The organism is Streptomyces sp. NPDC000941 (assembly GCF_053599555.1).
Window position 1 is genome coordinate 1 of sequence record NZ_JBSFMM010000002.1, and the last position, 57,671, is coordinate 57,671.

Consider the following 57,671-nt stretch of genomic DNA (forward strand, 5'->3'; position numbering starts at 1 on the left):
CCTGCGGCACACCGCCGCCTACCGGATGGCCGAGGACCCGAACCTCCCCGGATGGCTCGCGGGCGCGATCCGCAGGACCGCGACGCGGCGTAGCCAAGGAGGTTGCCGAGGGGGTTGCGGAGGGGGTTGCCGGGCGAAATCGGTGACGAGAGCGACCGAGTCCACCGGTGCGGGGAGCGGGCCCAGCGCGGCCAGGACCCGGCGCAGCGACCCGGCCGTCCCGGGGGCGCTGTCCACGACGGCCTGGGCCGCCACCCGCCCGCTCCCCGCGACGAGCACCGCCGCACAGGTGGCGCGCCCCAGGTCGATACCGAGTTTCATGGTCACGCCACCATCCTCGCATCGGCACCGTACGCCCGCCGACCCGCGCGGCGCGCCCGTGACCTGCGCTATTTCAGTTCCTTGCCCTCGGTCTCCGGCAAGGTCACCGCGCCCACCAGGGCCACGGCGAGAAACGCCATGATGAACAGGATCGTCGACGTGTAGCCGGTGGCCCGGGCCAGCAGATAGCCGACGACCGAGGGGGCGAGCGAGGTCGCGCCCAGTTGCGCGGCCGTGGCCCACGCGTAGCCGGTCGCCCGCAGCGACGTCGGGTAGAACTCGCCGTTCCAGGTGTTCCACACGCCCCACGCCCCGAGGCAGAAGAACGACAGGGCGAAGTTGGCGATGTACATCTCGGTGAGACTGTCCGCGTACGCGAAGGCCACGCCCGAGACGGCGGCCAGGGCGACATACGGCAGGAAGACCTTCTTGCGGCCGAAGCGGCCGGTCAGCAGCGATGCCGACACATAGCCGGGGATCATGCACACGGCGCTCAGGGCGACGAAGCCCAGGCTCGCGGACATGCTCAGCCCCTTGTCCTGGAGCAGGGTGGGCAACCAGGTCTGCAGGCCCCAGTAGCCCCAGTTGAACGTGAAGTTCACGACGAGCATCAGCACCGTCAGGCGCAGCAGACGCCCGCGGAAGAGATCGAGCGGCTGCCCCGGCCGCCCCCGTTCACCCGCTCCGTCGCCACCGGCGGTGTCCGTACCACCGGCGGAGTCCGCGCCACCGACGGCGGCGTCCGCGGTGTCTGCGGTGTCCGCGGCGGCGAAGACCGTACCCTCGGGCACGGCCGCGCCGAGCCTGCGCAGCACCGCGGCTGCCTCCTCGTGACGTCCGCGTTCCGCGAGCCAGTACGGGGACTCGGGCACCCAGGCCCGGATCGCGAAGACCCAGATCCCGGCCAGTCCGCTCGCCATGGCGACCACATGCCAGCCCAGCCCCCCGACGAGCTGGGTGACCCCGACGGCGAGCAGCACACCAATGGGCCAGCCGACCGACAGATAGACGGCGGCCCGGCCCCGCAGCCGCGACGGCAACAGCTCCAGGAAGTAGGGGAAGGTCACCGTATAGATGCCGGCGAGGGCCAGCCCCGAGAGGAATCTCGTCACCATCAAGATGGTGAAGTTCAGCGAGAAGGCACTGACCAGGGCGATGACACCGTACGCGGCCAGGGACCACAGGCACACAATGCGGCGCCCGGTGCGGTCCGAGACCGGCCCCCACACCAGACTGCCGGGGATCATGCCCAGCGCGACGGCGGACAGCGCCCACCCGATCCTTCCCTCGTCGATACCGAACGCGCTGCCCAGATCCCCGGACACATAGATCAGGGCGAGCTGCTCCCACGACTCGATGACGAACGCCATGAAGAGCGCGATCGCGGCGAGCAGATGTGCCCGCCGGAAGGGCATGTCCTCGAACCAGTACCCCACCGGGCGCGGCGGCATGGCCTCTCTTGCCGGGGTTTCCTGGGCACCCGGCCCAACTGCTCTTCGTACCGCACTCATCGACTGTCCTCCAGGGCCTCGCCACCGGCTGTGCGCTCCCCTCGCATCGAGGGTGGCGGCACCTTAGACACCAGCGGAGCCGGCGGCTGTGTGCACGACGCACAGATCGGGACCGGCCGACTGTGCCGGGCGCCCAGCGCCGGCTCACCGCACCGGGTGGCTGCGGCTTGCCTCAGACCAGTTCGGGTTCCGGTTCCGGTTGCGGCGCTGGTGCGGCCTTCGGCTCCCAACGTCTGGTGGTCCGTACATAGCCGTAGATCACTGAGGCCAGCGCCAGAATGAGAAGTGGTCCGGACACCCATGGATGCGTGGCCATCTCCATCGGCAGATAGCGGTACGACACCAGGAGCGCGGCGAAGACCGCTGTGCCGTAAGCGACCAGCTGGATCCCCGACCGGTCCCAGCCACGGTCGAACGAGCGCAGGGCTGCCTCGATCGTGAGCGTGAACACCACGCCGGCGATGAGGTCCACGCCGTAGTGGTAGCCGAAGCCCAGCGTCGCGCCGAGCGTGGCAACGAGCCAGAAGGCGCCCGCGAAGCGCAGAAGCCGTGGGCCCTTGCGGGAGTGAATGAAGATCGCGACAGCCCACGCCGTGTGCAGGCTGGGCATGCAGTTGCGGGGGGTGATCCCGTCGTACGGCACCGGGTGCGGGGGTTTGATCGGTGGCAGCGTGTTCGGCCACAGGTTGGCCACCGCCCATTGCAGGCCGCCGGTGCCGGAGGTGCCCGGGCCGAAGGTGAAGATCGGTCCGACCACCGGGAAGATCATGTAGAAGGCCGGCCCGACGAGGCCGATCACCAGAAACGTGCGCACCAGATGGTGCTTCGGGAAGCGGCGCTCGACCGCCACGTTGCGCAGCTGGTACAGCGCGACGACGATCGCGGCCACCGCGAGCTCACCGTAGACCCAGTCGAGCAGGTGGGTGCCGATCGGCTCGGTGGCCCTGAGCATCCGGCCTGCCAGCCACGACGGGTTGCCCAGTGCGTGATCGGCGGTTGCCACGTACTCGTCGAGCACGTTCGGGCGGGTCTTCGCCGTGATCAGGAGCCAGGTGTCGCCGGTCTTGCGGCCGGCCACCAGCAGCAGGCCAAGTCCGACGCCCTTCAGCAGCAGGGCACGTTCCCGGCCGGTGCGGCGTGTGACGGCGATGACCCCGACGCCCAGCAGCACCCACAACGCGCCGTTGCCGAAGAAATGGTCAGCGGGTGGGGTGGCGCCGATCGCCCACCGCACCAGTACGAAGACGATGTCGATGCCGATCGCGGCACCAAGCGCGATGAACCGTTGCCGCCAGGTGAGCACCACCATCATCAACGCCATACCGCCGTACAGCGGCCCGGGCTTGGGGGCGAATATGACCTCTCGCGCCTGATCGGTGATCGGCCCTGGTTCGCCGGTGTAGCGACGCGCGGCGATCTCCAGTGCGATGAGGAATCCGAGGGTCACCAAGCCCGCCGTGGCCCACAGTATCGCCCGTGGCTGACGCCACGCGGCGAACTTAATTCTGCAGTTTATTCGCGACAACACCCGCAATACTATAGGCATCAATTTTTCGCCCCGACTTGACGGGTGTTGCTCGGAGAGGTCGCTTTTTGCCGCCCAGGTGGCTGTCTACTGAGGACGCGACGGCATGGGCGGGACGGTGCCGGCGCGTCTGGATCTTGGGAGGGGGCGCGGCTCGGCCTGGGAGACGGTGACGCGCTCGGCTTCGTCCGTGGCGTCCCTCAGGACATCGCTCGCCGGGTGGCGGACGACCCGACGCGCCGGGGTCTTGAGGGTGCCCGCCTCGGTGTGCGGCGAGACCAGGTTGCGCAGCGTCGGGGAGGGTTCCAGGCCCAGTTCCTCGCGCAGGACGCGGCCGCATTGTTCGTACTGCAGCAGCGCCGCGCCTCTGTTGCCGGCGGCGAGATGCGCGTTCATGAGGACGCGATGAGCGCTTTCCCGCAGGGGCTCCGCGCGGACGGCGGCGAGCCCGGCGGCGACGGCTTCGCCGTGGCGGCCCGCCGCGGTCAGCCGTTCGGTCATCGCCTCCAGGGCGTACAGCCTGAGTTCGTGGTACTGCTCCTGTTCGATCAGCACCCACTCGTTCTCCGACCACTCGGGTAACAGATCGGCCGAGAGGTCCGCCCGCGTCTGCGCGGTGAGGATGTCGTCGCAGGGGAGCGACATGTCGAGCAGCCGGTGTGCGTGCCGCGCCGCCGTGTGGAGGTCCACGTCGATGTTCTTGGAGATCGCCAATTCCTGTGTGGACGCGTCGATGACCTGATGTCCCGTGCGCGTCGCGCGCCACAAGGAGGACCGGAGGTTGGCGTTGGCGCGGGAGGCCGTGACGTCCGGCCACAGCGTGCCGGCCACATAGGTACGGGTCCGCGGCATGTCCTGCAGGGCCAGGAACGCGAGGAGGCGTTGGGCGCTGGAAGAAACCGGAACGCGCTTATGATCGACCAATAGCGCGAAGCCTTTCAGCAGTCTCAACGTGATGACGTGGCCTTCTGCGCTCATCGGCCCCCCGGGGCGATATCGGCTCCAGCGACCCATCCCCTGCCGACAAGCGGGATGCCCGGGAGCCATGTTACGAGCAAAACATGATCGTGTATCCGGCCTTTCGGTAAAACGACGATATATGGCCGGGCATCACCGGAACGTCGCGGCATCGTCACCCGTCCGGCTCGAGTAACTGGTCGAGCCATGTCTGCACGGCGCTGAGTACGTCGTCGACCGCGCTCACCGCGGTGGGGGGCGCATGGTGCTGGCCGCCCGTGCGGACGATGCGGGCACGGAAGCCGTCCGGCCTGCCGTCTTCCACCCACACCCGGAGGATCAGAACGCCGGTCCGGTCTGAGGGGATTTCCATAAATGGAAATATGCCTTGTCGGTGTCACCTCAACGTTGTCGGCGCGTGTCCGGTTACGTCATCGCCGGTCTCAGCCGGTCGCGAAACGGGTCGGTGACGCTCGTGTGATGCGCGAATCGCGATCCGGCCACGCCGGGACCGGCATGCTCCCGATGCGCGCTTTCGAGCGCGGAGCCGGAACGGGATCCGGAGCCGAGCCGGAACCGGGGGGAGGATGCGAATGGGTGACTTCGGCGTCATCGCCGACGTCTCGACGGTCATCGTGGAGACCTTGACCCAGGCCCTGCGCGGGCTCAGCCAGGTGGAACCGCCGATCGCGGAACTCAACGATCTCTCCGAGACGGTACAGACACCCCCGCCGAAACTCACGGTGTTCCTCTATGAGATCGCCGAGGACCCGACGTCGCGCAATCGGCCGCCGGTGCGCTCCCAGCCCCCCGATCCGCCCAACGTCCGCAAGCCGCCGATGGCTCTGCTGTTGCGGTACCTGGTCACACCCTGGGGCGGTGACCAGGCGACCCAGCACCGGATGCTCGGACGGGCCCTGCAGACGTTCTACGACGACGCGATCCTGGACGGCATCCAGCTGTCCGGCAGCCTGGCGGCGAGCACCGACTCGCTGCACCTCAGCCTGACCCCGCTCACCTTGGACCAGAAGTCCTGGGTCTGGTACGCGATCCAGAAGCCGTACCGGCTCTCGCTGAACTACGAGGTGCGGGTGGTCAACCTGGACTCCGCCACCGAGACGGCGGTCCGCCCGGTGCAGAGCCGGTCCATCAGCGGGGCGGCGATGCCATGAGCCGCTTCATACCGCTGTCAGGTTTGACGCTCTACAGCCCGGCCTGGTTCATCCCGTTCGACGACTACGCGCGGCGGGCGCGCAGCGCGGGGGTGGCGGTCCAGCTGGACCGATTCGACGACGAGGGCAACGGGGACGGCGAAGGCGCCTGGCTGCCGCTGGACGATGTGCCGGTGCGCACCCCCAGCGCCGCCCTCGCCTATCCGGGGCTCGGCAGATGCGGTGAGCCGTGGGCGGCCCGGCCGCGGCGCCACCGCGCCCGCTTCGCGGCCGCCGGCTACCAGCCGCTGTACCCGGCCGACGAGCAGCCGTACTCGGCCGATCTCGTGGGCGTCGAGTTCCTGGTGTACCCGCATGACGACGCCCACCCGCCGGCGGTGGTGACCGAGCCGCGTCTGGTCCGGCTGCTGCCGAGCGTCTCCTTCCCCTACCCGCCGGGGCTGCGCACGGTGCACGGCGCTGTGGTCGACGCGACCACCCGAACACCGATCGCCAATGCGCTGGTCGAGGCCCGGGGGCGGACCAGCCGGGATCTGACGCCATGGCATGAGCGCACCCTGTCCGACGCCGCGGGCGCCTTCCGGCTGGCCTTGCGGTGGGAGGGCGAGAAGGCCGACGAGCACGCCGTCGAGGAGACGTTCCGCCTGGAGGCCACCGAACGGCCGGGCCGGTCCGGATCGCTGGCCGTGCGGCTGCCCCAGGACATCGAGCGCCGGCACGTCATAGAGATCCGCGAGAGTTAAGGAGCCGTCCATGGCGGAGTATCTGAGCCCCGGGGTCTACATCGAGGAGATCGATGCGGGCCCACGGCCGATCGCGGGGGTGAGCACCAGTACGGCCGGCATGGCCGGGGTCACCGTGCGCGGTCCGTACACCGGCAAGCCCAAGCTGGTCACCAACTTCCTGGAGTTCCAGAACACGTTCGGCGGGTTCCTCCCCGAGCCCAACCCCCTGATCCGGGACACGTGGGCGAACGACCCCAAGGAAGGCGGCCGCTGGTGGCTGTTCCCGCTGGCGGTCAAGGGCTTCTTCGACAACGGCGGTCAGCGGCTGTACGTCAAGCGGGTCGCGAGCAGGCAGGCGACGCCGGCCTCGGGGGTGCTGGGCCATGGCCTGGTGAGCCCGGTCGCCCGTGACGCCGCCAAGGGCGCGACCCGCCTGGAACTCGGCCATCTGATCGGGTTCTCCGGTGTCGGACAGCAGATCCAGCTCTTCCGCGGCGACGACCAGCAGGTGATCCACACCGCCGGTGTCGCCGCCTACGACGCGACCGCCCACCGCGTCGAACTGGACGCCGCGCTGACCGCCGAGGTCAGAGCGGGCCGCGGTGACTATGTGCAGATCGGGGCGCGCAGCGCGGAGGAGACGCTGGAGTTCACCGCAGTGAGCCCCGGCTCATGGGGCGGCGCGGTCCAGGTGCGGATCCAGCCGATGGCCTCGGCCGCGCTCCCGGTGCTGCCGGATCCGCAGGAGGGCGCGCTCTTCGTCACACAGCTCGCCGCGGACGCCGCCGCGGACAGCGAGACGGTCGAGGTCGCGGCGGTCGCCGGGCTCGACCCCGACGATCTGCCGCCCGAGGTCTGGGCGCAGATCGGCTCCGGCCGGTTCAAGGTCCAGGTCGGTCAGCCGGCGGACGGGAAGGTCACGCTGACCCTGCCGTCCGGCACGGCACATGAGGCGTGGCGCCGGGGGCTGGTGGTGCGCCGGGTGCGCCGGGGCAACACCTCGGCGGGGACGACGCTGCGGGTGGGCGGGGCGAGCCGGCTGTACGAGGGCGCCGTCGTCCAGCTCGACGACGGCACCCACCTGACCATCCGCACCGTCGAGGCGATCGCCGCGGACCTCGTCACCTTCGACGCGGACGTGCCCGGAACGCTGTTTGAAACCGATCGGCTGCACCTGGTCGAGGCGCAGGTCGACGCCCGGTTCGCCGACCCGTCCGGCGCCGTGGTGACGGAGAGCCACCCCAACCTCCGGCTCACCGGCGACGCACCGGCGAACCTGGTGACCACCCTGGCCGGCCGCTCGCAGCTGGTGCGGGCGGTGGCGCTGGGGGCGCTGTCCACCGACCCGGCGAAGTTCCCCGTGCCCGCGGTCGGGGCCTGGCTGACGCTGGCGGACGGGGACGACGCCTACGGGGGTCTGAGCGTGGCCGACTTCGTCGGCGAGGACGGCGGCAGCGGCAAGCGGACCGGGATCGCCGCGCTGGAGGACATCGACGAGGTCGCCGTCTGCGCGGTGCCGGGCGTGTGGTCGGGGACGGTCGAATCGGCCCTGGTCACCCACTGCGAGCTGCTGCGGGACCGGTTCGCGATCCTCGACCCGCAGGACGGTCTGGACATCGAGGGCGTCCAGGCGTTCCGTGAGCCGTTCGACACCAAGTACGCGGCGCTCTACCACCCGTGGCTGGTCACCCGCGACCCGGCGACGGGCCGCGACGTCGAGGTGCCGCCCTCGGGCCATATGGCCGGGATCTACGCGCGCGTGGACGTGGAGCGCGGGGTGCACAAGGCGCCCGCCAACGCCGTCATCCGCGGCATCCGGCTCACCGACGGCATCGCCCAGGACATCACCAAGCGCCATCAGGACCTGCTCAACCCCAAGGGCATCAACGCGCTGCGGTTCTTCCCCGGGATGGGCCACCGGGTCTGGGGCGCCCGCACGCTCTCCTCGGACAGCTCGTGGAAGTACATCAATGTCCGGCGGCTGTTCCTCTATCTGGAGGAGTCGATCGACGAGGGCACCCAGTGGGTGGTGTTCGAGCCCAACGACGAGGCGCTGTGGGCCCTGGTCCGCCAGACGGTCGCCAACTTCCTCACCACGGTCTGGCGCAGCGGCGCGCTCGCCGGCACCACCCCCGACGAGGCGTTCTTCGTCGCCTGCGACCGCACCACGATGACCGAGGACGACCTCGCCAACGGCCGGCTCATCTGTGTCATCGGTGTCGCGCCGGTCTTCCCGGCGGAGTTCGTGATCTTCCGGATCCAGCAGAAGACCCGCGAGACCCAACTCGCCTGAGCGCCCGAGGAGAGGCCACCATGCCGCCCGTTACCAGGGACGATCCGTACGCGTCCTATAACTTCCAGATCATCGTGACCAACGTCAGCGACGACGGGGTCGCGGTGAGCGGGTCCTTCACCGAGGTGAGCGGGCTTGAGCTGGAGGTTCCGCCGATCGAGTACCGCACCGGGAGCGAGGACATCACCGTCCGCAAGATCCCGGGGCTGAAGAAGTTCACCAACCTCACCTTCAAACGCGGCATCACCGGCCACGTCGGCTTCTGGAACTGGGTGGTCGAAGCGCTCAACGGCAAGGTGCGGCGCACCTCCGGCTCGATCGTGCTGCTGGACGAGAACCGCCAGGAAGCCATGCGCTGGAACTTCGACCGCGGCTGGCCGACCAAGTACACCGGTCCGACGCTCAGCGCCACCAAGAACGAGATCGCCATGGAGACCCTGGTCCTGGCGGTCGAGAAGCTGGAGATCGACGTCTGACATGGTCGGCGAAGCGCTCCCCGGAGTATCCCTGACGTACCGGCCACGCGGTTCGGACACCGAACCGCTGCGTACGGACGTGGCGGCGTTCCTGGGCCGGCTGCGCCGGGGCCCGGTGGCCACTCCGGTGCGGGTGGAGAGCTGGAACGACGTCGTGGGCGCCTTCGGCCCGCCGGACGGCGCCTTCGCCACCCCGTACGCGCTGCGCGGCTTCTTCGAGAACGGCGGCCGCACCGCCTGGGTGCTCCGGGTGTCCGGGCCGGCCACCACGGCCCGGACCCGGTGGCCGGCCGGTGGGCTCGGCGGCCTGGCCGCCACGGACTACCAGGTGGTCGCCACCAGCCCCGGAGCCTGGGCCAACGGCGGGCGCGTCGCGATCCGTTACCAGGCCAGCACGGTCGCCGGGCCGGCCGGCGTGGGCGTACGGATCACGATGCCAGGCGAGGCGCCGGAGACCTTCGCCGGACTGCCGCTCGCCGACGTGGCCGACCGGCTGACCGCGTCCCGCTACATCCGGCTGATCCCGGACGGGCCGCCACCGCCACCTGGGCGGCCAGGACCGATCTCGATGTCCTGGGACCTGACGCTCACGGGCGGCGCCGACACGCCTCCCACCCGCGGCGAGTACGCGGACGCCGTGGCGCTCCAGGCCGAACTGCCGGAACCGGCGCTGGTGGCGCTGCCGGACCTGGGCGCGGACCTGTCCGGCACCGAACACACCGAGGTGGTGCTGGAACTGCTGCGGAGCGTGGCGCCCCTGCACGATCGCCTCGCCGTCCTGGACGTACCGCCCCGGCTGTCCTCCGTGGACGAGGCGGTCGACTGGGCGGGCTCGCTCGCGGCCACCGGCGACAGCGAGCTGCTCGGCTGCGCCGCCGTCTACCATCCGCCGCTGCGCACCCCCGACGGACAGGCCCTGCGGACCGTCCCGGCGTCCGGGCACGTCCTGGGCGTCATCGCCCGTCTCGACGCCGAGCGCGGGGCACACCACACGCCCGCGGGCGCCGTGATCCTGGAGGCGGTCGACCTCGCGGCCGAGTACCCCGAGCCGCAGCAGATCCGGCTGTTCGACGCGGGGCTCGACCTGATCCGCTGCACCCGCGGGCGGGGGCTGATGGTGTGGGGCGGACGCACCCTGTCCACCGACCCGGGCACCCGCTACATCGCGCACCGCCGACTGGTGCATCTGCTGGTGCGCGCCATCCGGCGGGTGGCGAGCCCGCTGGTGTTCGACGTCAACTCGCCCGAGCTGAGGCTGACGTTGGTACGGGCGCTGACCTCCGTACTGCTGTCGGCCTTCCGGGCCGGGGCGCTCGCCGGCGACCGGCCCGAGCAGGCGTTCCGCGTGGTGTGCGACGACACGAACAACCCGCCCGAACAGGACCCGGGGCAGCTGGTCTGCGAGATCGAGGTCGCCCCGGCCGTCCCGATGGAGTTCATCCGGCTGCGTCTCGTACTCGGCCAGGACCGAGGTCTGGAGGTGATCGAGGCATGACCCTGGATCCACTGCCCAAATACCGCTTCCTGGTCACCCTCGACCCCGGCGACGCGTATCTGCCGCCCGCGCAGGCGCTGCTGCTGCCACTGGCCGCCTCCGGCGCGTTCCAGGAGATCACCGGGCTCGGCGCGCAGCTGGAGGTGACCAGCTACCCGGAGGGCGGCCGCAATGACTCGGTCCACCAACTGCCGCTGCGCCACTCGTGGAACCGGATCACGCTCAAACGCGGTGTGGTGCGCGACCCGGGGCTGTGGGCCTGGTACCAGGCCGGGCTCGCCGACTCGCTGGGCGCCCGCCGCGACGGCGCGGTGATCGTGCTGGGCCCGGACGGGGCGCCCGGCGCGGCGTGGGCCTTCCACGGCGGGCTCGCCGCCAAGTGGAGCGGCCCTGACCTGCACGCGGAGCAGAACGCGATCGCCATCGAGTCGCTGGAGATCGCGCACGAGGGGCTGACGAAGGTCTTGCAGGACGCCGCGGCGAACGCCTTGCCGCGCCTGAGCCAAGGGAGGTGACCGGCGTGCCGAAGGTGATCATTCACCAGCTCGAGGTCCGGTTCCAGGTGGACGGCGACGACGGCGCCGTGTTCACCCGCCTGTTCAACAAGCACATCCAGGCGTGGGCGAAGTTGTACGAGGACCAGTGCGCGCGCGCCAGACACACCGAGAGCGAACGGCGCTTCGGGGACGGGGAGGCGTCATGAGTGTGACGCCGGTGTCCTTCGCCCGGCAGGGCTCCGCCCGGGCCCGGCTGGAGATCGTCCGGCCGGTGATCGCCGACGAGCGGCAGCGGCGGATCCCGCTGCGGTTCAACCCCACCGACTACAAGCTGAGCAAGAGCAACACCTTCGCCGAGATCACCATCCCCGGCCTGGAGACACCGCCCCTGCAGTACGTCCGCGGCGGCACGGAGACCCTGACGGTCCAGGCGCTGGTGGACACCTCCGACACCCTGGAGAACGTACGGAAGTCCTACGTCAACGCGGTGCGCAACCTGCTGCGGCCCGACAGCCGCGAACACGCCCCGCCGGTCGTCCGGTTCGTCTGGGACGAGGAGGTCTTCACCGGTGTGGTGGAGAAGCTGGACGTCAACTACCAGCTGTTCCGCCCGGACGGGGTGCCCCTGCGGGCCATGCTGGACCTCTCGCTCAAGGAGTTCCGCCCGGCCGCCACGCAGATCGCCGAGACCCCGCGCTCCTCGCCCACCGTGGAGAAGAGCTATGTGGTCCGCCGCGGCGACACGCTCAGCTCCATCTCCGCCGCGCTGTACCGGAGGCCCGACGCGTGGCGGGAGCTGGCGCGGGCCAACGGCATCAGCGATCCGCGGGAGCTGCGACCCGGCCGGGTGCTGACCGTGCCCCGGCTGGCCTGAGGAGCGCGCCATGAGCACCCCCGCACCCGAGGTCGCCTCGCCCGACCGGTACGCGCCCGAGTTCGATGTGCGTATCGAGGGCCTGGAGATGGACCCGTCCACCAAGAACGACATCATCGACATCAAGGTGAACCGGGACATCGACGAGATGTCCGGCTTCGACCTCACCCTCAACAACTGGGACGACGTCGGCCTGCGCTTCAAGCACAGCGATTCGCCCAGCTTCCGGCTCGGCGGCCGGGTCTCGGTCCGGCTCGGCTACGCCGACCGGCTGCTCACCGTGGCCACCGGGACCATCTCCACGCTCAGCCCGAAGTTCACCGACGCGGCCTCGCCCACCGTCCAGGTCAGCGGGGTGGACGGGCTGCTGCGGCTCAAGGACCGCAAGCCCACCGAGAACGAGACCAAGATCTACCGCAATCTGCCCGACTGGCGCATCGCCGAGCAGATCGCCCAGCGCAACCAGCTGCGCATCGAGGTCACCAGGGAAGGCCCCACACACGACCTGGTGGTGCAGAAGAACCAGGACGACGCCACGTTCCTGCTGGAGCGGGCCAAGCGGCTCGACTTTGACTGCTACATCCTGCCGGACCCGAAGGACGGCGAGGACACGCTGTACTTCATCAAGCCGACCGACGGCCGCGACGGCCGCCCGATCCGGTTGTACCGGCTGGCGTACGCACCGGGGCTGTCCACCGGCCCCACCGACCAGCCCGAGGGGCTGGTCCCCAACCTGATGGAGTTCACCCCGACGCTGACGGTGTCCCAGCAGGTCAGCAAGGTCACCGTACGCGGCTGGGACCCTCGTACCAAACAGGCCATCGCGTTCACGGCGACCGCCGAGAACCTGCCGGCCGGGCAGAACACGGCCGACGGGCAGAGCGGGCCGCAGGTGGCCGAGTCCACTCTGCAGGGCCGCCAGGAGGTCATGGTCGACGCGCCGGTCGGCAGCGACCAGGAGGCCCGGGAACTGGCGATCAGCCTGTTGCGCGAGCGCGCCTACGAGTTCATCACCGCGACCGGAAAGGTGGCGGGCCTGCCCGAGCTGCGGCCCGGCGACAACCTGGAGATCTACGGCCTCGGCCGCCGCTTCTCCGGCACGTACTTCGTCAAACGGGTCGAGCACACCCTCAACACCAGTGGCTTCTTCACCCAGTTCACCGCACGGCGGATCCACCAGGGGGGCCGGTGACGATGAAGGGCACACCACGCGCCCGCTCCACCGACAAGCGCTACTACGGCGTCGTCGAAGCGCTCGTCGTGGAGAACGAGGGCGATGACGAGGGCCAGGTCAAGCTGAAGTTCCCGTGGTTCGACGACACCACGGTCACCGACTGGGTCCGGGTCAGTCAGCTGTACGCCGGAGGTGGCTACGGCTCGGTGTTCGTGCCCGAGAAGGGCGATGAGGTGCTGGTCGCGTTCGTCCACGGGGACATGCGGTACCCGATCGTCCTGGGCGGCCTCTACAACGGCGAGGACAAGCCACCGACCGCCCGCACCGAAGGCCGCGACCAGAAACTCATCCGCACCCGGCACGGCCACGAAGTGCTGCTGGACGACACCCAGTCCAAGGCCGCCGTAAAAATCACGTCGGCCGCCGGACATGTGGTGGAACTGGACGACCAGGGCAAGGCGATCCGGATCACCGCGGCCGAGGGCGGCAGCGTCACCGTGACCGCGCAGGGCGACATCACCCTCAAGGCGCCCAAGGTGACCCTCGATTCCCCCTCCATCGACCTCGGCGGCGGCGCCACCGAACCGCTCGTACTCGGCAACGCGCTGCTCCAGGCGTTCAATACGCACACCCACCCCTCCGCCGCCGGGCCGACCGGCCCGCCGGCCCCGCCGCTGACCCCCGCCGTGCTGGCCAAGAAGGCGAGGACGGCATGAGCGAGGAGTTCCTGGGGACCGGCTGGCGGTTCCCGATCCTGCCCGACGCGTCCGGGCGGCTCGGGTACGCCGTGGGCGAGGAGAGCATCGAGCACTGTCTGCGGGCGCTGCTGCTCACCGGCGTCGGCGAGCGGGTCATGCGGCCCGACCTCGGCACCCGCGCCCACGAGCTGGTGTTCGCGCCCGGCAGCGTGCAGAACCTGCGCGACCTGGAGCAGTCGATCGCCACCGCGGTCCGTGACCACGAGCCGCGGGTGGAACTGGAGGAGGTACGCGCGGAGGCCGACCCGGCCGACGAGTCGCGGATCACCGTCTCGGTCGTCTACCGCATCCGGCGCAGCAACACCAAGGCCAACCTGGTGTTCCCGTTCTACACCGGCATCACGGGCCTTACGGGCCTCACCGGGGGCACATCATGACACTGCCCGCGCCGAAGCTGGACGACCTCACCTGGGCCGACATGATGGCCGCCATCCGGCGGCGGATCCCCGCCGAATCGGACGGCACCTGGACGCTGCACGCGCCCGTCGACCCCGGTATCACCCTCCTCGAACTCCTCGCCCACCTCCTTGAGCAGCGGCTGTACTGGCTCGACCAGGTGCCGGACGCGCTCGTCGTCGCCGTACTGCGGCTGCTCGGCCTCGAACCCCCGCGCCCCGCCCGCCCCGCCGCCACCGTGCTGCGCGTCGACGCCCGGCAGGCGGACACCGCCGTCCCGGTCGTCCCCGCCGGTACGGAGCTGACCCGGGATCCGGCGGGGGAGGTCGTCTTCACCCTCGCGGACGACGTGGCCGTCTTCCCGCTGGCCGAGGACGGCGAGGTCACCGTGTGGACCGACCGCGACCGTACGGCGGACCTGCGGGCCCGCCGCGGGGTCGCGCTGCTGGCGGCCGACGGCGCCCCGGCACAGGTCCGGTTCACCCTGCCGCTCACCGGAGCGCACCCCGCGCCCGGCCCGCTCTGCCTGCTCGTCGAACTGGACGCGCCCGCCGCGTCCGCACCGTCGTGGCTGCCCGGGGCGGTCGCCGATGTGCCGCCTCCCGCGGAGCTGACCTGGTCCTGGTTCCGGCCGGGCACGGATGTCTCCGGCGCGTCCGGGAAATTCGAGAAAGTAGAGGACGGCACGGCCGGGCTCAGACGGTCCGGTGTCGTCCGGCTGCACCCCCCGGCCGGCTGGACCACACAGGACACCGGGATCCTGGTGTCCACCCCGGCCGCCACCTACGCGGCACCGCCCCGCCTCCTCCAACTCGCCGTCAATGTCTCGGCAGCACACCACCTCAGGCGCCGCACCGCGCACGGCGCCGACCTCCACGAACAGATCGACGCATGGCTCAAACTGCCCGGCCAGCATCTTGTCCTGCCGGACGCCGCCGACCGCCTCCTGGAGGCGACCGTGCGGCTGGCGGGTCAGCAGTGGCAGCCGGTGCCGGACTTCACCTTCGGCGCGCCCGCCGACCGGATCTTCGTACTCGACCGGACCGAGGGCGCGGTGGTCTTCGGTGACGGGCTCACCGGGCGCATCCCCCACCCCGACCCGGACGCGCAGATCGCGTATGTGACCGGCGGCGGCCGGGGCGGCAACGGCGGTATGACCGGCAACTGGACGGTGGCCCCGGACCTTCCGGCCCCGCCCGGAGCGGTCTCGGCCGCCAACCTCGTACGGGCCGAAGGCGGCGCGGACCCGGAGACGGTCACCGAGGCCCGCCGCCGCGCGGCCGCGTCCCTGGGGGAGGTGACCCGCGCCGTCACCGCCGCCGACTTCGTCACCCTGGCCCGTACGACCCCGGGCGTCGCCGTCGCCCGCGCGTACCCGTCCCTCGGCGAACACCCCGGTTTCCCGTGTGCCACGGTGCCCGGCGCGGTGAGCGTCCATATCGTCCCGGCGGCGCCCCGGGACGACCTCGACCGCGAGGACTTCGTCGCCGCGCCGCTCCCCGACCCGGGCATGGTGTGCGCGGTCGCCGCCCGTCTGGCACAGGCGCGGCTGCTCACCTCCGAGGTCTTCGTCCGCCCGCCCCGCTATCGCGAAGTGGCGCTGCGCGTCGACCTGTCCGGCGACCCGGCCGACCGCAGCCGCGTGTCCGCCGTGGTCACCGCGGCGCTGCGGCGCTTCCTCGACCCGCTCGTGGGCGGCGAGGACCAGGACGGCTGGCCGTTCGGACAGCCGCTGCGGCCCTCGGCCCTGCTGCGGGCCGCGCAGCGGGCGCTGGGGGACCTCGGGGACATCGCCGCGGTGGCGATCGGCCTCGACGGGGCCGATCCGGACGAAGCGTGCGACGAGGTGCCGCTCGGGGCCGGGGCGCTGCCCGTCCTGCGGACGGTCCGCACCCGGATCGTGCCCGCCGTCGAACCGGGGGAGGGGCTGGTATGACCGGCGATGTGTGGTGGGAGCGGGACGCTCCGGAACAGGAGCGGGCCGACGGGCGGATCGTGCCCGGTCCCGGACCGACCGGCGGCGGGCCCGAACTGGTCGACGCCACCCGTGAGGCGGTCCGCGCCGAGGTACGTGGCCGGATCGCGGGCTACACCCCGGACTGGACCGACCCCGACCGCCAGGACGCCGGCGTCGCGCTCGTCCGCCTCTTCGGCACCCAGGCCGAACCCGTGCTCGGCCGCGTCAACCGGCTGCCGGAGAAGGCGCTGGCCGAACACCTGGCGATCGCGGGCGTGCGGCGGCGCCCGGCCGGGGCGGCGGCAGCGCTCCTGGAGTTCACCGTGAACCCGCCGGACGGCTCCTCCGTACTCGTCCCGGCCGGGTTCCAGAGCGCGGCATCGACCCCGGCGGGGCAGGTCGTCTACGAGACGGACCAGGACCTGTACGCCACCCCGGCCACCCTCGGCGACCTCGCCGTACAGGAGGCCGGAACACTGGAGCCGCTGCCGCTGGGTCCGTCCGGGCCCAGCCGTCCCTTCGCGCCCTTCGGCCGGGACCCGGAGCCCGGCAACGGGCTGTGGATCGGGCTCGCCGGGCCGGCCGGCCCCTACCCGCGGCTGTCGCTGGGGATCGTGGTCGTGGCCGCTCCCCCCGCGCCCGCGGCGTCGGGCGGCGCGCTGCCCCTCCCGCTGCCGCCCGCGCCGCTGCTGCGCTGGGACGTGCTGGACGGCACCCGGCTCGTACCCGCCGAGCTGATACGGGACTCCACGGCCGGGCTCAGCGCCAGCGGGACCGTCGAGCTGAGGGTGCCGCGCTCCTGGGAGCCGGGCACCCCGTCCGGCACCCGGCCCCGGCTGCGCTGGCTGCGCGTGCGGATCGCGCACGGCGCGTTCGCCGGACCGGCGCCGGTGCTGTCCGGACTGCGGCTGAACGTGGTCGCCGCCACCGCCGCCCGCACCATCCGGGACGAGCCGCTGCAGCCCGTCCAGGACCCGGCGGCGAGCGGGCGGCGCCGTATGAAACTCAGCCAGGTGCCCATCCTCGCCGGATCGGTGGTGATCGAGGTCGACGACGACACGGGCGGCGACGTGTTCGGCACCTCGGCAGGCACCACGGCCGGCACCTCGTCCCGGTGGCGAGAAGTCGAGAGCCTGGCCGGGTACGGCGCCGACGACCGGGTGTTCACGGTGGACTACGACAGCGGCGAAGTGACCTTCGGGGACGGTGTCAACGGCGCGGCCGTTCCCCCGGGCTTCCGCAACGTCCGCGCCGTGCGCTACCGCGTGGGCGGTGGCAGCGCCGGCGCCGTACGGGCGGGTGCGGTGGGCGCGGTGGTGACCGCGCTGCCGTTCGTCACCGGCGTCGGCAACCCCTTCCCGGCCTCCGGCGGAACGGACGCCGAGCCCGACGCCGACGCCATGCGCCGCGGCGTCGGCGAACTGCGGGCCCGCGGCCGGGCCGTGGCCCCGGCCGACTACGGCCTGCTCGCCACCCGGGCGCCCGGTGCGTCGGTGGCCCGCGCCCGGGGTGTGCCGGGCCTGCACCCGGACTTCGCCGGGGCGCCGATCCCCGGCGTCGTGGGAGTCCTCGTGGTGCCCCCAGTGTCTTCGGGCGACGACCCCGGTGAACCGCCGGTCCCCACCGCCGCCACCCTGCGGGCCGTCGCCGACTTCCTGTCGCGCGAAGCCGCCCCCGCCGGGGTCACGGTGGTCGCCGCCCCCGCTCCGTACCACCGCGTCGCGGTGGAGTCCTGGGTCACGCTCGACCCGAACCTCGACCGGGCCGCGGTGCTGGCCCGGGCGGGCGACGCGGTGCGCGGCTATCTGGATCCGCTGCGCGGCGGGGAGGACGGCGCGGGCTGGCCGTTCGGCGGCGCGCTGCGGCACACGGCCCTGGTCCGGCGGCTCCTGGCGGTCGACGGGGTGCTGGCCGTCACCCGGCTCTCGCTCACCGTCGACGGAGTGCGCCGGCCGCCCTGCGCCGACCACGCCCTCCCGCCCCACAGCCTCGTCTGGCCGGAGCGCCCGCTGCTGATCCCGGTAGGTGACCCGTCATGACCTGCGCACCGCACCCCGCGACCTTCCGTCTCCTCGACGCGTACGTCGGGTGGGACGAGTCGACCGAGCCGGGTGCCGACGGCACCATCGGCATCGTCGGCTTCGACGACCCGGACGGCCTCCGGCTCGCCTACCGCGGCGACGCGCCGGAAGGCCCCACCAGGGGCCGTCTGCTGCCGTGGTTCCCCGACCCGCGGCTCGCGCCGGGGTGCGGGCCGTGCGCCTGGTACCTGCTCGTCCCCGGCGAGCGGCGGCTGCTGCGCCGCGATGTCTGCAGCGGCGCCTTCGCGCCCGTCTGGCCGCCCGGCTGCGACCCCGCCCCGCTGCGCGAACCGGTCTCCGTCGCCGCCCGCGGCCACCGGCTGGCCGTGGTGGAGTCCGACCGGGTCCTGGTGTGGCGCCGCGAGGGCGAACAACTCGCCGGGGTGATCCGGGCCGAGCGGCCGCGATGGGCCGCGCTGGCCCCTGACGACGAGGTTCTGGTGGCCTGTCAGGGCAGTACGGACCTGCGGCGGTACGACGCGGCGGGCGGCTTCCGCGGTGTGCTACGTACCGGCGCGCGGGGCGAGGTCATCGGGTTGCGCACCGGACCGGAGCGGACCGTATGGCTGCTCACCGACGACGGCGGGCGGCTCAGGATCCACCGGGGTGGTCACCACGGCCCGTTCCAACCCGTCACCGTGGACGAACTGGCGGCGGCCCTGCCACCGTCCGCGCTCACCTCGGCCGACGAGGACGGGTTCTGCCTGAGCGAAAAGGGCCCCGACGGCCCGCAGACCACCTGCTTCACCTGGCAGGGGCGGCCCCGGGACGCCGCCCCGCCCGCCACCGACGCGTATGTGACCAGCGGGTCGTATGTCACCACCCTGATCGACAGCGGTATCTCGCGGTGCCGCTGGCACCGCGTACGCGTGGACGCCGATGTGCCCGCCGGGACGGCGGTCGCCGTCGGGATCGTGGTGAGCGAGGACGGCCGGTACGAGGAGAGCGACTGGCAGCTGTCGGCTCCGGGCGCCACGGACTTCCTCGTCGACCAGCCGCCCGGCCGCTTTCTGCGGCTGCGGCTGCGGCTGTCGGGCGACGGCGGCGCGACTCCGGCCGTCCGCCGGATCCGACTGGACTTCCCCCGGGCCACCAGCGCCGATCTGCTGCCGCCCGCCTTCCGTCAGGACCCCGCGGCCGACGATTTCACCGAGCGCTTCCTGTCGCTGTTCGACGCGACGCTCGCCCAGCTCGACCGGGTGATCGAGCGGTATCCGGCGCTTCTGGACCCGGCCGGCGTCCCGGACCGGGTGCTGCCGTGGCTGGCCGGGCTGCTGGGCCTGTCGTACGAGGCGGGCTGGGACGCCGCCACCCGGCGCGCGCTGCTGGCCGCGGCCCCGGAGCTGTACCGGCGCCGGGGCACGCCGTGGGCGCTGCGGGAGGCGGTACGGATTGTGTTCGGGGTGGCCCCGGTCATCGACGAACTGGCGGCCGACCGCCGCTGGGCGCACTTGCGCAAAGCCGTCGGGGGCTCTGGAGCAGGAGAAGGGCTGGGCGCGGTACGGCTGTTCGGCCGGTCGGCGAGCCGGTTCCGGGTCGGCGGCTCGGCGCTGGGCGCGGCTCCGCTGCGCGCGTTCGGCTCGCCGGACAGCGATCCGTACACCGCGCACGCACACCGGTTCCGGGTGCTGCTGCCCGCCGGATCGGCGGACGGGGAGGCGCTGCTGCGGCTGGTGGAGCGGCAGGCGCCCGCGCACACGGTGGGGTCGGTGCGGACCGGGGGCGCGGGGTTCGTGGTCGGTTCGCGGTCCACGGTCGGCGTGGACACCGCGTTCGTCCCGCTGCCTGCGCCCGTACTGGGCGGCGCGCGGCCCGTGCGGCTGAACCGCGACGGGGTGCTCAGGCCGGGGCCGAGGGGGTTGCGGCGAGGGGTGGGCGTCGGAGTCGTCTCCGCCGTCGGTGTGCATACGCGAGTGTCGTGAGAGGACGGGCGATGACGGAGACAGAGACATCGAGGACCGAGGAGTTCGACGCGCCACCGCTGCGCCGGCTGCGGTACTTCCACGGCCAGATGCTGGGCGCACGGGATTTCCAGCGCGAACAGGAGTATCACCGCGAGAAGTTGAGACTGCGCATGCGCTGTCTGCTGGGCTATGGCGTGGTGTGCGGTCTGCATGTGGAACCGGCGCCGCGGGACGAGGACGACTGCCCGCCGGACGCCACCGCACCGGATGCCACCGCGCCGCCCGAGGAGAGCGTGACAGAGGGCGATGCCGAGCCGGAGCGCACCCGGCGCAGGGCCAAGGTGGCGATCACTCCCGGTCTCGCCGTGGACTGCGACGGCAACGAGGTCGTGGTGCGCGGCGGCTGCGTGATCGACCTGTGGAAGGCGCTGCCCCCCGACGAACGGGACACCGACACCGTCTGGATCGGCGTCGAGTACGCCGAGCGGCCCGTCGAGCCCACCCGCGCCGTCTACAACGACGCCTGCGCGGACACCTCCGACTGCGAGTTCGGCTGGACGGAGGAGTGCCACAAGGTACGGGTCACCGGCTGCGAGCCGCCGGTGGACGAGCGCTGTGACACCTGCTGCTCGCCGTGCGAGCACAAGGTGCTGTGGCTGGCCAGGATCGACTGCGTTGACTGGTACGAACCGGTGCGCCGCGACCAGATCCATATGAACGTACGCCGTCCGTTCGGCCACCATCTGCCCACGGTGATCACCGGTATCAACTGGATCCACGGACACACCTACACCATCGACGAGGCCAAGGCCCTCCTCGGCACCCAGGACGAGGACGGCGGGCTCGTCGTACGGTTCTCCGCCGATGTACGGTCCGACACGCTGCGGCCAGGTGTGGTGGAGCTCCAGGTGATCGAGGGCGGCAGTGGCCGCAACGCCTCCACCTGGTACATGGGCGGCGCGTTCGCCGAACCGGACGCCGAATCCGACGGGTGCGGCGAGTTCACGCAGGGCTTCCGCTATCGCCAGACCACGCGCGAGACGCTGCAGGACGGCGACCGCTTACTGATCACCGTCCGTGCCGCGTTCATCCTCGACCGCTGCTGCCGCCCGGTCGACGGCACCCATGTCGGCGGACGCGTACCGACCATCGACGCCGAGGCCACCCCGGCCGCGGCGCACGGCGGCTGCCACCTCCCGCCCTCGGGCATCGGCCCCTGGACATCCGGCACCGGGGCGGGCGGGGACGTGTTCGAGAGCTGGTTCTTTGTGAAGGAGCGCTGATCATGCGAACAGACTGCGGATGCGGCTGCGGTGGCGACGCCACCTCGACCTCCGCCTTCGTACGTCCTCGCTTCTTCGCAGGACAACTGCTGACCGAGGACGACCTCAGCCTGCTGGTCGAGTACACGACGGCGAAGAGCAGACTGCACAACCGGTCCCTGTACGGGCCGGGAGTCATCTGCGGCCTCACCGTCAGCTGTGACCCGTGCGGCGGCGGAACGGTGGCGGTCCACCCCGGACACGCGCTGGACTGCGCCGGAAACGACATCGTGGTGCCCTGCACCGAACGGGTCGACGTACGGGCACTGGTGCGGGAGCGGCGCATCAGCGCGCTCGGCGTGGACTGCGGGGACGATTGCGACGACGACGGCGGGCGGCGTTACGGGCTGTACGTGCGCTACCAGGAGTCTCCCGTCGAGCCGGTGGCCCCGTACGCCACGGAGGAGCCCTGCCCCTCGCCGGGATGTGAGCCCTCCAGGATCCAGGAGGGGTTCCGCTTCGTCGTCGGACCCGACGACGTCGAGGACCACCGCCACAACCCCGGCACCCGGCTCCTGGCGAGCCTCGGCGACCTCGCGCGGGCCGACCGGGCCCGCATCCGCGACCGACGGCTCGGCATGTACGTCGACGCCCTCCTCGTGGCGTCGCTCGGCACAGGCCGTACCTTCCGCTTCGACGCCGCCGACGCGCGGCGGTACGCCGCCGCCATCGCCTGGCTGCGCGCGAACGCGGGCGGGGAGGGCCCGCCGCCCCCTCCGACGGCCCGCGAGATGACCGAGCACGTACGCGCACTGGCCGCCGCCGTCGCCCGGTTCGACACCTACGACCCGGCCGGGCGGGAGCAGCTGGGGCGGGACTACCCGGACCTCGCCACCGTGCGGGAGGCCCGCACGGTCCTGGGCACGGCCTGCGAACGGCTCAGGGGCGCCGATGCGGAAGCGGTGTGGCCGGACCCGCTGCGCCGCACCATCGCACGCGCCGCCGTCACCGAGACCGCGGCCCGCGTCGTACCGGAGGGCGGCGACCCGGACGCGCCGCTGGAAGTGCGCATGCTGGCCCAGGGCACACCGCTCGGCCACGCGCTGCGGGTGGAGTTCCGCGCCGACATCGGCCTGATCCGGGAGTGGCTGCTCGGCCGGCTCGACCAGGCCGCCGACCTCGCCGACTGCGCGCTGCGCACGGAGGTCGCCGCCGTCGACGTACCGCCGCTGCTGCCGCCCCCGCCGCCGGACAGCACCGAGAAGGCGACCGTCGCCGAGGTGCAGCAGCTCGCGGAGGCGGCCGCGGCGCTGGGCACCGCGGTGCGCCGGTTCCTGACCGACGCCGCATGCGCCACCCTGAACCCGCCGTGCGGCGACAGCGCCGACACCGACGTCCTGCTCGCGCATCTGGAGCTGGACGGCTGCGATGTCGTACGGGTCTGCTCCGCCACCCGGGAACAGGTGCTGCCGGGCGGCTCGGCGTACGGCGAGTGGTTGCCCAAGCTCTACCGGCTGCGGGAGCTGGCCGAGCGCGTGTGCTGCCAGCCCCTCCCGGCGTACCAGAAGCCGACGCTCCCGACGGAGGGCCCGGTGGCGCGCCCGTACGCCGAGGGGCTGCTCGGCGACTGGCCGCGCACCGGGGACCTGGAGGAGATGCTGTCCCTGCTGCTGACCCCCGCACCCGGCGAGACGCCGCCCAAGGCGCTGCACGAACAGGTCTATACGACCCCCAGCGAAGTCACCGACAGCTTGGCGGAACTGGCCAGGCTCAGGACGCAGGTCTCCGACCTCACCGCCGCCTTGGAGGGGCTGCGCGCCCAGATGAGCAGCGCGCAGACTCAGGTGACACAGCTGTCGGAGCAACTGCCGGAACGGCTCGGGCCGCGCCTCGCGGACCTCGAAGGCGCACCGGACGACGCACCAGCTGAGGCCGCCCAGGCAGCGGGCCAGGCGGACGAACCCGCCAAGCCCCCCGCCAAGCGCGCCCGGTCGCCCCGTACCCGGAAGTCCGGTGAGACGCCATGACGGGCCCCCTGCGCCCCGCCTTCCACGAGGGCCAGGTGCTGGCCGCCGCGGACCTGACGGCCGCGGTGGAGCACGCCCGCGGCCAAGCCGCCCGGCACGCGCGCCATCTGCACGAGTGGGGCATCGTGGAAGGGCTCGGCCTGGCCACCGAGAACCGCACCGACCCGCTGACCGGTGTCCGCCATGTCGAGGTGAGCGTCGCGGCGGGGGTCGCCCTCGACGGGACCGGCCGCGAGGTGGTCGTCACCGACCCGGCCGTGCTGCGCGAGAGCGACTTCGAGGAGGTCAACGGCGCGGACCAGCCGACCGACGAGCCCTACCCGGTCTTCCTCACCGCCGCCGACCGGGAACCGGCCCAGCGCCCCGGGCCGGTCTCCTGCTCAGGGAGCGCCACGAAGACCCGCGTGGAGGAGTCGTACCAGATCCTCTTCGGGCGCCTGGGCGACGAGCGGCTGGTCGAGGAGCAGCAGCCGCCCGCGATCGGCGATCCGCCGGCCGATCCGCCCGCCCGCTGGCTGATCCTGCTGGGCTACATCCGCTGGACCGACGGCCACTTCAGCGGCGTCGAGACCACGGCGCGCGGGGTCGCGGTGCGCTTCGCGGGCGTACGCGCGGACACCGTCGTGGCCCGGTCGGGCGCGCTGACACTGCGGACGGCCCCGGCGGCCCAGGAGGGCAAGCCCGCGCTCGTACTGTCCGGCGGTGACCAGCCGAGCCTGGTCTTCGGCCTCTACCAAGGCGGTGGCGCGGTCGCTCCGCTGATGACCGTGGCCGCCAACGGCAACCTGGCGATCGCGGGCAGCTTCAGCGGCCGCATGCCGGCCGGCAGCACGCTGGTGGCCTCCGGGACGGCCACCGACGGGATGCTGCTGCCGCTGCCGTCCGGCGTCACCCCGGAACAGGTCGCCGACGGCCGCGTGGTGATCCATGTCCAGCTGACCCCGCGCACCCCGCCGCTGGCGGACACGGCCTTGTACAGCCCGGTGGAGGCCACCGTGGACGGCGACCGGCGGGTCCGCTGCCGGATGCGGCTGTACGACCCCCTGGCGACCCCGGCCAAGGTCGTCGAACAGCCCGGGGCGGTCGACTTCCTCGTCCTGGCGACGGTCGCGGCAACGAACGGCGGTGGCTGACGATGGCTCTTTCCGTGGTGTACGCGGTCGACACCGGCCATGTCGTGGGCGCGCTGGCCCTGACCGGCGACGGTGCCCCGCCCGATGTGACCGCCCTGGTGGGACGCGCGCTGCCGCTGCGCGTCTCCCTGGGCACAGGCCGTATCGCGACCCTTCCGCTGAACGCCCGGGACCTCGCCGTGGCGTCCGTCGACGATGAACCAGCCGCCCTCACCGCGCCGTTGGACTTCGGGGTCGAGGTGGCGTCCGACGGCAAACCCAAACCGGCGCTGGTGCGCCTCGCGTCGTGGACCGAGGGCATCGCGCTGACCGGGGACGGGCTCAATGTCACGGTGAAGGTCGCCGCGGCCCGCCCCACCCCCGTCCTCGCGCTGGTCTCCGACGAGCAGGAGACCCATGTGCTCGCCGGGGAGATCCCCGCCCAGCAGCCCCAGGTGAAGCTGCCGCTGACCCTCGTCAAGGGCAGTGTGCACGGGGTGTTGGTGCTCGCGGCGGGCTGGGCGGGCCGTCTGGAGAAGGCGGCGGTGACATGAGCGCCCCCACCGCGCCGTCCACCGGTTCGTCCACCGGTTCGTCCGTCGGCTCGTCCGTCGGCGAGGCCGGTGACATCACGGTGCACCGGTGCACCGTGACGGTGGTCCGGCGCGGTGGGTGGAGCTGGGGGCCCGATCCACGTGGCCTGGTCCGCCAGGTGGTCGATGCCCTGCCCGAGTTGCTGGCCGACCACTTCGCCGAGCGGCTGGCGGGAGACGGACCGGATGTGGAGATCACCGAGCCGCTGACCGTCACCGTCCGGCAGGGCCGGCCCGGAGGGCCCGGAGGGTCCGGCCGGCCCGCGGGCGGCGGGGCGCCCGTCGAGGTGCACTTCGCGCCGGTGCCGGTGGTGGAGCTGCCCGGCGACGGGCCCGCCGCCGAGGCCATGTCGTTGGAGGAGTCCTTCGCGGCGGCGGACCCGTGGACCGTCCCGGGCGCCGCCGCGCTCTTCGCCGAACTCGCCGAGCGCGGCGAACTGGACGCGCTGCTGGCACTGTTGCCGGACGAATCGGTACGGGCGTATCTGCTCGCCCTGCTCGGCGTAGATGTCGCGACGGCCGCACGGCTGCTCGCCGAACTCGTCGGGCGCGCCCTCGCCGCGGCCCCTCCGCCCGCAGAGCCGCACGGCCCGGCCGCCGCCCGGCCCCGGCCCGGCGAGGCGCTGCCCCAGCGGCTGCGCACCGCGGTCGCGGGCGCCGAAGCGGCGGACCTGCCCCGGCTGCTCGCCGACTTCCTGGCGTCGGCCGACCGCGAGGAGGCGGTACGGCTGGCGCGGTCCCTGGGCCCTGGCGGCCCGTACGACCACGCCGCGGATGAGTCGCCGGGGGAGCCGCAGGGGGAGACGCGTACCGCCGACGAGGTCCGTACGACCAACGCGGTGCGCACCACCGGCGAGGTACGGGTGTGGTCCGCGCTGCCCTTCCTGCTCACCGGGCCACTGGCGCGCATCGGGTACCTCGACGCCATCGGCCCCGCCCTGGCCGGGGTCGAACTGGCCGAGGAGGCACCGCTGTTCGCGGCGGCCCTGGCGTACAAGGTGCTGGGCGTGACCGCACGCGGCTGGCGCCGCGCCGACCGGGACAGCGAGGCCGCGGCCGCCTTCGCCGGTCTGAGCCCACCCGTCGCCGAGGAGCATCTGGCCGCCTTCGCCCGCCAGGTGCGCCCCGCGCTCCCGGTCCTCGACGGCGTCCTGGCGCTGTCGGTGTGCCGCGGCCACGACCCCGCCGACCCGCTCCTGATCACGGGGACGGACCAGGGGCTGCTCCTCTTCGACGCCCACGGCATGTTTCCGATCGCCTGGGCCGCGCAAGCCGCCGGGCTGCTGCCGTACTGGCAGATGTGCGGGCGGCCGCCCGTACTGCTCTGCGACGGCCCCCTGCCCCCCGGCACCCTGCGCGAACTGGCCGCGGCCGGTGTGCCGTTCCTGACCGGCGTACGGCCGCTGCGCGGCGATCCGGTGGCGCGGCTGCCCTGGCGCACACCGCTGTGGGCCGCCGCGGGCACGGCCCCGGACCTGCGCCTCGCCGCGGAACTCCCCGCTCACGCCCAGCGGTTCGCGGACCTGGTCACGGCGCTGGTCACCGAGCGCCGGGCGGCACCACTGGCGCCCGACGGCGGCCTGGAGCGTACGGTCACCCTGGCCGCGGTGCTCGGCCTGGCCACCATCGCCTGGACGCTGTGGCGCGACCGCGAGCCCCCGGATCCGCTGCCGGCCCTGACCCGCTTCGCCGACCTGGAGGCCACGGTGCGCTACGAGCCCGCGGCCGTCCGGGTACGCGTCCCGATGGGGCGGCGCCACGCGGACCTGCTGCGCGGCGGTCTGCTCGCCGATGTGCCCGACGTGGTCTGGCTGGGCGGCCGGACCCTGACCTTCTCGGCCGGGTGAGCGCCATGGGCGAACCGGCGGTCGAGCATCTGCGACTAAGGCTGGCGGGCCTGCACCAAGCCCTCAGAGCCGCCGTCGAGCGCCAGGCCGGGCTGGCCGCCCGGCTCACCCGGCCGGACCTCACGCCGTACTGCGTGACCGACGAACAGGTCGATGTGCTGCTCGGCGAGGTGCACGCCTTCACCGACACCATGGCCGAGCCGTACGTGCCCCGGCCGGCGGAGCCGGAAGCCGAACGGGACCTGAGGCGGCGCGCGTCCGCCGAGGGCGCGACCCTGCCGCTGGACGCCCTCGCCACCCGCTTCGGCCTCACCCGCGCCGAACAGGACGCGCTGCTCCTGGCCGCCGCGGTCGAACTGGACCGCGGCTACGAACGGATCTACGCCTACATCGTGGACAACCTGAACCGGCGGCTGCCCAGCGTGGAACTGCTGGTGAGCGTGGGCGCGCACGGCGCGGCGGCCCGCCTCGCCCTGCGCCGCGCCCTCGGCCCGGCCGGGCCGCTGCGCCGGTACGGTCTGCTGCGCGCGCACGGCGAGGCCGCGGTCGGGCTCGCCCAGGAGCTGGTCCTCGGCCCCGGGGTGCTGGACTTCCTGCTGGGCTGGGGTGGCGACGTCGGCCTGCTGGGCCACGACCCCGGCGAGGTCGCGCCGCCGGAGCCGCGCGTACTGTCCCCGTATCTGTCCTCGGACCGGCTCACCCGGCTGGGCCGGGCGCTGGGCTCCGGTGACATCGACCTGGCCGGGCTGTGGGGCTGCCCGCCGGACGGCCAGCTCGATGCCGTACAGGCGCTGGCCCGCGCCGCGGGAGCGCCGCTGCGGACCTTGACCGCCGATCCCGAGGCCGACCCCCAGACCGAGCTGAGGACGGCCGCCGCGCTGGGTGCGGTGCTGTGGATCCCCACCGACGATCTGCACGGCGAGCCACAGCGGCACCGCGCCGCCGCGCTGTCGGCCGCGCTGCCGCGCTCGCGGGTGCCGGTGTGCCTGACCGGTCTGAAGCCCTGGCGCCCGGCGGGCCTGCTCGCCACCCGCGCGTACGCCGAACTCACCGTCCCCGTCCCCGGTTTCACCGACCGCCGGGCGATGTGGTCGGCCGCGCTCCCGGACCTGGACACAACCCTCCTCGAAGACCTCGCCGTCCGGTACCGGATGAGCGGCGGCGAACTGCGCGCCGTCGCCTCGGTCGCGGGTGCCGGAGCCCGCCTGGCCGGCAACGGACACCCACAGCCGGTCGCCGACCACGTCGAACCCGCCATCGCCACCGTCACCCGCGGCCGCGGCGGCAGCGCCGTCCACTCGATCGTCCCCCGGCGCACCGCCGACGACCTGGTCCTGCCCGACGTCCAGTTCCGCCAGATCCTGGAGATCGCCTCCGCCTTCCGCGCCTGGCCCCGGATCGCCGAGAGCTGGGGCTTCGCCCGCCGCGCTGGACACGGCGGGGTCAAGGCGCTCTTCACCGGGGAGCCCGGCACCGGCAAGACCATGTCCGCCGAGATCGTCGCCGGCATGCTGGGACTGGAACTGCTCAAGGTGGACCTCGCCCAGGTCGTCTCCAAATGGGTGGGGGAGACGGAGAAGAACATGGAGACCGCGTTCCGGCAGGCCGAGGAGAGCCATGCGGTGCTGCTCTTCGACGAGGCCGACGCCCTGTTCGGCAAGCGCGGCGAGGTTAAGCACGGCACCGACCGGTACGCCAACCTGGAAGTCGGCTATCTGCTGCAACGGCTGGAGGCCAGCGACGGCCTGGTGATCCTCACCAGCAACCTCAAGGACAACATCGACCCGGCGTTCACCAGGCGCTTCCACTTCGTCGTCCACTTCCCCCGCCCCGCCGCCGCCGAACGCCGCAGGCTATGGCGCCTCGCCTTCCCCGAACAGGCCCCGCTCGCCCCCGATGTGGACCTCGACGCCCTGGCCCGCCTGGACATGACGGGCGCCGCCATCACCGCGGCGGCCCGCGCGGCGGCCCTGGCGGCGGCGGACGGGGGCGGCCCTACGATCGCCATGCGCCATGTCGTACGGGGTGTGGCACGCCAGTTCCAACGCGAGGCCCGGCTGCTCCGCCCGGCGGAACTCGGCCCGCACGCCCAGCTGCTCGACGACGCATCCCAGGGGTGACACCGATGCTGCCCACCGAACCCCCACTCTCCCTGCACCGCCTCCTGGCCCCGGTCCCCCCGGCCCGCACCCAGGACACGGCGACGGCCACCCGCCACGCGTCGGCCCCGAGCCCGGCGCCGACTCCCGCTCCGGCGACCGTGAGCAATGCGACGGTGGCGGTGGTCCGCGCAGCGCACCCTCCGGCCACGGTGGGGTCCTCGCTCCTGGCAGGTCAGGACCAGTCGGGGAACGCGGCCGTGGCCCATGCCGCGCTGCGGGCGATGCCGGTCCCCGGCGCTTCAGCTGCCCCCGCGTGAGGCGGCCCGGCGCTGGAACTCCTCGATCAGCGGGACCAGTTCGCGGATCTCGGCCATGGTCTCCTCATCGACCGGGTCGGTCCGTACGTTCGCGGGGTCCCATGACTCGCTCTCCAGCCAGTCGACGTACTGCGTGTGGTGCTCGCGCAGGACGGCGAGCAGGGAATCGCCACAGCGTTCGACCTCGTTGTGCGGCTCGACGTCCTTCCAGATCCCGAAGACGGTCGTCCGGCCCGCCCCGAGTTCGGCGAGGCTGTAGCAGTGCACCCGGCCGCCGTGCTCGAGGTTGACGTTGACGCCGACGAACAGGGGGACCAGGTCCGGGTCGCGGGCGAAGAGCTTGCGTGTGACGTCGGCCATCGGGTCGGGCCGCTCCGGCGGGCCACCGCGATCGAGGGGTACGGCCAGACGCCAGGGCAGCAGGGGGAAGTCCACCATGAGGTCCAGGGAGTGCGGGCCCGCATCGGCGAGCACGAAGAACTCTTCCGGGAAGCCGACGCCGTAGCACTCCCGTACCACCTCCTGAGGCCCGAGTCCGTGCGCGTAGAGGGCCCTGGCCAGGCTTGCCATCGACGCGTAGTCGTCGCGTGACGACTCGGCGCGCAGCCGCCGCAGCCCGTCCTTGGTCACTCCGGCCCCTCTCCGGTCCGCTCGGCCTCCATGATGCTCCTCAGCAGCGGGGCGAGCTCGCCCCAGACGCTCTTGAGCGCGTCGGCGGTCAGCGCGGTGATGATCCGGCGCGTCACCTTCCGGGCCTGCTCGACCACCTGCCCGGCCTGCGGCGTGCCCGCTTCCTCCAGAGTCTGGGCCAGGTGCTTGGCGTCCTCTCTGAGCTTCTTGGCGCGTGCCCTGATCACCACGCTGTGTACGGTCCGCCGAGGATCGTCGGCCATCAGCTTGACGACTTCTTCGACATGGACGAAGACGATGTCCTGGAGCTGGCCCTGGAGCTTCGCCCACGCTTTCCTGCTCACGCCCTGCGGCTTCGGGGTGGACAGGATGAACTCCTGGGCGAGCCGGGTGGCGCTGGCCATGGACTGCGACTGCAGCACCAGTGCGTAGGCCCGGTGGCTGCGGCGGGCGATCTCCTCCGCGCTCAGCTTCGGATCGAGACCCTCGCCGCGCTCGGCGCCGACGACGTTCCGCAGGGTCACGGAGAGAGCGCGCTTGTCATCGCCCGGGGCCGGGCTTGTCGTGGTGCTGGCCAGGGGCGCGTAGACGATGGAGAAGCCGTCGCCGAACAGCTCCATCAGTTTGATCTTGAGCTTCCGGCCCTCGGCGCCACCGATGGGGTACAGCTCACCCTGGGCCCCGAGCAGACCCTGGGTGCGGGGATCCTGGAAGATGCCCGGGGAGCCTTCCTTGTCCCACGCCTTGATGAGCATGTTCGGCTCGGTCGGGTACAGCATCTGCGTGTACCGCTTGTCGATGGCCTCCCGGATCGCCCGGTCCACCTGGTTGGAGAGCGTCGTCAGCTGGACGGTGCGGGGGTCGGCGTCCTTCTTCCAGTCGAACTTCTCGAAGGTGTAGCCCCCGATGGTGAGCAGCGGGTGCTCCCGCATCTCGCCCAGCACCTTGGTGTAGGCGGCCAGGACGCCCATCCCCTTGGTGGTCGAGACACTGGTATCGGCGTCCTGGCTGACGATGTGGACCTGCTTGTTGGCCTTGCTGAGGATGTCCACCGCCTTCTTCGTGTACGAGGAACCGAGCACCTGCTGGCGGAAGACACCGTAGGGAAGCGCCTTCTTGTCGCGCAGACCGGACTCGTTCTCCTCGGCGAGTGCCCGCTTGCCGTCCGAGGTGAGGCCCCGGTACTTCGCGCGCACCTCCGCCAGGGAGGCGTTGCCCTGCTCCTTCCCGCCCTGGACGCGGACCCACCGGGGCGTCCAGACGAAGCCGAAGACCGCCGCGACGAGCTTCTTCGGCGGATTGACCATGCCGATGGCCGCGCTCAGCTCGCTCTTGTTCTTCTCGGGGTCGAGGCCCTCGAAGGCGTTGACGCCGATGACGACGGCGGTCCTGGCCGCCGCCATGTCCTCGGACCCACCCCCGGGGACGTCCCACGCCGTACTCAGATACCGGGAGGCCACCGCGGGGTTGCTCTCGATCTCGGAGGGGATGGCCGCCATGTTGACGACGAAGCCGATGAAGGGGTCGTCGCTCTGCCCGGCGGGCCTGACCTCGTGCAACTGCGCGACCGTCGGTCCGTACCTGTTGACGTCCATGCGGCCCTGCGCCCTGGCGATCCGGTACGGGAACTCGTCCTCCGACAGGGTCTCGACCGGCGTGTCCTCGCTCGGGTTGATGGTCACTCTGATGCGGTACCTGCCCTCGGCGATCTTCTTGAGCTGGATCCGGGTGAGGCCGTGCCGCTGCTTGATCGGGCCGAGGCCGCGCCGTACCGACTTGACCGTCGCCGACTCCTCGTTGAGCAGGCTTGTCGCGTCGCGCACGGCGGCGTCGAGGGCGCGCTTCTTGTCGGCGTCGGACCGTTTGTCGGGCCGTTTGTCGGGACGCTTCTTCTTCGGGTCCCGCTTCCGCTTCGGCCTCCGCCGGTCGGGCCTGCGTCGCTGGTCCGGGCGCCTGCGGCGACGCGGGCTGCCCGGCCGCTTCCGGTCCGGCCGGCGCTTCGGCTTGGGCTTCTTCCGGTCGAAGGCGGACTTGATCTTGGACCAGAGCTTCTTCACCAGGCCCACGATCTTGTCGATCACCCAGTCCACCGCCCGGTCCACCGGCTTGGACATCGCCTGGACGATCTGTTTGACGCGGGCGGCGATCCCGCCCACCCCCAGGATCGCCGCGAGCACGCCCAGCAGCACCGGGATGGAGCGGGCCAGCGCGCTTTCGATGAGGCCGGGTACGCCGCCGCTGCCGCCCCGGGCGATCGCGATGACGGCGTCGAGCACGGCGCCCACGAACTCGATGATCTGGCGTGCCTGGGTGACGATGAAGCGCACGATGTCGATGATCAGTTTCACCGCCCGGACGAACGCCGACGCGGGGTTGAGCAGCGAGATCACCCACATGATCCCGGCGACGACGATGGTCGGCGTGACGTACGCGATGACCTTGTCCAGCAGGTCCTTCTTCAGGTCGCCCACGCGTGTCTTGAGGTCGTCCCACATCCCCGCGACGCCCCGTTTGCGGACCTCCGCGACCAGCGGCACCGCGGTCTCGGCCGCCGCGACCGCCGGTTCCATCTTCGGGACCTTGCGGACGATCCGGGCGCGGATGTTCTGCCATGTCAGCCCGAGCACACTGGCGAGCATCCGCAGCACACCCTGGGCGTCGAACTTCGACGGCAGCTCGATACCCGCCTCGGCCGTCTTGCCCAACAGCCACGACAGAATGCCCTGTTGCAGATGTCGGCCGATGTTCTGCAGGAACTGCCGCAGACCGGCGCCGACCGCCGAGACCAGGTTGCGCAGGAAGCCGATCGGATCCTTGAGGATCAGCATGACCGCCGACGCGGCCTTGGCGAGGACCGACAGCAGGAGCCGCTTCAGCTCCAGGATGGTGTTGATCACGGACTTGACCGCGTCCACGGCCTTGGCCACGAGGCCCTTGTTCTTCTCCTTCTCCGTGGCGATCTCGTCGTCAACGGACTTGAGCGCATCGGTGTACTTGGTGGCGAGCGTGTCGACGAGCTGGCTGCCCTTGTCGTCCACGGACTGTGTGAGCTCGTCGAACTTGTCGCTGAACTCGGCCGCCGCCTGCTGCCCGATGGACCGCAGATCCGCCGGGAGCGCCCGTACCGCGGCCTGCAACTCGGTCCGGCCCTGTGCGATACGGCGCTTCGCCCGGTTCAGCTCCGTACCGATGGTGTCGGCGACATCGGAGATCACCTGCCGCATCCGGCGGACGTAGTGGTCGCGGGCCTCCTCGAAGATCTTGTCGGCCTCGGCGGGCAGCCCGGCGAACAAGTCCTTGAGCCAGCGCCCCTTGCCGAGCACGCCCGAGTACCGCCGGTCCTTGTACTCCTCCATCTTCTGCTTGTGCTCGGCGGTGAACGCCTCCCGCGCCGCCTTCTCTTCTCTGCCGAACTGGTCGTCGACGAGCTTGTCGAGGCCGTCGAGAATGGCCTCGACGTCCTTCTTCATCGTGTCGAAGACCCCTTGCAGGACCGCCGTGACCTGGGCCCGCTTCTCCTCGTCCCGGCCCTTGGCGCCGGTCTTGCCCGTACCGACCTGCTGTCCGGTCCGCAGCCGCTGGGCGCCCATCGCGCCCATGGCGGCGGCGCCGAGCCGCTGGGCCTGGGCGGTGGCGGCGCCCAGCTCCTTCTTCTCGTGCCCGCGCATCCGGCCGGGGGCCACCTCGGAGTGCCGCTCGGCGGCCTTCTTCTCGCCCAGGGCGCTCTTGAACGCCGGCTCGTTGGACTTCTGCAACTGCACCTCGGTGACCTGCGCGTCCTCCATCTGCCGGTCGACCCTTGCGGGGCCGGCGGACAAGTCGGTGGCCGACGAGGGCAGTTTGTCCGGTACGGCGTTCGCCGGATTCGGCGTGCCCGGGGTCCCGGGGGGCCGGTCCGGGGTCATCGGGACGACCTTCTTGGGCACCGCCGCCGAGGTGTCCGGCGGCGCCGCGGTCGTCGTCGCGATCTGCTCGGCCGACTCCGTCCTGCCCTCGCCGACCTTGCCGCGCACCTCGGCCCGCACCTCGTCGGCCTTGCCGGAGTCGGCGAACTTGTCCGCCTCGTCGAGGTTCTTCGGCGCCTTCTCGGCGATCGCCTTCTCGACCGCCCTGATGAACCCGTCCTTGTCGAAGTCCTTCGGCCGGGCCTCGTTCATCTTCTCGGCGTTGGCGGCCTTGCCCTGCGCCTCTTCGTCGTCCTTGGGCGGCCGGGCGGCATCCTGCGCGGCCCCGGCTTCCGCCTTCGGGGGCGGGTGGGAGCTCGCCACCGATCGCTTCTTGCGCTGTACGTCCTTCTTCAGCGTCGCGAACTTCGGATCCGCGCTCGGGCCGGGCCGTGCCTGTACCTCGGGCGCGGCGCCGGGGGTCGCGGCGGCCGGCGCCGCCTCCGGCGTGTCCACAGGTGCCGATCGAGCCGCCGCGATCGCGCCATTGCCGACCATGTCCTGTCCAGCGGGCGGCAACGGGGCTGATAGAGCCGATAGAGGCGGAAGCGGCGTGGGTCCGTGTCCGCCGCCCGGCCCGCGTCCGCCGGCCAAAGCGGCCGTCACCGCCGCGTTGGACGGCGGGAAGTGGGGTCCCGCGGGGCCGCGTACGTCCGGCCGGTCCTGCGTGCGGACAGGTGTCGTCTTCGCCGCCCTTGGCCGCGGCGCGAGAGCCTTTGGCGGTGGCATCGGACGGAACCCTCCCACGGCATGTCGGTGCCGACAGGAACTCGGTGTCCCTGTCGACACCCCCGATGAAGGGTGGCAGCACGGGCGTGACGAGACCGTCACCCCCGTGTTCCCGAACCGTCTTCCTACGTCACGCGCCCAGCGCGGGAAAGAGGCCCTCGGGGCTGTGAAACAGCGTATGGCGACGGCCTGGATCACTCCCCACGTGGTGATGCAGGCCGTCGTCACGGTGGGAGCCGGGGTCTCGTTCCCGTGCTGCGCGGCAGAAGTGACGCTAAAGCGGATCAGCGGGGCGGACAACGGTGCACGGTGCGCACCGTGTGGCCACGAGATGTGCACGGTGCGCAGTCAGCCCGCCGGGGGCAGGCCGGCGATGTGCAGGGCGTGGACCAGGTCGTGGATTCCGGAACCGGTGGTGAGCAGATCGCGGCTGAGCAGGTGTTCGGCGGCGCGCAGATGGGCTCTGACGGTGTTGCGGCTGAGGCCCAGGTGGCGAGCGGTCCGCTGGGCGTCCGTGTTCGCGTCGATCCAGGCGCACAGGGTGGTGTGCAGATCGCGGCCACGGGTGTCCTGGAGCGGGCGGAGGAATTCCCGTGCCCATGCGTGAGCGGGCTCGGCGCGCAGCAGCTCGTCCAGGGTGGGCGTCGGCCGCCCGTACGCACCGCCGGAGCCGTCTGAGCCGTGGTCCGGCTGCGGCCCCGGGGACAGGCAGAAGGCCAGGTCGAGGGCGGCCCGGGTGCGGACGTCGCTCAGGTCGAGACCGAGGGTCGTCTCCACCCGTCTGAGGTGGTGGGAGACGGTGTTGCGGCTGATGTCCAGCAGCCGGGCCACGGCGGATCTGGGGAAGGTGACGGCGAGCCGGGTGATGTCGAGGGTGGCCCTCGGAGTGGACGCCAGCGGCCGGAGGAAGGCGCGGGCCCAGATGCCCGCGTCTTCGTGGGGCAGCAGCGGCACCAGCGGTGTCCGGCCGAGGTAGGCGCCCACCCGCTCGGGCGTTTGACGCGCCGCGGCAAGTGCGTGGAGGGCCTGCCCGTACGCCTCGGCGGTGGCGCCCAGCGGATACGGGCTGCTGATGCCCAGCGCGTAGTGCGGGTTTTCCCGGACCAGGCGGCGCAGCACCGTGCCCTGACCGTGGGCCGTCTCGGGGGCGACGTCGGCTCCGTCGGCCCTGTCGGCCTCGTCTGCACCCTCGGCGACGAGGCAGATGAGGTGTTCCTTGAAGGCCGGGCAGTGCACCATCAGCCCCGTGCCGTGATAGCCCGATCCGTCCTGGTGGATCTGCGCCAGCCGGTCACGGTCCTCGGGGGTGCATTGCAGCAGATAGACGCGCAGCCGTTCGGCGTCCAGCAGCGCGGGGACGGCGCCGGTGGTCATCCGGCGGGCCAGCGTGAGATCCCCCGCCAGCAGGGCGCTGAACACGGCGAACCGCAGCTGCCGCGCCTTGCGCTGATAGCCGCGGAAGGTGGTGTCGGCGTCCTGCGCCCGGTCCAGCAGCGCGATGACGCTCCCGGCGTGCGAGACCAGCGACGCCGCGTCGGGGGTGGGCGCCGAGGTGCCGGCCACCACCAGGACCGGGCGTGGCGCGCGGGGACCGAGCGCTTCCAGACGCACCTGGAGGGTGCCGGCCTCGGTGGCGGCAGCGGCCATCTGCCCGCCGGCCAGCCGTGCGAGCGTGGGTTCGAGCGAGGGCAGGATCTGCCGCGGGAAACGCGCGGTGGCCGTCTCCACCGCGCCCGCGCTCCCGACCAGCGCGACATCGGCGTCGATCTGCCGACTCAGCCAGTCGAGAACCGCCCGCGGATCCGCCCCGGCCCTCCGGGCCATCTGCCGCCGCACCTCGTGCAGCAACTCGTCCAGCCACCCGGCGTGCGCCGCCCGTGCCTCCACAGCAGTGTTCCTCCTCACCCCCGTGATCCGCCTGTCGACGTACTTTATTGACCGGATCACGGGACCTCGGCGAGTGGCGTACGCATCAGGCCAGATGACACGGCGCGGCAGCGGCCCGGAAGTCGTCTTCGCGGGCCGGCTGCTTCCGGCCCCCGCAGGCCCGGACGCCCCTGCCGACGCGAGGCTCAGTGCAGGTCGGCCGATGCGGGGCTGTCGTCGAGGAAGCCGCCCACCTGGTGCTGCCACAGCTTCGCGTAGGTGCCGTCCGACGCGAGCAGTTCCTGGTGTGTGCCCTGTTCGACGATCCGGCCGCGGTCGAGGACGACGACCTGGTCCATGGCGGCGACGGTGCTCAGCCGGTGCGCCACCACAATCGCCGTCCGCCCCTCCATGAGCCGCCACAGCGCCTCCTGGACGAGGACCTCGCTCTCGGAGTCCAGGGCGCTGGTCGCCTCGTCGAGCAGCAGGATCGGCGCGTCGCGCAGGATCGCCCTGGCGAGAGCGACCCGCTGGCGCTGTCCGCCGGACAGCTTGACGCCCCGCTCGCCGACCATGGTGTCGAAGCCGTCCGGCAGCGCATCGGCGAACTCCGTGACATGCGCCGCCTCGGCCGCGCGGCGGATATCGGAGTCGGTGGCATCCGGCCGGGCGAACGCGATGTTGTCCCGCAGCGTGCGGTGGAACATCGCCGGGTCCTGCGGCACGTAGGCGATCAGGCTGCGCAGGTCGGCCTGGCGCAGCCTGCTGATGTCCTGCCCCCCGATCACGATCCGGCCGGCGTCGACGTCCGTCATCCGCAGCAGCAGTTGGGTGAGCGTGGTCTTGCCCCCGCCGGACCGGCCGACGAGACCGATCTTGGTCCCGCTGGGCACAACCAGGTCGAGACCGTCGAAAAGTGTCTCAGCGCCCGTGTGGGCGAAGGTCACCTTCTCGAAGCGCACGTCGGCGGACTGGGACAGCAGCGGCTCAGGCGACTCCGGGTCGAGTACGGTCGGCGACGTCAGCAGCAGTTCGGTGAACTGTGCGGCCTCCGTCATCGAGCTCTCCAGACGGCGGTAGATCTGGTTGAACTCGAACATGATCCGCGTCGCGTTGGAGTAGTACGTGAAGGCGACCACGACCGCTTCCACACCGTGGCTGCCCCCGCCGAGCGCGACCGCGAGCAACAGGCCCAGCGTGTTGGTCAGCACGGACATCGGCGCCACCAGGGTGTCGACGCGCAGATTGCCGTAGTCCCATGACCTGAGTGAGAGCCGCCGTGACTCCGCCACGCGGGACCGGTGCTCGGCGGCCTCCCGCTCCTCGGCGGCGAACGCCCGGACGGTGTCCATGTTCATCAGGTTGTCGGCGACGTGCCCCGCCACCCGGGCGATCGCCTCCTCGCGCTGATCAACGAGCTTCTGGCGGCGGCGGATGAGGGGCGTCACACACAGCGCCGTCAGTGCGATCATCGCCAAGAGCCCGACAACGAGCAGCGGGTCGTAACTCCAGAGCACCACCGACGCGAACACCAGCGGTACGAGGCTGCCCATGACCGAGAACGCCAGCGTGTCGATGAACTGCTCGAAGCGGGAGGCAAAGCTCAGGACCCGCTTGGTCAGCGACCCGGCGAAGTTGTCATGGAAGAACGCCGCGTCCTTGGCGAACAACTCGTCCATGCCGACCACGTACAGATGCTCGATGCCGTACGCGTCCACGCGGTTCAAACAATGTACGCCGATGCGCCACAGCAACTCCGCCAGCAGCAGGACGCCGACGAAGCCGAGAAGGTAGGGCAGCGTCGAGCCGATCGAGACACCATCGTCGCCGGCGATTCGGGCGACGAGCTTCGCGACGATCAGTGGCGCGATGTAGTTGATGCCGATATTGCCCAGCGCCGGCAGGAGCATCGCGGGCACCGACAGCCGTCGGAGCCGGGACAACTCCCGGCCGTAGTAACGAAGCGCGAGGATCACCGAGCCCTTGCCCGGCGGGACCTCGCGTGGTTCAGGCGATTTCATCCCACCCCTGGGTTGTCGTGTGGCGGACAGGCCCGAAATCGCAGTGTCCCGTGACGGCACCCGCGGCGTCCAAGCGTTTTTCTCAGCCACCCACCCATCGCCCGCCGGACAGCCGGGAAACCCCCCACTGGTGGGTTGACGGTGGCCAGTCACGCCGTTACCGTGCCAATAGTCGCCGAATGGGAGCGCTCCCAAGCTCACTCCCAAACCCAAGGAAATCTCGACGCGGAAGAAGAGACGGCATCCAATGATGTTGCATCAGAATGAATCCGCAGCCAGGGGCCCGGAATTCCCGAGTCGGAGGTCTGTTCTGGCGACGATAAGCGCCCTACCGGTCCTCGTGGCCGCGACGCCGGCCGTGGAGGCATCCGCGGCGGCGGCTGCCAATGTGATCGTCGACCCGTCGGCGGTACGGCAGACGATCCGGGGCTTCGGCGGCATGAACCACACGGTCTGGATCAGTGATCTGACAGCTGCCCAGAGGGACACGGCATTCGGCAACGGCGAAGGGCAGCTCGGGTTTTCCGTGCTGAGAATCCCCGTCCACGAGAACCGGGCGGACTGGGGCCGCGAGGTGGCGACGGCGAAGCGTGCGATCGAGTACGGGGCGACCGTCATCGCGTCGCCGTGGAATCCCCCCGCTCAGATGGTCGAGACCTTCGTCCACGGCGATCAAACCAACGCGAAGCGGCTCCGGTACGACATGTACGGCGCTTATGCGCAGCACCTGAATGACTTCTGCAGGTTTATGAAGGACAACGGCGTGAACCTGTACGCCATCTCGGTGCAGAACGAGCCCGATTACGCGCATGACTGGACGTGGTGGACTCCGGCCGAGATGATCCGCTTCCTGCGCGAGAACGCCGGCTCGATCGAGACCAAGGTGATCGCGCCGGAGTCCTTCCAGTATGTGAAGAGCTTCTCGGATTCGATTCTCAACGACTCGGCAGCGCTCGCCAACCTGGATATTCTCGGGGCTCACCTATACGGCACGCCGTACCAGAACTTCCCCTACCCGCTCTTCAAGGACAAGGGCAGGGGTAAAGAGCTCTGGATGACCGAGGTCTACTATCCCAACAGCAGCGATTCGGCGGACCTCTGGCCCCAAGCGCTCGACGTGGGGGAACACATCCACCATGCCCTGGTGGACGCCGAGTTCCAGGCGTACGTGTGGTGGTACATCCGGCGTGGCTACGGCCCCATGAGGGAAGACGGGCGAATCAGCAAGCGCGGTGCCGCCATGGCGCATTTCTCGAAGTTCGTCCGCCCGGGGTATGTGCGGATCGACGCGACCTCGAATCCCCAGTCGAACCTCTACGTCTCGGCGTACAAGGGTGGTAACTCCAAGGTGGTCATCATCGCCATCAACAAGGGGACCTCGTCGGTGAGTCAGCCGTTCACCCTGGTGAACAACACCTCGGCCAGCGTGTCGTCCTGGCTGACGGACGCGAGCAGGAACGTCGCGTCTCTGGGTGCGATCAGCGTGTCGAACGGCTCCTTCACGGGCCAGCTTCCGGCGCGAAGCGTGACGACCTTCGTGACATCGTGACCGGGTGAGGCAAACCACGGTCATCCCTCGAATCGGTTTCGGTCGGCCTGGCGAAGATTTCGTACAGCTCGTCCTGGTTGGGCCCCATGGGGACCTCCCGAAGCGATCATGTCTTATCCGCCGAGGCGGATGGCGGGTCGATTCCAGCCCCGCCGTCGATCTCGGCAGCGAGCGGGGTGCGAACGGGCGTACGTTTCGGGCCATCCAGGACCTCGCTGACGCAACCGCGTGCCGATAGCGGCACGGTGGCCGGAAAGGCCCGGTCCTGTTCCGCCAATACCTCGTGCAGCGCGGCGCGCAGCCCGGCGGCGGTGGGGATGAGGTCCGCCTCGTGGCGCAGTACCTCCCGTGGATCGGTGAGGAAGGGCACTTCGGGTCCTGGCCATCCGCTTCATGGCCGCCACCTGAAGGTCCGCCGCGTTGCGCCGCCGGATACCGAGGGTCAGACGCATGGCGGCGGAGTCGTCGCACCGGGCCTCGTGGGGCGGGCCCGCCGGGAGATAGAGGAAGTCGCCGGGAGACATCGTGAAGGCGGCCGGATCGGACTCCGGATCCCTGATGAACCACTGTTTGGCGCCGAACAGTTGCAGGATGAGCGTGTCGTGGGGATCGCTGTGTACGGGCAGTCCCTGGGCGTTGGGCGGCGCGATGTAGGTGTTCGCCTGGGTCTGCTGGCGCAGTCGCCGCTGGAGGGCCGGGCAGAGCTCCGCCGCCTGCGGGAGCAGGCAGCGCATGTGGTTCAGCGCGATGGTGGCGCCGGCCACGAGGGCCTTCGCCAGCTCCGCGGGGTCGGTCCCGCCGTGCGTGGCACGGCGCGCACGAGGCGGTGCTCGCCGAGAGCGCCCAGGGACGGCTCACCGTGATCAGCGGTTCCAGGGACGATCTTCACGACCGGCTCTACGCGCTCCAGGCGGACCCGGCGAAGGGCGCCCCCCCAACCGGCACTGTCCTTGAGGACCGTACCCTTCCGGCGCCGGGAGACGGGCCACGATCGCGCCGAGGAGTTGCGTACCGTCGCGGCGCGCGTCACCACCCTCACCGACACCGAGCCGGTGTTGGTCGAGTTCGGTCGGCCTGTGGCCAGGCTGGCGGTCGTCAAGGTTCTCGCACCCGGCCTCGGCTTCTACGCCCGGGACGCCGTCGCCCGTGAGCTCTCGCATGCCTGAGCCCGTGCTGGAACCTGCGCCCGAGCTCGCCCCGTAACCCGCCGTGCACGTCTTCGCGGGACCGACGATCCCGCCGTCCGCCACAAGGAGTTGCTGCACCTCATCGACCGCGGGGGTGAGGGTCCATCCTTTACCCTTCGCAGGGAATCCCGGCCTTCAGGCCGGGCGGGAATGCGTTCCTCGGCCCGGAGGCGTGAAGCGCGGGAGTTCTCTATGTCTGCGGGGTGACGGTCAGGCCGGCCGCTTCTGGCTCTCGATGTAGTCCTTGACGATGCCCAGCGGTGCGCCGCCGCAGGACCCCGCGAAATACGACGGGGACCAGAACACGGATCCCGTGCTGATCTGGTTGATCCGGCCGGTGTACTCCGCGCGCAGATAGCGGGAGCTGACGCCCTTGAGGCTGTTGACGAGCTTGGACAGCGCGATTTTCGGCGGGTAGTGCACGAGCAGGTGGACGTGGTCGCCTTCACCGTTGAACTCGCGCAGTTCGGCCTCGAAGGACTGGCACACGTCCCGCATGATCTCCTCGCAGCGCGTCAGCATGTCGTCATTGAAGACCTCCCGCCGGTACTTCGTGATAAACACCAAGTGTGCGTGGAGGTTGTAGATGACGTGGTTTCCTCGTCTGATGTTGGGATCTGGTTCCCAGCGTGGTGACATGCGCCAAGTGTAGTAGAATCGAGCGAACTCGACTGGAGGGGGTGGGCTGGGTGATCCGTGCGTACAAGTTCCTCCTGCGGCCCACCGTCCGTCAGGCGCAGGCACTGTCCGAGATGCTGCGGGATCACTGCTCCCTCTACAACGGGGCCTTGCAGGAGCGGCGTGACGCCTACCAGCACCCGTCGAAGACCAGCGTCAAGTACGGTGACCAGTCGGCGCAGCTCAAGGACGTCCGGGCGTTCGACCCGGAGCGTCAGGGACGCTGGTCCTTCAGCTCGCAGCAGGCCACCTTGCGCCGTCTCGACAAAGCGTTCGCCGCGTTCTTCCGTCGGGTCAAGTCCGGTGACACTCCCGGATATCCGCGTTTCCGCGGGGTGACCTGGTTCGACACGGTGGACTTCCCGAAAGACGGGGACGGCTGCCGGTGGGACCCCACCCCGCGCGACCCGGCCACCCGCGTCCGCCTCCAGGGCGTCGGGCATGTGAAGGTCAACCAGCACCGGCCGGTGCGCGGCAAGGTCAAGACCGTCTCGGTGAAGCGTGAGGGCCGTCGGTGGTTCGTCGTACTGACCGCCGAACAGGAACAGCCGGAGCCGCTGCCCGCGACCGGCAGCGTGGTCGGGATCGACCTGGGCATCGCGAACTTCCTCGCCGACTCGAACGGCGATTTCGTCCCCAACCCGCACCACGGGCGTAAGGCCGCCGCGAAACTCGAAGCCGCGCAGCAGGCCCTGTCCCGGTTCCCGCGCCGCAAGGCCAAGGACCGCACCGCCAACCACCAGCGCACTGTGGAGAAAGTCTCCGAACTGCACGGCAAGGTACGGCGCCAGCGCCTCGACCACGCACACAAGACCGCCCTCGGCCTGGTTCGCGCGCACGATTTCATCGCGCACGAGGACCTCAAGATCCACAATATGAGCAAGGCCCCCACACCGAAGCCCGACCCCGACCAGCCGGGCGCGTTCCTGCCCAACGGAGCCGCCGCGAAGGCCGGGCTCAACACGTCGTTGAGCGATGCCGGTTGGGGGGTGTTCCTGACGATCCTGCACGCCAAGGCTGAAAGCGCCGGACGAGAAGTGATCGCCGTGGACCCCCGCAACACCTCCCGCACCTGCCCCGAATGCGGGCACACCGCCAAGGAGAACCGGCCCACCCAGGAAAAGTTCCACTGCGTCGCCTGCGGCCACACCGCCCACGCCGACACAGTCGGAGCCACCAACGTGTTACGGGCCGGGCTGGTCCGTCGCCACGCCAACCCGGCATAGCGAGAAGCCCTGTCCATCAGGACGGGGAGGAGTCACGTACCTGCCCTCACCGATCACGGGCTGGCTCGTCGACCGCTACGGCCCGCCGAAGATCGCCGCCGCGTCCGGTCTCACCCTCCTGGCCGCCGGCATCCTCGCCGCCACCGCCCCCGGCGACTCCGTCGCCCTCCTCGCACTCGCCCTGGCCCTGCTCGGCCTCGGCTGGAACTTCGGCCTTGTCTCCGGCACGGCGATCATCACCGACACCGTGCCACTCGCCACCCGCGCCAAGACCCAGGGAATGGTCGACGTCTCCATCGCCATCGCCGGCGCCACCGGCGGCTTGTCCTCCGGCGTCGTCGTCGCCACCACCAGCTACCCCGTCCTCGCCCTCACCGGCGGCGTCCTCGCCCTCGCGATCCTGCCCGCCATCGCCGCGACCGCGAGCAGCCGATGAGCCAACCGCACTTCCGTCGGAGCCGGGAACTCCCGGTCATCGGCCGGTCGTCGGGCCGAGGACTCCTGTCACGAGCCGGCGGGCGTACGCGGCGTCGAGTCCGTCCGGGCGGAAGAGGATGCGGTACATCAGGGGGCCGACGACGCGGTCGATGACCGTCTCGACGTCGGGTGTCTTCTCCCCGCGTTCGGTCGCGCGGGCGAGGATGACGTCGATCTGTTCGGCGGCATAGGCGGAGCACTGGCCGGCGTTGCCGCCGTCCGGGTCGCCGAGCAGGGCGTCGCGGATGTAGGCGCGGCCGGTGGGGGAGGCCATCTCGTCGAGGAACTGCTCGGCCCAGGCCGTCAGGTCGGATGGCAGGGCGCCGTGGTCCCCGGGCGCGGTTTCGGGCCGTAGCCGCTCGACCGCCACGTCCGACAACAGCTCTTGCAGGTCTCCCCAGCGGCGGTAGATCGTCGACGGTGTGACGCCCGCACGCTGGGCGACCATCGGCACGGTCACGGCGTCCCGGCCCACCTCGGAGGCGAGTTCGCGTACGGCGGCGTGCACCGATGCCTGGACCCGGGCGCTGCGCCCACCGGGGCGCACCATCTGCCTGCTCATAGAAGTCACCTTAAAGCAAAATCGTTGCGTCTAGTGATCCGCTCCAGGAGAACACAGGAGAACGACGGGCCACCGTTCGACGGCCTGGTGGCCTGCTTTATGCCGCGTGCGCGAGCTCGCGGACCGGCTGGGTCTGCTCGTAGGCGTGGCCGATCCGCAGGAGCGCGCTCTCGCCGAGGGGGTGCCCGAGGAGTTGCATGCCGATCGGCAGGCCCGCCGCGTCGTGGCCGACGGGGATGGACAGGGACGGTGTTCCGGTGATGTTGGCGGGGGACGACAGGCGTACGTAGGCGTCGGAGACGCCCTCGACGGTGCCGTCGGCCCAGGTGATCGTCTCCTGGCCGGCCTTCACCGCGGTCGCCGGGACGGTGGGGGCGGCGATCACATCGACCTCCCGCAGCATGCGGGCCCATTCCTGCCGCATGAGTACGCGGGCGCGCTGGGCGCGCAGATAGTCCGCGGCGGGCATCAGCGCGCCGGCCTCGAGCAGGATGCGGACGTCCGCCTGATAGAGCTCGGGGACCGTACGCAGGGTGCCCTCGTGGTAGGCGGTGGCCTCGGGGACCATCAGCCCCCACTGGGTGGCCTGGATATAGCGGGTCATGGGGATCTCGACCTCGACGAGGCATGCACCGAGGGCCTGAAGCTGGTCGATGGCGCGCCGGACGGCGGCTTCGACCTCGGGGTCGATGTGGTCGAAGTAGTAGGTGCGCGGCACGCCGACCCGCAGCCCCCTCAAGTCCGTGCCCGCGGCCGGCCGGTAGTCCATGGCGGTTGGTGTGGTCAGGGAGGCGGGGTCGCGGGGGTCGTGCCCGGCCAGGGCGGTCAGGACCAGGGCCGCGTCCTCGACGGTGCGGGTGATCGGGCCGACGTGGTCCAGTGACCAGGACAGGGACGTGACGCCGTGGCGGGGGACGAGGCCGTAGGTCGGCTTGAGGCCGACCACGCCGTTGAGCGCGGCGGGCACCCTGATGGATCCGCCGGTGTCGGTGCCCAGGGCGAAGGTGGCGGTGCCCGCGGCGACGGCGACGGCGGATCCGCCGCTGGAGCCGCCTGCGACCCGGTCCGGGTCCCAGGCGTTGTGGGTCTGCGGGGTGGTCAGCCCGTAGGCGAACTCATGGGTGTGCGTCTTGCCGACCAGCACGGCTCCGGCCGCCGACAGGCGTGCGGCGACGGTGCTGTCGGCCTGTGTGCGGTGGTCGGCCCTGACCCGGGAACCGGCCGATGTCGCCGCGCCGGCGACGTCGATCAGGTCCTTCAGGCCCATGGGGATGCCGTGCAGCGGACCGCGATGGCGGCCGGCCGCGATGTCGTGTTCGGCTTTGCGTGCGGCCTGGCGGGTGTGCTCGGCGGTGACGGTGACGTACGCCTGGAGGCGCGGCTCCACCTGCGCGATGCGCTCCAGGACGGAGTCCGCCAGCTCGACGGGGGACAGCTGCCGTGTCCGGATCGCGTCGGCGGCCGCGGTCAGGGACAGTTCATACGGCCGCACCGTGCTGCTCCTCTCCCGCGTGGTAGGTGGCGGCGGGCGGGGTGTCCTCGAAGTCCAGCTCCCGTAGGACCGCGACGACGCAGTGGATGTGATCGGCGACGGCCGCGACCGCGGCGTGGCGGTCGGCGGGCAGCGGGAGCCCGGCGCGGGCGGCCCAGCGGGCCGCTTCCGGCGTGGTGAGTTCTCCGGCGGACATGGGCGTTCTCTCCTCGGGGCTGGAGCGACGGAGCAAACCGCGACACCAAAGGCTAAGAGTTTGCGTTAGTCGCACCGTAGGGCCTACGGTCCACTTAAAGCAAATTCATTGCGTTTAGTCTTCCGAGACAAGGGAACGACCGATCATGAGCACTTCGCCCGCCACCGGCCCGACCGTCATCCCCTCCTGGGCCGTGGGCGACATCGCCGTCCACCGCATCGACGAGGCGGCCCTGCCGCCCGCCACCGGGCCGTGGTTGCTGCCCGACGCCACCCCGGACGTCGTCGCCGGGCAGGGCTGGCTGCGTCCCCACTTCGCCGACGGCCAGGGCGTCCTGCGCATCGACAGCCACGGCTTCGCGTTCACCGCCGGCGGGCTGCGCATCCTGGTGGACACCGGCATCGGCAACGGAAAGGAGCGGGCCAACCCCGCCTGGCACAAGCTCAACACCGACTACCTTCGGCACTTGGTCGCCGCCGGATTCCCGCCGGACTCGGTCGACCTGGTGATCCTCACCCATCTGCACGCCGACCATGTCGGCTGGAACACGCGGGAGGTGGGCGGCGAGTGGGTTCCCACCTTTCCCCGCGCCCGCTACCTGACCTCCCGCACCGAGAGGGAGTTCTGGGCCGCGTACGACATGGAGGAGGCGCGCCGGCAGATGTTCCGCGACTCCGTGATCCCGGTTGAGCGGGCAGGGCTGCTCGACCTCGTCGACGTCCCCGTCGAGGGTGTCGATATCGTCCCGGGCCTGCGCCTGCTCCCCACGCCCGGCCACACCCCCGGCCATGTCGCCGTTGAGCTGACCAGCCGCGGCCAGGCGGCGCTGATCACCGGCGACTGCGTCCACCACCCCGTACAACTCGCCCACCCCGCCATCGGCGCCTGTGTCGACATCGACCCTGAACAATCCGAGGCCTCGCGCCGCAAGCTGCTCCGCTCGCTTGCCGATACGGACACCCTCGTCCTGGGCGCCCACTTCGCACCGCCCACCGCCGGCCGCGTCGTCACCCATGGGGACGCCTACCGGCTCTCGCTCGTCGCCGCCGACTCGCACTGTCCGCCCACTGTCACCGGGTAGTCGCGAAATCATTGTATGATCCCACAAGTGCATTGGTGCACGCGTATGCACATAATGGAAGGAGGGCGCCCTGACACCACTCTTCCGCGGCGACATTCCTGAGAGGTGAGCCACGTATGAAGGCCCACGAACACCCTCATCCCCCGGCACCGGCGCATGCCCACCCCGAGGGCCACGCATCAGCTCATGACCACGACCACGACCACGACCACAGCCACGACCACGGACACGATCACGGCCATGCGCACGGCAAGAGCCGCTGGTCCCGCTGGAAGCACCAGGTCACCCACATGGTGAAGCCGCATTCGCACGAGGCGGCGGACAAGGTCGACTCCGCGATGGAGTCGTCCGCCGAGGGTATGCGCGCCCTCTGGCTGTCCCTGGCGATCCTGGGCGCCACCGCGGTGTTCCAGACCGTGGTCGTCCTCATCTCCGGTTCGGTGGCGCTGCTGGGCGACACCATCCACAACTTCGCGGATGCCATGACCGCGCTTCCGCTCGGCGTGGCCTTCGTCCTCGGGCGGCGCGTGGCGAACCGTACGTTCACCTACGGCTACGGGCGGGCCGAGGATCTGGCTGGGATCTTCATCGTCCTGACCATCGCCGCCTCGGCGGCCCTGGCCGCCTATGAGGCCATCGACCGGCTGATGAATCCGCGCGACATCTCCCATCTGGGCATCGTCTCGATCGCGGCGGTCGTCGGCTTCATCGGCAACGAATGGGTGGCCCGCTACCGGATCCGGGTCGGGCGGAAGATCGGCTCGGCGGCGCTGGTCGCCGATGGACTGCATGCCCGTACCGACGGTTTCACCTCCCTTGCCGTGCTGCTGGGCGCCGGCGGGGCCGCACTCGGCTGGCAGCTCGCCGACCCGATCGTCGGGCTGCTCATCACGGCCGCGATCCTGCTCGTCCTCAAGGACGCGGCACGCGAGGTCTTCCGCCGTCTGATGGACTCCGTCGACCCGACCCTTGTCGACAAGGGCGAGGCCGCGGTGCGCGAGGTCGCCGGGGTGTGCGATGTGAAGGAGCTCCGGATGCGCTGGATCGGGCACAAGCTGCGCGCCGAGGCCACGGTCGAGGTGGACGGAGGGTTGAGCGTACGGGAGTCGCACGCCGTGTCGGTCGAGGTCGAGCATGCGCTGATGCACGCGGTGCCCCGGCTGACCGCCGCCCTGGTGCACACCGACCCGGCTCTCGGGCCGGATATGGACGACCCTCATCTGGCGCTCGCCCACCACATGACATGACATCAGGCCCCGGCTGACCCGGCCGGGGCCACCACATCAGGCATTCATCCAGACCAATTGGCGTCATGGTCCTGGATCGATTCAGCATGCCTATTTACGGCAAATCGGCTGCCTTCCGCCCATTCCGGCTTCAATGAGCAGGTGACATGACGGCAATGGGTTGTTTACAAAATATCATCGACAACCTATCGACAGCGCCGTCATCGCCGCTTACCTTCGTCAACCAAGCGCCACCTCCCCGATTCCGGCCATCCTCGGCCGCGCCGACTCCCCGAACGCTGGGAAGTCTCAGTTGCCCCGATCGGATCAGTGAGACCCATGAACAAACCGCGCTTGGCACTCGTACTGACAGCAACGACCCTGACGCTCACGTCCTGCGGAATGGGCGGCCAGACCCCCAGCGGCAGCGGCGCCACAGGCGCTCAGTCCATCGTCGTCGACGAACCGTTCGCACCGGCCGCCAACTGGGCCCTGGAGACCGACGACTCCTTCGTCCTCAGCAAGGCGGGCTGCCTGGAGACCCTGGTCAAGTACCAGACAGGCGGCGCGATCAAGCCGATGCTCGCCACCTCCTGGAACCAAACCGACCCCACCACCTGGGACTTCACACTCCGCCAGGGAGTGACGTTCCAGGACGGCACCCCGCTCGACGCCAAAGCGGTGGCCGGAGCCCTGAAACACGCGCTCGTCGCGAAGACACCGGCCCCCGGCTTCTCGCCCGAGACGATCGCCGGAGTCACGGCGGTGGGCGGTTCGACCGTACGGATCACCACCCCCGCCCCCGACGCCCTGCTGCCCTACCGCCTCGCGGCCCCCAACACCGGAATCCTCGCCCCGAAGGCGTACACCGGATCGTCGACCGATCCGCAAGGAACGTGCACCGGCCCATTCCGTATCACCAAGGAAATCCCCCAACAGGCGATCCAGCTCAAGCGCAACCCGAAGTACTGGAACGGCCCGGTGAAACTGGCCTCCGCCGAGGTGCGGTTCATCGCGGACGGCGCCAAGCGCGCCACCCAGATACAGACCGGGGAAGCCCAGATCGCCAGAAAGCTCTCCGTCCCGAGCGTTCAGGACCTCAAGGGGAACAACTCCGTCGAGGTGCTGACCGAACAGCTTCCGCGAACCACGGAACTCGTTCTCAACAACAAAAAAGCACCCTTCGACAATGAGAAGGTGCGGCAGGCGTTCCAGGCGGCGATCGATACCAAGGCGATCACCGACGCCGTCTACCAGGGAGCGGGGCAACAGGCCGTCGGCCCGTTCGGTCCCAAAGAGCCCTGGACACCCGGCGGAGCCGCCCCCGTGCAGGCCGATCCGGCCAAGGCCAAGGCCCTGCTCTCCGCGGCCGGGGTGAAACCCGAGTCGATCAAGGTGTCCCTGATCGCCTACAACGAGGGATCGGGCTTCTCCGACCTCGCCGCCATCATCCAGCAGCAGCTCAAGGCCATCGGCGTGAAGGCGAGCATCCGCACCGGCGACTACGCCTCGGTGGAACCCGACCTGCTCTCGGGCGACTTCGATGCGGCCCTGCTCTCCCGCAACCACCTCGGCGACATGCCCGACCCGCTGGGCTATCTGACCGCGGACTACACCTGCAAGGGCAGCTACAACCTCTCGCACTACTGCGACCCGAAGACCGACGCCCTCATCAAGAAGGCGGCGTCCGCGAAGGACCCCGAAGCTCGCTACGCCGACTACGCCAAGGTCGCCGCGGAGCTCCAGTCCCGCGCCGTGGATGTCTTCCTCGTCCACGAGACCGAGTCCGTCGCCGTCGCCTCCGGCCTCAAGGGCTTCGCCGTCCACCCGTACTACACCCTCACCGCGAACCTCTCCCTCGGCACCAAGTGACGCCGCACCACCCCAAGGAGCACGCTGTGATCGACTTCCGGCCCAAGTACATCACCTTCGACTGCTACGGCACCCTCACCGCCTTCGGGATGTCCGCCCTCACCCGTGAGCTGTTCGCCGACCGCGTCGCGGCCGACCGGATGGAGGACTTCCTCGACGACTTCGAGGCGTACCGGATCGACGAGGTGCTGGGCGCCTACCAGCTCTACCCCGACGTCATCAGGCACGCGCTTCAGCGAGCCTGCACCCTGTGGAACATCGAATACCGCGACACGGACGGTGCGGCCATCGTCGCCGCCGTGCCCACCTGGGGTCCGCACCCCGATGTGCCGGACGCGCTGCGCACCCTCGCCGAGAGCTATCCGCTGGTCATCCTCTCCAACGCAGCGAACGACCAGATCGGCGGCAACGTCGAGAAGCTGGGCGCCCCGTTCCACGCCGTGTACACGGCCGAGCAGGCCCGTGCGTACAAGCCGCGCTTCCAGGCGTTCGAGTACATGCTGGAGGAGTTGGGCTGCGCCCCCGATGAGATCCTGCACGTCTCCTCGAGCCTGCGCTACGACCTCATCCCGGCCCACGATCTGCGGATCGCCAACAAGGTGTACGTCAATCGGCGCTATGAGCCCAGCGTGCCGTACTACGGCTACCACGAGGTGTCGGCGCTGTCCGAACTGCCCGCGCTGCTCGGGCTGTGAGCGCCGTGAAGACCGTCCCGTACTGGCTGGACACGTCCCCGGCCGGCCCCGACCGCAGCGCGGTGGAGATCGGTGGCCGCACCGATGTGGCGATCGTGGGCGCCGGGCTGACCGGTCTGTCCGCCGCGCTGCACCTGGCCCGCAAGGGCGCCCAGGTCACCGTACTGGAGCAGGAGACCGTGGGCTGGGGAGCGTCGGGACGCAATGGCGGCATGTGCACCACGGGGCTGGCCATCGGCTTCCTCACCGCCGTGGAGCGCTATGGCATCCCGACCGCCAAGGCGGCCTACCTGGCCTACAACGAGGCCATCGACACGGTCGAGAAGCTGGTGGTGGAGGAGGAGATCGACTGCGACTTCACCCGCACCGGAAAGCTCAACCTGGCCGCCAAGCCCGCGCACTACGAGCGGCTGGCCCGCACCCATGACGCACTCGCCGACCTGATCGGCTACCACACACAGCTGATCCCGAAGAAGGACATCAGGTCCGAGGTCGGCTCCGACCACTACCACGGCGCGATGGCGGACCCTCAGGGCGCCGGTCTGCACGTGGGCAAGTTCGTCCGCGGTCTGGCCGAGGCCGCCGCCGCCCAGGGGGTGCGGATCCTGGAGAAGGCCCCGGTCACCAGGGCCAGCCGGGTCAGCGGTACGGCACACGATCTGACCACCCCGGTCGGCACCCTCCGCGCCGATCAGGTGCTGGTCGCCACGAGCGGCTACACCGGGTCCCCGTTCCGCTGGCTGCGCAACCGGATCATCCCGGTCGGCAGTTTCATCATCGTCACCGAACCGCTTCGGCAGGAGGTGGTCGACGAGCTGATGCCCACCCGGCGGATGGCCTCCGACTCCAAGAACATCCTCTACTACTTCCGCATCACCCCCGACAACCGGCTGCTCTTCGGCGGCCGGGCGCGGTTCGCCATGTCCAATCCCCAGTCCGACCGGAAGAGCGGACAGATTCTGCGCAAGGGGATGCTCTCGGTGTTCCCGCAGCTCGACGGCGTGCGCATCGACTATCTGTGGGGCGGCCTCGTCGACATCAGCCTCGACCAGATGGTGCACTCCGGGGAGCGGGACGGCCTGTTCTACTCCGTCGGCTACTCGGGCCACGGGGTGCAGATGGCCACCCACATGGGCCGGCAGATGGCCGATGTCATGGACGGCAGGCCCGAGGCGAACATCTGGCGCGGTATGAAGTTCCCGCGTGTCCCCGGACACTTCGGGCCGCCCTGGTTCCTGCCGTTCGCCGGGGCCTACTACCGGGCCCTCGACATCATCAAGTAGCCCGCCACCCACCTGCCGGAAGAGCCCGGAAAGGAGGAGTGAACGATGGTCAGATTCGTCGTGCGGCGGCTTATGGTGCTGCTGATCACCCTGCTCGCCGTATCCGCCGCCACCTTTGCCATCCCGTACGCCTCGGGCGGCGACCCCGTCCGGACGATCCTGCGGTCCAGAGTCTCCGATCAGGCCCTCGACCCCTCGGCGGTCGCGGCCCTGCGCTCCGAACTCGGGCTCGACCGGCCGATCCTCGTACAGTATCTGAGCTGGCTCGGCCGGGCGGTGCGTGGGGACTTCGGGATGTCCTTCACCAGCCGCACCCCGGTCGACCAACTGCTGGGCACCGCCATCGGCGTGTCCGGCACCCTGGCGGTCATCGCCATCGGGCTGGCCTTCCTCGCGGCCCTGCCCCTGGGCACGCTCGCCGCGATGCGGCCGGGGAAACGGGTCGACAACGGAGTGACCCTGCTGACGCAGAGCTTCGTCGCCGTCCCCGAATACTGGCTGGCCCCCATCCTGGTGCTGGTCTTCTCCCGCTACCTCGGCTGGCTGCCGTCGGCCGGATGGCGCGATCCGACCTCCATCATCCTGCCCGCCCTCACTCTCGCGCTGCGGCCCATGGCCTACTTCACCCAGGTCACCAGAGCGGCGATGAGCGATGTCCTGGCATCGCCGTATATGACCGCCGCCCGCAGCCGGGGACTGAGCGGAGGCCAGGCCCTGATGCGGCACGGGCTGCGCAATGCCCTGCTGCCGGTGATGACGCTGTTCTCCCTGTGGTTCGCGGGGCTGCTGGGCGGATCGGTGGTCGTGGAGGTCATCTTCGCCATCCCCGGCATGGGCCGGCTCGTCTACAGCGCCGTGGTCAACCACGATGTCCCGCTGATCCAGGGCGGAATCCTGTGCACCGTGGCGCTGGCGGTCCTGATCACCACCGTGACCGACCTGCTGTACGCACTGATCAACCCGGCCGTGAGGGTACGCGATGGCGCTGTCTAGCTCTCTTTCCCATGACCCCGTGCCCTCCACCGCACCCCGGCGCCTCGCACACCTGACCGCCACCGGTCTGCGCGCGGTCACCGGCCGGCACTGGACGCTGCGCGTCGGCGCCGTCGTCCTGGCCCTGGTGCTGACCGTCCTGCTGCTCACCCCGTGGATCGCACCGTACGACCCGGCCCACCAGGACCTCGGACAGCGGCTGGCCGGGCCAGGCGCCCACCATCTGCTCGGCACCGATCAGTTGGGCCGGGACATCCTCAGCAGACTGATGTACGGCGGGCGCTTCTCGGTGTCCATCGCGGCGGTCACCCTGCTGCTCTCCGCCGTGATCGGCACGGTGATCGGAGCGTTCAGCGCGCGGCGCGGCGGGATCGTGGACGAGGTGGTCATGCGCAGCACCGATCTGCTGATCTCCATCCCCGACGTGATCGTCGCCCTGTTCCTGATCGCCGCCTTCGGTACCGGATACGGCATGCTGATCGCGGCCCTGACCATCGTCGGGTGGACCCCCTTCGCCCGGCTGATGCGCGGCCTCGCCCTGGAGATCAACAGCCGGGAGTACATCGAGGCCGCCGAGGCGCTGGGCTGCTCCAAGGCGTTCATCGTCTTCCGCCATGTCATCCCCAACGCGCTGCGGCCCGTGCTCTCCCTGGGCTTTCTGCGGTTCGGCCACAAACTGATCACCGTCGGCGGACTGTCGTACCTGGGTCTTGGCGTACAGCCCCCCGACTCCGACTGGGGCGCCATGCTGCTGGACGCCCAGCCGTATATGCAACGCCTTCCCCTGCTGGTGATCGCCCCCGGCGCCGCGATCTTCGTGACGGCGCTGAGTGTCACCCTGATCGGCCACGGCATGCAACTGAAGCGCAAGAGGAGGACGGATGCCACATGACCCCACGCCGTCGGCAGCCTCGGCTCCCTCGGTCAGCCGCGCGACCTCGGTCCACCGTACGACGCTCGCCTCACAGGTCGTGGAGCAGATCCGGTCCCGGCTGCTCACCGGCACCTTCCCGCCCGGCTCCCAGCTGGGCGAGGCCGAACTCGCCGAATCCCTGGGAGTCAGCCGCGGCCCGGTACGTGAAGCCCTCGCCCGCCTCGTCCACGAGGGACTGCTGCTGAGCCAGCCCCATCGCGGGGTGTTCGTACCGCTGCTCGGCGAGGCCGACGTCCTCGACATCTATTACGCCAGGGAAGCCCTCGAGGCCGCGGCCTTCCGCCGGGTCATCACCTCGCCCAGACCGCCCGGCCTGCTCGCCGCCCTCGACGAGACGGTGGACGAACTCGCCCGCGCCACACGGAAGGGCGACTGGTCGAAGGTGGCCGACTTCGATGCGCGGTTCCACTCCCTGGTGATCGAGGCGGCCGGCAGCCCCCGCCTGACCCGCATGTTCGACACCGTGATCGCCGAGACCCGGCTGTGCCTCAACCTCCAGGCCGACGCCGACCCCGCACGGCTCGACCTCCTCGACGAACACCGGGACCTGGCACGGCTCATCGCGGGCGACGACGTCGACGCCGCACTGGCCGCCCTCGCCCAGCACTTCGAAGAAGCCATCGTGACCGTGCGCAACCGCCTTCGCGCGGTACGACGCTGAAAGGACCCCGGACATGCGCCTGCCATACCGTCCTCCGCCGACCCCCGTGGCCACCGGCGACACCGCGCTGGAGATCCGGGGCCTGCGGGTGGAGTTCTCAGAACCCGGCCACGCTTCCGCCACCCCCGCGGTCGACGGCCTCGACCTCACCGTCCGGCGCGGCGAGATCGTCGCGCTGGTCGGCGAGTCGGGCTCAGGCAAGACCATGACGGCGCTGAGCGCCATCGGACTGCTGCCGCCCGGCGCCCGGGTCACCGGCGGCCGGATCACCCTCGGCGAGGAGGACCTGGCCACCCTGCCGCCGAAGCGGATGAACCGCGTCCGCGGCCACCGGCTGGCCATGCTCTTCCAGCAGCCCAAGGCCATGCTCGACCCCACCTGCACGGTGGGGAGCCAGGTCGCCGAGCCGCTGCGACTGCACCGAGGGCTCAGCCGCCGCCAGGCCAAGGCGCGGGTCGTGGAACTCCTGCGCGACGTCGGCATCCCGGAACCCGAGCGCAGAGCCTCGGCGTACGCACACCAGCTCTCCGGCGGCATGGCCCAGCGTGTGATGATCGCGGCGGCCCTCGCCGCCGACCCCGCCATGATGATCGCCGACGAGCCGACCACCGCCCTCGACGCCACCGTCCAGGCCCAGATCCTGCGGCTGCTCCGCCGTAAGCAGCGCGAATCCGGGATGGCCGTGCTGCTCATCACGCACGACCTGACCATCGTCACCTCGATCGCCGACCGGGTGGCCGTCATGTACGCGGGGCGCGTGGTGGAGGAGGGATCGGTACGGGAAGTCTTCGACGCACCCGAACACCCCTACACCCGGGCCCTGTTGAAGGCATCACTGCTCCAGTCCGAGGAGGGCAAACTCTTCGCCATCCCGGGCAGCGCGACCCAGTCCCGCGCTCTGGACATCGGATGCCGGTTCCAGCCCCGATGTCCGCTCTCCCAGGACCTGGGCATCGCCGGCCGGTGCTCGGGCGCGGAGCCGCCACTGCACACCTGCGGTGGTGAACACCGCTGCCGCTGCTGGGCCTCCCAGCCCGGCACCGAGCTCCGCGGCGAGGCGGTGGGCGTATGACCACGCTCGCGAAAGCGGACCGCGCCCCCGACCCCACGGCGCGACAGCCGCTCGTCACCGTGGAGGACCTGGTCAAACACTTCCCGGTGCGGGGCGGGGTGTTCAGCGGCAAGAGATCCGTCCACTCGGTCGACCATGTGTCGTTCACCATCGCCCCCGGAGAGGTCCTGGGCCTGGTGGGCGAGTCGGGCTGCGGCAAGAGCACTCTGGCCAGGGCCATGCTCGGGCTGACCCCGGTCGACTCCGGGCGTGTCCTCTTCGACGGTTTCCATGTCGCCCGGACCAGGGGGCGAGACCGCAAGGCCCTGCGCCGCTCGATGCAACTCGTCTTCCAGGACCCGTTCGCCGCACTGGACCCGCGGATGCGACTGGGCACCAGCCTCGACGCACCGCTCGCCCAGCACGGTCTGGGCACCAGGGAAGAGCGCCATCAGCGCATTCTCCAGGTCCTCGACCAGGTCGGGCTCGACGCCTCGTTCCTCGGCCGGCGCCCCGGCGAATGCTCCGGCGGCCAGCTCCAGCGGCTCGTGGTGGCCCGCGCCCTGCTGCTCCGCCCGCGCCTGCTGATCTGTGACGAGCCGACCTCCGCGCTCGACGCCTCGGTCCGCGCCCAGATCCTCAACCTCCTCGTCGAGCTGAAGGACGAACTGGATCTGACCCTGCTGATGATCTCCCACGATCTGCGTGTCGTACGGCACATCTGCGACCGGGTGGCGGTCATGTACCTCGGTGAGATCGTCGAAGTGGCCTCCCGGGAGGAGCTGTTCGAACGTCCTGCCCACCCCTACACCCGGGCGCTGCTGACCGCCTCGCTGCCGGAGGCATCCGACGGGGAAGGCGAGTTCGGCGCCCTGCGCGGTGAGCCGCCCAGCCCGCTCAGCCCGCCCTCCGGGTGCCGCTTCCACCCCCGCTGCCCCCTGGCCGACGAGCGATGTGGCACCCAGGCGCCCACGCCGAACACGGGCCCCACCGGCCGCTCCGTCTCCTGCCACCACCCGAGCGCGTGACGCGCCGCCCGACCGAAGAGAGCGAGCCGATGACGACAGTCGAGACCGCGCCCGCCACCCCACTGACCTGGCGGCCGCCCGCCGGGGCGCTGTGGTCCGGGAGATGGGTGGACGGCGCGTCCACCATGCCCGTACACGACCCGGAAGACGGCCGCCTCCTCGGCCATGTCACGGACACCAGCCCCGCCGAGGTCGACCAGGCCGTCACCGACGTGGCCACCGCCGTCGCCTCCGGGGCGAGCTGGCCCGCCTGGAAACGGCGCGAGGCGCTGGAGGAGGCCGCCGCGCTGGTCCTGCGCCACCGGGAGCGGCTGGCCGAAGTGATCTCCCGGGAAGGCTGCAAAACACTACGGGAGGCCAACGGCGAGGTGTCCCGCGCCGCCGAGACTCTGAGGCTCTCGGCCCGGCAGACCGACCGCCTCGCGGGTGAGACCCTGCCGTTCTCCGACACCTCCCGCGGCGAGGGCCGACTGGGCTGGTACACCCGGGAACCGGTCGGGGTGGTCGCCGCCATCACCCCCTTCAACGACCCGCTGAACCTGGTCGCGCACAAGGTGGGCCCGGCCCTGGCCGGCGGGAACGGCGTCGTCCTCAAACCGGCCGAGGCCACACCGCTCACCGCGCTCGCGTTCGCCGAGATCCTGCTGGACGCCGGGGTGCCCGCCGGACGGCTCGCGGTCGTCCCCGGCACGGGCAGCGGCGCGGGCCAGGCCCTGGTCAGCCACCCACTGGTCGACCTGGTGTCATTCACCGGCGGCCACCGGACCGGAAACGCGGTGGCGAGCGCCGCCGGAGCCAAGAAAACCCTCATGGAGCTGGGCGGGAACAACGCCGTCCTCGTCCTCGACGACGCGGACACCCGGGCGGCCGCGCAGGCGGTGGTGGCGGGCGCCTTCGGCGTGGCGGGGCAGAAC

At 71.1% G+C, this 57,671-nt stretch carries 49 protein-coding genes and 2 pseudogenes (1 of these 51 running past the window's edge); 36 read left to right on the forward strand and 15 right to left on the reverse strand.

The window, feature by feature from the left end; translation table 11 throughout:
- Window positions 1–18 precede the first annotated feature (18 nt).
- From ACWDSL_RS00805 to ACWDSL_RS00825, 5 genes are all read right to left on the reverse strand, one after another.
- A complete protein-coding gene (locus tag ACWDSL_RS00805; RefSeq protein WP_450480296.1) occupies window positions 19–327 on the reverse strand; it encodes a hypothetical protein in 309 nt (102 codons plus the stop codon).
- 62 nt (window positions 328–389) lie between these two features.
- Window positions 390–1,772 (reverse strand): MFS transporter, encoded by a 1,383-nt coding sequence (locus tag ACWDSL_RS00810; protein WP_450480298.1) that lies wholly within the window; start codon window positions 1,770–1,772, stop codon window positions 390–392.
- A 232-nt stretch (window positions 1,773–2,004) separates the two neighbouring features.
- Window positions 2,005–3,378, reverse strand: a complete 1,374-nt coding sequence (locus tag ACWDSL_RS00815) for a phosphatase PAP2 family protein (RefSeq protein ID WP_450480300.1) — start codon at window positions 3,376–3,378, stop codon at window positions 2,005–2,007.
- Between the two features lie 66 nt (window positions 3,379–3,444).
- Window positions 3,445–4,209: an AfsR/SARP family transcriptional regulator gene (locus tag ACWDSL_RS00820; RefSeq protein WP_450480302.1), complete on the reverse strand. Its 765-nt coding sequence runs from the start codon at window positions 4,207–4,209 to the stop codon at window positions 3,445–3,447.
- A 280-nt stretch (window positions 4,210–4,489) separates the two neighbouring features.
- Window positions 4,490–4,687, reverse strand: a complete 198-nt coding sequence (locus ACWDSL_RS00825) for a hypothetical protein (RefSeq protein WP_450480304.1) — start codon at window positions 4,685–4,687, stop codon at window positions 4,490–4,492.
- A gap of 220 nt (window positions 4,688–4,907) precedes the next feature.
- On the opposite strand from ACWDSL_RS00825, the gene ACWDSL_RS00830 reads away from it, so the two are divergent.
- From ACWDSL_RS00830 to ACWDSL_RS00930, 21 genes are read left to right on the forward strand one after another with little or no spacing between them, the layout of a single operon-like run.
- Window positions 4,908–5,486, forward strand: a complete 579-nt coding sequence (locus tag ACWDSL_RS00830) for a DUF4255 domain-containing protein (RefSeq protein WP_450480306.1) — start codon at window positions 4,908–4,910, stop codon at window positions 5,484–5,486.
- Window positions 5,483–6,229, forward strand: coding sequence for a carboxypeptidase regulatory-like domain-containing protein (locus ACWDSL_RS00835; protein ID WP_450480308.1), 747 nt, complete (start codon window positions 5,483–5,485; stop codon window positions 6,227–6,229). Before ACWDSL_RS00830 ends, ACWDSL_RS00835 begins: the two co-directional genes overlap by 4 nt.
- Window positions 6,230–6,239: 10 nt before the next feature.
- Window positions 6,240–8,504 carry a phage tail sheath family protein gene (locus ACWDSL_RS00840; RefSeq protein ID WP_450480310.1) on the forward strand — a complete coding sequence of 755 codons (2,265 nt, stop codon included), beginning with the start codon at window positions 6,240–6,242 and terminating at the stop codon, window positions 8,502–8,504.
- A gap of 20 nt (window positions 8,505–8,524) precedes the next feature.
- A complete protein-coding gene (locus tag ACWDSL_RS00845) occupies window positions 8,525–8,980 on the forward strand; it encodes a phage tail protein (protein ID WP_089507757.1) in 456 nt (151 codons plus the stop codon).
- A 1-nt stretch (window position 8,981) separates the two neighbouring features.
- The gene (locus ACWDSL_RS00850; RefSeq protein ID WP_450480312.1) at window positions 8,982–10,475 is read left to right on the forward strand and encodes a phage tail sheath family protein; all 1,494 of its coding nucleotides are present in this window, start codon (window positions 8,982–8,984) and stop codon (window positions 10,473–10,475) included.
- A complete protein-coding gene (locus ACWDSL_RS00855) occupies window positions 10,472–10,990 on the forward strand; it encodes a phage tail protein (protein ID WP_450480314.1) in 519 nt (172 codons plus the stop codon). The genes ACWDSL_RS00850 and ACWDSL_RS00855 overlap by 4 nt, the downstream gene beginning before the upstream one ends.
- A complete protein-coding gene (locus tag ACWDSL_RS00860) occupies window positions 10,987–11,178 on the forward strand; it encodes a putative phage tail protein (protein WP_450480316.1) in 192 nt (63 codons plus the stop codon). Before ACWDSL_RS00855 ends, ACWDSL_RS00860 begins: the two co-directional genes overlap by 4 nt.
- The gene (locus tag ACWDSL_RS00865; protein ID WP_450480318.1) at window positions 11,175–11,846 is read left to right on the forward strand and encodes a CIS tube protein; all 672 of its coding nucleotides are present in this window, start codon (window positions 11,175–11,177) and stop codon (window positions 11,844–11,846) included. Before ACWDSL_RS00860 ends, ACWDSL_RS00865 begins: the two co-directional genes overlap by 4 nt.
- 10 nt (window positions 11,847–11,856) lie before the next feature.
- The gene (locus ACWDSL_RS00870; protein ID WP_450480320.1) at window positions 11,857–13,038 is read left to right on the forward strand and encodes a phage late control D family protein; all 1,182 of its coding nucleotides are present in this window, start codon (window positions 11,857–11,859) and stop codon (window positions 13,036–13,038) included.
- 2 nt (window positions 13,039–13,040) lie between these two features.
- Window positions 13,041–13,736 carry a phage baseplate assembly protein V gene (locus ACWDSL_RS00875; protein WP_450480322.1) on the forward strand — a complete coding sequence of 232 codons (696 nt, stop codon included), beginning with the start codon at window positions 13,041–13,043 and terminating at the stop codon, window positions 13,734–13,736.
- On the forward strand, window positions 13,733–14,155 hold the full coding sequence (locus tag ACWDSL_RS00880; RefSeq protein WP_398527761.1) for a GPW/gp25 family protein: 423 nt from the start codon (window positions 13,733–13,735) through the stop codon (window positions 14,153–14,155). The genes ACWDSL_RS00875 and ACWDSL_RS00880 overlap by 4 nt, the downstream gene beginning before the upstream one ends.
- Window positions 14,152–16,110, forward strand: a complete 1,959-nt coding sequence (locus tag ACWDSL_RS00885; RefSeq protein WP_450480324.1) for a putative baseplate assembly protein — start codon at window positions 14,152–14,154, stop codon at window positions 16,108–16,110. Before ACWDSL_RS00880 ends, ACWDSL_RS00885 begins: the two co-directional genes overlap by 4 nt.
- Entirely contained in the window at window positions 16,107–18,170 is a 2,064-nt protein-coding gene (locus ACWDSL_RS00890) for a putative baseplate assembly protein (RefSeq protein WP_450480326.1), read from the forward strand. Before ACWDSL_RS00885 ends, ACWDSL_RS00890 begins: the two co-directional genes overlap by 4 nt.
- Window positions 18,167–20,134 carry a phage tail protein I gene (locus ACWDSL_RS00895; RefSeq protein WP_450480328.1) on the forward strand — a complete coding sequence of 656 codons (1,968 nt, stop codon included), beginning with the start codon at window positions 18,167–18,169 and terminating at the stop codon, window positions 20,132–20,134. The genes ACWDSL_RS00890 and ACWDSL_RS00895 overlap by 4 nt, the downstream gene beginning before the upstream one ends.
- Window positions 20,135–20,145: 11 nt before the next feature.
- Complete coding sequence (locus ACWDSL_RS00900; RefSeq protein WP_450480330.1) at window positions 20,146–21,399, forward strand: hypothetical protein; 1,254 nt, start codon at window positions 20,146–20,148, stop codon at window positions 21,397–21,399.
- A gap of 2 nt (window positions 21,400–21,401) precedes the next feature.
- The gene (locus ACWDSL_RS00905) at window positions 21,402–23,405 is read left to right on the forward strand and encodes a hypothetical protein (protein ID WP_450480332.1); all 2,004 of its coding nucleotides are present in this window, start codon (window positions 21,402–21,404) and stop codon (window positions 23,403–23,405) included.
- Window positions 23,402–24,538: a hypothetical protein gene (locus ACWDSL_RS00910; RefSeq protein ID WP_450480334.1), complete on the forward strand. Its 1,137-nt coding sequence runs from the start codon at window positions 23,402–23,404 to the stop codon at window positions 24,536–24,538. The genes ACWDSL_RS00905 and ACWDSL_RS00910 overlap by 4 nt, the downstream gene beginning before the upstream one ends.
- A 2-nt stretch (window positions 24,539–24,540) precedes the next feature.
- The gene (locus tag ACWDSL_RS00915) at window positions 24,541–25,071 is read left to right on the forward strand and encodes a hypothetical protein (protein WP_450480336.1); all 531 of its coding nucleotides are present in this window, start codon (window positions 24,541–24,543) and stop codon (window positions 25,069–25,071) included.
- On the forward strand, window positions 25,068–26,957 hold the full coding sequence (locus ACWDSL_RS00920; protein ID WP_450480337.1) for a hypothetical protein: 1,890 nt from the start codon (window positions 25,068–25,070) through the stop codon (window positions 26,955–26,957). Before ACWDSL_RS00915 ends, ACWDSL_RS00920 begins: the two co-directional genes overlap by 4 nt.
- A gap of 5 nt (window positions 26,958–26,962) precedes the next feature.
- The gene (locus ACWDSL_RS00925; protein ID WP_450480339.1) at window positions 26,963–29,077 is read left to right on the forward strand and encodes an ATP-binding protein; all 2,115 of its coding nucleotides are present in this window, start codon (window positions 26,963–26,965) and stop codon (window positions 29,075–29,077) included.
- A 5-nt stretch (window positions 29,078–29,082) separates the two neighbouring features.
- Complete coding sequence (locus tag ACWDSL_RS00930) at window positions 29,083–29,376, forward strand: hypothetical protein (protein WP_450480341.1); 294 nt, start codon at window positions 29,083–29,085, stop codon at window positions 29,374–29,376.
- On the opposite strand, the gene ACWDSL_RS00935 is transcribed toward ACWDSL_RS00930, so the two are convergent.
- The 4 genes from ACWDSL_RS00935 to ACWDSL_RS00950 form a co-directional block, all read right to left on the reverse strand.
- Window positions 29,359–30,006, reverse strand: coding sequence for a hypothetical protein (locus ACWDSL_RS00935; RefSeq protein WP_450480343.1), 648 nt, complete (start codon window positions 30,004–30,006; stop codon window positions 29,359–29,361). The genes ACWDSL_RS00930 and ACWDSL_RS00935 overlap by 18 nt on opposite strands.
- Window positions 30,003–34,406 (reverse strand): phage tail protein, encoded by a 4,404-nt coding sequence (locus ACWDSL_RS00940; RefSeq protein WP_450480345.1) that lies wholly within the window; start codon window positions 34,404–34,406, stop codon window positions 30,003–30,005. The genes ACWDSL_RS00935 and ACWDSL_RS00940 overlap by 4 nt, the downstream gene beginning before the upstream one ends.
- 621 nt (window positions 34,407–35,027) lie before the next feature.
- A complete protein-coding gene (locus ACWDSL_RS00945) occupies window positions 35,028–36,566 on the reverse strand; it encodes a helix-turn-helix domain-containing protein (RefSeq protein WP_450480347.1) in 1,539 nt (512 codons plus the stop codon).
- Window positions 36,567–36,751: 185 nt separating this feature from the next.
- The gene (locus ACWDSL_RS00950; RefSeq protein ID WP_450480349.1) at window positions 36,752–38,566 is read right to left on the reverse strand and encodes an ABC transporter ATP-binding protein; all 1,815 of its coding nucleotides are present in this window, start codon (window positions 38,564–38,566) and stop codon (window positions 36,752–36,754) included.
- Window positions 38,567–38,906: 340 nt separating this feature from the next.
- Here ACWDSL_RS00950 and ACWDSL_RS00955 point away from each other — a divergent pair, with 340 nt between their 5' ends.
- On the forward strand, window positions 38,907–40,115 hold the full coding sequence (locus tag ACWDSL_RS00955; protein WP_450480351.1) for a glycoside hydrolase family 30 beta sandwich domain-containing protein: 1,209 nt from the start codon (window positions 38,907–38,909) through the stop codon (window positions 40,113–40,115).
- Between the two features lie 106 nt (window positions 40,116–40,221).
- On the opposite strand, the gene ACWDSL_RS00960 is transcribed toward ACWDSL_RS00955, so the two are convergent.
- Both ACWDSL_RS00960 and ACWDSL_RS00965 read right to left on the reverse strand, forming a co-directional pair.
- A complete protein-coding gene (locus ACWDSL_RS00960) occupies window positions 40,222–40,485 on the reverse strand; it encodes a hypothetical protein (protein WP_450480580.1) in 264 nt (87 codons plus the stop codon).
- Between the two features lie 49 nt (window positions 40,486–40,534).
- A pseudogene (locus tag ACWDSL_RS00965) lies at window positions 40,535–40,849 on the reverse strand (JmjC domain-containing protein); the annotation flags it as partial.
- A gap of 216 nt (window positions 40,850–41,065) precedes the next feature.
- On the opposite strand from ACWDSL_RS00965, the gene ACWDSL_RS00970 reads away from it, so the two are divergent.
- Window positions 41,066–41,281 carry a hypothetical protein gene (locus tag ACWDSL_RS00970; protein WP_450480353.1) on the forward strand — a complete coding sequence of 72 codons (216 nt, stop codon included), beginning with the start codon at window positions 41,066–41,068 and terminating at the stop codon, window positions 41,279–41,281.
- 231 nt (window positions 41,282–41,512) lie between these two features.
- On the opposite strand, the gene tnpA is transcribed toward ACWDSL_RS00970, so the two are convergent.
- Window positions 41,513–41,941, reverse strand: a complete 429-nt coding sequence (gene tnpA / locus ACWDSL_RS00975; protein ID WP_450480355.1) for an IS200/IS605 family transposase — start codon at window positions 41,939–41,941, stop codon at window positions 41,513–41,515.
- Window positions 41,942–41,991: 50 nt separating this feature from the next.
- Between tnpA and ACWDSL_RS00980 the strand changes: the two genes are divergently transcribed.
- Both ACWDSL_RS00980 and ACWDSL_RS00985 read left to right on the forward strand, forming a co-directional pair.
- Entirely contained in the window at window positions 41,992–43,206 is a 1,215-nt protein-coding gene (locus tag ACWDSL_RS00980) for an RNA-guided endonuclease InsQ/TnpB family protein (RefSeq protein ID WP_450480357.1), read from the forward strand.
- A gap of 28 nt (window positions 43,207–43,234) precedes the next feature.
- Window positions 43,235–43,642, forward strand: a pseudogene (locus ACWDSL_RS00985) (MFS transporter); the annotation flags it as partial.
- Between the two features lie 36 nt (window positions 43,643–43,678).
- On the opposite strand, the gene ACWDSL_RS00990 reads toward ACWDSL_RS00985, so the two are convergent.
- The 3 genes from ACWDSL_RS00990 to ACWDSL_RS01000 form a co-directional block, all read right to left on the reverse strand.
- On the reverse strand, window positions 43,679–44,245 hold the full coding sequence (locus ACWDSL_RS00990; RefSeq protein ID WP_450480358.1) for a TetR/AcrR family transcriptional regulator: 567 nt from the start codon (window positions 44,243–44,245) through the stop codon (window positions 43,679–43,681).
- Between the two features lie 97 nt (window positions 44,246–44,342).
- On the reverse strand, window positions 44,343–45,737 hold the full coding sequence (locus tag ACWDSL_RS00995) for an amidase (RefSeq protein ID WP_450480360.1): 1,395 nt from the start codon (window positions 45,735–45,737) through the stop codon (window positions 44,343–44,345).
- Window positions 45,724–45,933 (reverse strand): hypothetical protein, encoded by a 210-nt coding sequence (locus ACWDSL_RS01000; RefSeq protein ID WP_450480362.1) that lies wholly within the window; start codon window positions 45,931–45,933, stop codon window positions 45,724–45,726. Before ACWDSL_RS01000 ends, ACWDSL_RS00995 begins: the two co-directional genes overlap by 14 nt.
- A 145-nt stretch (window positions 45,934–46,078) precedes the next feature.
- On the opposite strand from ACWDSL_RS01000, the gene ACWDSL_RS01005 reads away from it, so the two are divergent.
- The 11 genes from ACWDSL_RS01005 to ACWDSL_RS01055 form a co-directional block, all read left to right on the forward strand.
- Window positions 46,079–47,014 carry an MBL fold metallo-hydrolase gene (locus tag ACWDSL_RS01005; protein ID WP_450480364.1) on the forward strand — a complete coding sequence of 312 codons (936 nt, stop codon included), beginning with the start codon at window positions 46,079–46,081 and terminating at the stop codon, window positions 47,012–47,014.
- A gap of 116 nt (window positions 47,015–47,130) precedes the next feature.
- Complete coding sequence (locus ACWDSL_RS01010) at window positions 47,131–48,261, forward strand: cation diffusion facilitator family transporter (RefSeq protein ID WP_450480366.1); 1,131 nt, start codon at window positions 47,131–47,133, stop codon at window positions 48,259–48,261.
- Window positions 48,262–48,579: 318 nt separating this feature from the next.
- Window positions 48,580–50,112, forward strand: coding sequence for an ABC transporter substrate-binding protein (locus ACWDSL_RS01015; RefSeq protein ID WP_450480368.1), 1,533 nt, complete (start codon window positions 48,580–48,582; stop codon window positions 50,110–50,112).
- Window positions 50,113–50,138: 26 nt separating this feature from the next.
- A complete protein-coding gene (locus ACWDSL_RS01020; protein WP_450480370.1) occupies window positions 50,139–50,807 on the forward strand; it encodes a haloacid dehalogenase type II in 669 nt (222 codons plus the stop codon).
- Window positions 50,808–50,812: 5 nt separating this feature from the next.
- The gene (locus ACWDSL_RS01025; RefSeq protein ID WP_450480558.1) at window positions 50,813–52,090 is read left to right on the forward strand and encodes an NAD(P)/FAD-dependent oxidoreductase; all 1,278 of its coding nucleotides are present in this window, start codon (window positions 50,813–50,815) and stop codon (window positions 52,088–52,090) included.
- Window positions 52,091–52,135: 45 nt separating this feature from the next.
- Window positions 52,136–53,083: an ABC transporter permease gene (locus ACWDSL_RS01030; protein WP_450480372.1), complete on the forward strand. Its 948-nt coding sequence runs from the start codon at window positions 52,136–52,138 to the stop codon at window positions 53,081–53,083.
- Between the two features lie 19 nt (window positions 53,084–53,102).
- Window positions 53,103–53,975 (forward strand): ABC transporter permease, encoded by an 873-nt coding sequence (locus ACWDSL_RS01035; protein WP_450480374.1) that lies wholly within the window; start codon window positions 53,103–53,105, stop codon window positions 53,973–53,975.
- Window positions 53,965–54,678, forward strand: a complete 714-nt coding sequence (locus tag ACWDSL_RS01040; RefSeq protein ID WP_450480376.1) for a GntR family transcriptional regulator — start codon at window positions 53,965–53,967, stop codon at window positions 54,676–54,678. Before ACWDSL_RS01035 ends, ACWDSL_RS01040 begins: the two co-directional genes overlap by 11 nt.
- Window positions 54,679–54,691: 13 nt before the next feature.
- Window positions 54,692–55,750 (forward strand): ABC transporter ATP-binding protein, encoded by a 1,059-nt coding sequence (locus ACWDSL_RS01045; RefSeq protein ID WP_450480378.1) that lies wholly within the window; start codon window positions 54,692–54,694, stop codon window positions 55,748–55,750.
- Complete coding sequence (locus tag ACWDSL_RS01050) at window positions 55,747–56,757, forward strand: ABC transporter ATP-binding protein (RefSeq protein WP_450480380.1); 1,011 nt, start codon at window positions 55,747–55,749, stop codon at window positions 56,755–56,757. Before ACWDSL_RS01045 ends, ACWDSL_RS01050 begins: the two co-directional genes overlap by 4 nt.
- 29 nt (window positions 56,758–56,786) lie before the next feature.
- Window positions 56,787–57,671 carry the 5' portion of an aldehyde dehydrogenase family protein gene (locus ACWDSL_RS01055; RefSeq protein WP_450480382.1) on the forward strand. It continues 585 nt past the right edge of the window, so 885 of the gene's 1,470 nt are visible here — the first part of the coding sequence; its start codon is at window positions 56,787–56,789; its stop codon lies off the right edge, out of view.

Excerpts from the sequence above, each read along its gene's own strand:
- ACWDSL_RS00905 (WP_450480332.1), top strand. The coding sequence starts at position 21,402 with ATGCGAACAGACTGCGGATGCGGCTGCGGTGGCGACGCCACCTCGACC.
- ACWDSL_RS00880 (WP_398527761.1), top strand. The coding sequence starts at position 13,733 with ATGAGCGAGGAGTTCCTGGGGACCGGCTGGCGGTTCCCGATCCTGCCC.
- ACWDSL_RS01010 (WP_450480366.1), top strand. The coding sequence starts at position 47,131 with ATGAAGGCCCACGAACACCCTCATCCCCCGGCACCGGCGCATGCCCAC.
- ACWDSL_RS00840 (WP_450480310.1), top strand. The coding sequence starts at position 6,240 with ATGGCGGAGTATCTGAGCCCCGGGGTCTACATCGAGGAGATCGATGCG.
- ACWDSL_RS00885 (WP_450480324.1), top strand. The coding sequence starts at position 14,152 with ATGACACTGCCCGCGCCGAAGCTGGACGACCTCACCTGGGCCGACATG.
- ACWDSL_RS00865 (WP_450480318.1), top strand. The coding sequence starts at position 11,175 with ATGAGTGTGACGCCGGTGTCCTTCGCCCGGCAGGGCTCCGCCCGGGCC.
- ACWDSL_RS00870 (WP_450480320.1), top strand. The coding sequence starts at position 11,857 with ATGAGCACCCCCGCACCCGAGGTCGCCTCGCCCGACCGGTACGCGCCC.
- ACWDSL_RS00820 (WP_450480302.1), bottom strand. The coding sequence starts at position 4,209 with ATGCCGCGGACCCGTACCTATGTGGCCGGCACGCTGTGGCCGGACGTC.
- ACWDSL_RS00895 (WP_450480328.1), top strand. The coding sequence starts at position 18,167 with ATGACCTGCGCACCGCACCCCGCGACCTTCCGTCTCCTCGACGCGTAC.
- ACWDSL_RS01045 (WP_450480378.1), top strand. The coding sequence starts at position 54,692 with ATGCGCCTGCCATACCGTCCTCCGCCGACCCCCGTGGCCACCGGCGAC.
- ACWDSL_RS00890 (WP_450480326.1), top strand. The coding sequence starts at position 16,107 with ATGACCGGCGATGTGTGGTGGGAGCGGGACGCTCCGGAACAGGAGCGG.
- ACWDSL_RS00835 (WP_450480308.1), top strand. The coding sequence starts at position 5,483 with ATGAGCCGCTTCATACCGCTGTCAGGTTTGACGCTCTACAGCCCGGCC.
- ACWDSL_RS00990 (WP_450480358.1), bottom strand. The coding sequence starts at position 44,245 with ATGAGCAGGCAGATGGTGCGCCCCGGTGGGCGCAGCGCCCGGGTCCAG.
- ACWDSL_RS00930 (WP_450480341.1), top strand. The coding sequence starts at position 29,083 with ATGCTGCCCACCGAACCCCCACTCTCCCTGCACCGCCTCCTGGCCCCG.
- ACWDSL_RS00815 (WP_450480300.1), bottom strand. The coding sequence starts at position 3,378 with ATGCCTATAGTATTGCGGGTGTTGTCGCGAATAAACTGCAGAATTAAG.
- ACWDSL_RS00850 (WP_450480312.1), top strand. The coding sequence starts at position 8,982 with ATGGTCGGCGAAGCGCTCCCCGGAGTATCCCTGACGTACCGGCCACGC.
- tnpA (WP_450480355.1), bottom strand. The coding sequence starts at position 41,941 with ATGTCACCACGCTGGGAACCAGATCCCAACATCAGACGAGGAAACCAC.
- ACWDSL_RS00845 (WP_089507757.1), top strand. The coding sequence starts at position 8,525 with ATGCCGCCCGTTACCAGGGACGATCCGTACGCGTCCTATAACTTCCAG.
- ACWDSL_RS00950 (WP_450480349.1), bottom strand. The coding sequence starts at position 38,566 with ATGAAATCGCCTGAACCACGCGAGGTCCCGCCGGGCAAGGGCTCGGTG.
- ACWDSL_RS00830 (WP_450480306.1), top strand. The coding sequence starts at position 4,908 with ATGGGTGACTTCGGCGTCATCGCCGACGTCTCGACGGTCATCGTGGAG.
- ACWDSL_RS00875 (WP_450480322.1), top strand. The coding sequence starts at position 13,041 with ATGAAGGGCACACCACGCGCCCGCTCCACCGACAAGCGCTACTACGGC.
- ACWDSL_RS01030 (WP_450480372.1), top strand. The coding sequence starts at position 52,136 with ATGGTCAGATTCGTCGTGCGGCGGCTTATGGTGCTGCTGATCACCCTG.
- ACWDSL_RS00825 (WP_450480304.1), bottom strand. The coding sequence starts at position 4,687 with ATGGAAATCCCCTCAGACCGGACCGGCGTTCTGATCCTCCGGGTGTGG.
- ACWDSL_RS01050 (WP_450480380.1), top strand. The coding sequence starts at position 55,747 with ATGACCACGCTCGCGAAAGCGGACCGCGCCCCCGACCCCACGGCGCGA.
- ACWDSL_RS01040 (WP_450480376.1), top strand. The coding sequence starts at position 53,965 with ATGCCACATGACCCCACGCCGTCGGCAGCCTCGGCTCCCTCGGTCAGC.
- ACWDSL_RS00910 (WP_450480334.1), top strand. The coding sequence starts at position 23,402 with ATGACGGGCCCCCTGCGCCCCGCCTTCCACGAGGGCCAGGTGCTGGCC.
- ACWDSL_RS01015 (WP_450480368.1), top strand. The coding sequence starts at position 48,580 with ATGAACAAACCGCGCTTGGCACTCGTACTGACAGCAACGACCCTGACG.
- ACWDSL_RS00855 (WP_450480314.1), top strand. The coding sequence starts at position 10,472 with ATGACCCTGGATCCACTGCCCAAATACCGCTTCCTGGTCACCCTCGAC.
- ACWDSL_RS00915 (WP_450480336.1), top strand. The coding sequence starts at position 24,541 with ATGGCTCTTTCCGTGGTGTACGCGGTCGACACCGGCCATGTCGTGGGC.
- ACWDSL_RS01005 (WP_450480364.1), top strand. The coding sequence starts at position 46,079 with ATGAGCACTTCGCCCGCCACCGGCCCGACCGTCATCCCCTCCTGGGCC.
- ACWDSL_RS00920 (WP_450480337.1), top strand. The coding sequence starts at position 25,068 with ATGAGCGCCCCCACCGCGCCGTCCACCGGTTCGTCCACCGGTTCGTCC.
- ACWDSL_RS00810 (WP_450480298.1), bottom strand. The coding sequence starts at position 1,772 with ATGCCGCCGCGCCCGGTGGGGTACTGGTTCGAGGACATGCCCTTCCGG.
- ACWDSL_RS00900 (WP_450480330.1), top strand. The coding sequence starts at position 20,146 with ATGACGGAGACAGAGACATCGAGGACCGAGGAGTTCGACGCGCCACCG.
- ACWDSL_RS01000 (WP_450480362.1), bottom strand. The coding sequence starts at position 45,933 with ATGTCCGCCGGAGAACTCACCACGCCGGAAGCGGCCCGCTGGGCCGCC.
- ACWDSL_RS00925 (WP_450480339.1), top strand. The coding sequence starts at position 26,963 with ATGGGCGAACCGGCGGTCGAGCATCTGCGACTAAGGCTGGCGGGCCTG.